34 protein-coding genes (1 of these 34 cut by a window edge) are annotated in these 41757 nt (G+C 40.2%); 14 read left to right on the forward strand and 20 right to left on the reverse strand.

Annotated features, from left to right (window positions below; genetic code table 11):
• From JKG64_RS22745 to JKG64_RS22775, 7 genes are all read left to right on the forward strand, one after another.
• On the forward strand, nucleotides 1-1102 hold the final stretch of the coding sequence (locus JKG64_RS22745; RefSeq protein ID WP_210356549.1) for an ATP-binding response regulator. Its footprint begins 2297 nt before the window's first position; only the last 1102 of its 3399 coding nucleotides appear in the window; the start codon falls outside the window, past its left edge; it ends in the stop codon at nucleotides 1100-1102.
• A complete protein-coding gene (locus JKG64_RS22750; RefSeq protein WP_210356550.1) occupies nucleotides 1090-1926 on the forward strand; it encodes a CheR family methyltransferase in 837 nt (278 codons plus the stop codon). Before JKG64_RS22745 ends, JKG64_RS22750 begins: the two co-directional genes overlap by 13 nt.
• Nucleotides 1923-2501, forward strand: a complete 579-nt coding sequence (locus JKG64_RS22755; RefSeq protein WP_210356551.1) for a chemotaxis protein CheB — start codon at nucleotides 1923-1925, stop codon at nucleotides 2499-2501. Before JKG64_RS22750 ends, JKG64_RS22755 begins: the two co-directional genes overlap by 4 nt.
• Nucleotides 2498-4120, forward strand: a complete 1623-nt coding sequence (locus JKG64_RS22760; RefSeq protein ID WP_210356552.1) for a response regulator — start codon at nucleotides 2498-2500, stop codon at nucleotides 4118-4120. The genes JKG64_RS22755 and JKG64_RS22760 overlap by 4 nt, the downstream gene beginning before the upstream one ends.
• A 182-nt stretch (nucleotides 4121-4302) precedes the next feature.
• Nucleotides 4303-4836, forward strand: coding sequence for a plastocyanin/azurin family copper-binding protein (locus tag JKG64_RS22765; protein WP_210356553.1), 534 nt, complete (start codon nucleotides 4303-4305; stop codon nucleotides 4834-4836).
• Between the two features lie 132 nt (nucleotides 4837-4968).
• Nucleotides 4969-6375: a dihydrolipoyl dehydrogenase gene (gene lpdA / locus JKG64_RS22770; RefSeq protein ID WP_210356554.1), complete on the forward strand. Its 1407-nt coding sequence runs from the start codon at nucleotides 4969-4971 to the stop codon at nucleotides 6373-6375.
• A 114-nt stretch (nucleotides 6376-6489) separates the two neighbouring features.
• Complete coding sequence (locus JKG64_RS22775) at nucleotides 6490-6900, forward strand: acyl-CoA thioesterase (RefSeq protein WP_210356555.1); 411 nt, start codon at nucleotides 6490-6492, stop codon at nucleotides 6898-6900.
• Nucleotides 6901-6926: 26 nt separating this feature from the next.
• Here the strand turns inward: JKG64_RS22775 and JKG64_RS22780 are convergent, their stop codons facing one another.
• Nucleotides 6927-7262 (reverse strand): DUF3817 domain-containing protein, encoded by a 336-nt coding sequence (locus JKG64_RS22780; protein ID WP_210356556.1) that lies wholly within the window; start codon nucleotides 7260-7262, stop codon nucleotides 6927-6929.
• 263 nt (nucleotides 7263-7525) lie between these two features.
• On the opposite strand from JKG64_RS22780, the gene lpdA (JKG64_RS22785) reads away from it, so the two are divergent.
• A complete protein-coding gene (lpdA, locus tag JKG64_RS22785) occupies nucleotides 7526-8914 on the forward strand; it encodes a dihydrolipoyl dehydrogenase (RefSeq protein ID WP_133582457.1) in 1389 nt (462 codons plus the stop codon).
• 51 nt (nucleotides 8915-8965) lie between these two features.
• On the opposite strand, the gene JKG64_RS22790 is transcribed toward lpdA (JKG64_RS22785), so the two are convergent.
• From JKG64_RS22790 to JKG64_RS22810, 5 genes are read right to left on the reverse strand one after another with little or no spacing between them, the layout of a single operon-like run.
• Nucleotides 8966-9976 carry a LacI family DNA-binding transcriptional regulator gene (locus JKG64_RS22790; RefSeq protein WP_246512779.1) on the reverse strand — a complete coding sequence of 337 codons (1011 nt, stop codon included), beginning with the start codon at nucleotides 9974-9976 and terminating at the stop codon, nucleotides 8966-8968.
• Nucleotides 9977-10023: 47 nt separating this feature from the next.
• Nucleotides 10024-11604, reverse strand: a complete 1581-nt coding sequence (locus JKG64_RS22795; protein WP_210356557.1) for a S41 family peptidase — start codon at nucleotides 11602-11604, stop codon at nucleotides 10024-10026.
• 17 nt (nucleotides 11605-11621) lie between these two features.
• Nucleotides 11622-12185, reverse strand: coding sequence for an HAD family hydrolase (locus JKG64_RS22800; protein ID WP_210356558.1), 564 nt, complete (start codon nucleotides 12183-12185; stop codon nucleotides 11622-11624).
• Complete coding sequence (locus JKG64_RS22805) at nucleotides 12182-12652, reverse strand: hypothetical protein (protein ID WP_210356559.1); 471 nt, start codon at nucleotides 12650-12652, stop codon at nucleotides 12182-12184. Before JKG64_RS22805 ends, JKG64_RS22800 begins: the two co-directional genes overlap by 4 nt.
• Nucleotides 12653-12660: 8 nt before the next feature.
• Nucleotides 12661-13314, reverse strand: a complete 654-nt coding sequence (locus JKG64_RS22810) for an ABC transporter ATP-binding protein (RefSeq protein ID WP_210356579.1) — start codon at nucleotides 13312-13314, stop codon at nucleotides 12661-12663.
• Nucleotides 13315-13455: 141 nt separating this feature from the next.
• Between JKG64_RS22810 and sucC the strand changes: the two genes are divergently transcribed.
• On the forward strand, nucleotides 13456-14652 hold the full coding sequence (gene sucC / locus JKG64_RS22815; RefSeq protein ID WP_133582452.1) for an ADP-forming succinate--CoA ligase subunit beta: 1197 nt from the start codon (nucleotides 13456-13458) through the stop codon (nucleotides 14650-14652).
• A 38-nt stretch (nucleotides 14653-14690) separates the two neighbouring features.
• On the opposite strand, the gene JKG64_RS22820 is transcribed toward sucC, so the two are convergent.
• A complete protein-coding gene (locus JKG64_RS22820) occupies nucleotides 14691-15599 on the reverse strand; it encodes a hypothetical protein (RefSeq protein WP_210356560.1) in 909 nt (302 codons plus the stop codon).
• Between the two features lie 254 nt (nucleotides 15600-15853).
• On the opposite strand from JKG64_RS22820, the gene JKG64_RS22825 reads away from it, so the two are divergent.
• A complete protein-coding gene (locus JKG64_RS22825; protein WP_210356561.1) occupies nucleotides 15854-16999 on the forward strand; it encodes a calcium:proton antiporter in 1146 nt (381 codons plus the stop codon).
• 7 nt (nucleotides 17000-17006) lie between these two features.
• Here the strand turns inward: JKG64_RS22825 and tsaD are convergent, their stop codons facing one another.
• Nucleotides 17007-18011, reverse strand: a complete 1005-nt coding sequence (gene tsaD / locus JKG64_RS22830) for a tRNA (adenosine(37)-N6)-threonylcarbamoyltransferase complex transferase subunit TsaD (RefSeq protein WP_210356562.1) — start codon at nucleotides 18009-18011, stop codon at nucleotides 17007-17009.
• Between the two features lie 77 nt (nucleotides 18012-18088).
• Between tsaD and JKG64_RS23280 the strand changes: the two genes are divergently transcribed.
• Entirely contained in the window at nucleotides 18089-22438 is a 4350-nt protein-coding gene (locus tag JKG64_RS23280) for a translocation/assembly module TamB domain-containing protein (RefSeq protein ID WP_449618967.1), read from the forward strand.
• 8 nt (nucleotides 22439-22446) lie between these two features.
• Here the strand turns inward: JKG64_RS23280 and JKG64_RS22840 are convergent, their stop codons facing one another.
• The 3 genes from JKG64_RS22840 to JKG64_RS23285 all read right to left on the reverse strand — a co-directional run bounded on the left by JKG64_RS22840 (nucleotide 22447) and on the right by JKG64_RS23285 (nucleotide 28176).
• Entirely contained in the window at nucleotides 22447-25203 is a 2757-nt protein-coding gene (locus JKG64_RS22840; RefSeq protein WP_210356564.1) for a DEAD/DEAH box helicase family protein, read from the reverse strand.
• A gap of 149 nt (nucleotides 25204-25352) precedes the next feature.
• Nucleotides 25353-27572 carry a Tex family protein gene (locus JKG64_RS22845; RefSeq protein WP_210356565.1) on the reverse strand — a complete coding sequence of 740 codons (2220 nt, stop codon included), beginning with the start codon at nucleotides 27570-27572 and terminating at the stop codon, nucleotides 25353-25355.
• 82 nt (nucleotides 27573-27654) lie between these two features.
• Nucleotides 27655-28176, reverse strand: a complete 522-nt coding sequence (locus JKG64_RS23285; RefSeq protein WP_210356566.1) for a Sec-independent protein translocase subunit TatA/TatB — start codon at nucleotides 28174-28176, stop codon at nucleotides 27655-27657.
• A gap of 136 nt (nucleotides 28177-28312) precedes the next feature.
• Here JKG64_RS23285 and JKG64_RS22855 point away from each other — a divergent pair, with 136 nt between their 5' ends.
• Nucleotides 28313-29671 (forward strand): MATE family efflux transporter, encoded by a 1359-nt coding sequence (locus JKG64_RS22855; RefSeq protein ID WP_210356567.1) that lies wholly within the window; start codon nucleotides 28313-28315, stop codon nucleotides 29669-29671.
• Between the two features lie 21 nt (nucleotides 29672-29692).
• Here JKG64_RS22855 and JKG64_RS22860 read toward each other — a convergent pair whose 3' ends face one another.
• The 7 genes from JKG64_RS22860 to JKG64_RS22890 form a co-directional block, all read right to left on the reverse strand.
• Nucleotides 29693-30385, reverse strand: coding sequence for a sulfite exporter TauE/SafE family protein (locus JKG64_RS22860; RefSeq protein WP_202105071.1), 693 nt, complete (start codon nucleotides 30383-30385; stop codon nucleotides 29693-29695).
• A 9-nt stretch (nucleotides 30386-30394) separates the two neighbouring features.
• Nucleotides 30395-30820 (reverse strand): FixH family protein, encoded by a 426-nt coding sequence (locus JKG64_RS22865; protein WP_210356568.1) that lies wholly within the window; start codon nucleotides 30818-30820, stop codon nucleotides 30395-30397.
• A 12-nt stretch (nucleotides 30821-30832) separates the two neighbouring features.
• On the reverse strand, nucleotides 30833-32224 hold the full coding sequence (gene ccoG, locus JKG64_RS22870; protein WP_210356569.1) for a cytochrome c oxidase accessory protein CcoG: 1392 nt from the start codon (nucleotides 32222-32224) through the stop codon (nucleotides 30833-30835).
• A gap of 29 nt (nucleotides 32225-32253) precedes the next feature.
• Nucleotides 32254-33156: a cbb3-type cytochrome c oxidase N-terminal domain-containing protein gene (locus JKG64_RS22875; protein ID WP_237249570.1), complete on the reverse strand. Its 903-nt coding sequence runs from the start codon at nucleotides 33154-33156 to the stop codon at nucleotides 32254-32256.
• Complete coding sequence (locus tag JKG64_RS22880; RefSeq protein ID WP_021071481.1) at nucleotides 33153-33353, reverse strand: hypothetical protein; 201 nt, start codon at nucleotides 33351-33353, stop codon at nucleotides 33153-33155. The genes JKG64_RS22875 and JKG64_RS22880 overlap by 4 nt, the downstream gene beginning before the upstream one ends.
• Nucleotides 33354-33386: 33 nt before the next feature.
• The gene (gene ccoN / locus JKG64_RS22885) at nucleotides 33387-35528 is read right to left on the reverse strand and encodes a cytochrome-c oxidase, cbb3-type subunit I (protein ID WP_210356570.1); all 2142 of its coding nucleotides are present in this window, start codon (nucleotides 35526-35528) and stop codon (nucleotides 33387-33389) included.
• A 175-nt stretch (nucleotides 35529-35703) separates the two neighbouring features.
• On the reverse strand, nucleotides 35704-36414 hold the full coding sequence (locus JKG64_RS22890) for a lytic transglycosylase domain-containing protein (protein ID WP_246512783.1): 711 nt from the start codon (nucleotides 36412-36414) through the stop codon (nucleotides 35704-35706).
• A gap of 287 nt (nucleotides 36415-36701) precedes the next feature.
• Between JKG64_RS22890 and JKG64_RS22895 the strand changes: the two genes are divergently transcribed.
• Both JKG64_RS22895 and JKG64_RS22900 read left to right on the forward strand, forming a co-directional pair.
• Entirely contained in the window at nucleotides 36702-38093 is a 1392-nt protein-coding gene (locus tag JKG64_RS22895) for a pseudouridine synthase (protein WP_210356572.1), read from the forward strand.
• A 96-nt stretch (nucleotides 38094-38189) separates the two neighbouring features.
• On the forward strand, nucleotides 38190-38657 hold the full coding sequence (locus tag JKG64_RS22900; protein WP_210356573.1) for a pyrophosphohydrolase domain-containing protein: 468 nt from the start codon (nucleotides 38190-38192) through the stop codon (nucleotides 38655-38657).
• A 25-nt stretch (nucleotides 38658-38682) separates the two neighbouring features.
• Here JKG64_RS22900 and JKG64_RS22905 read toward each other — a convergent pair whose 3' ends face one another.
• On the reverse strand, nucleotides 38683-40218 hold the full coding sequence (locus JKG64_RS22905; protein ID WP_210356574.1) for a T9SS type B sorting domain-containing protein: 1536 nt from the start codon (nucleotides 40216-40218) through the stop codon (nucleotides 38683-38685).
• Nucleotides 40219-40597: 379 nt separating this feature from the next.
• Nucleotides 40598-41545, reverse strand: coding sequence for a TIGR01212 family radical SAM protein (locus JKG64_RS22910; RefSeq protein WP_210356575.1), 948 nt, complete (start codon nucleotides 41543-41545; stop codon nucleotides 40598-40600).
• Between the last annotated feature and the right edge of the window lie 212 nt (nucleotides 41546-41757).

Raw genomic sequence — 41757 nt, forward strand, 5'->3', positions numbered from 1 at the left:
TGGCTTTATAGTGACGCTCGCACACGATGGAGCGAAAGGATTTGAAGAAGCCTTGCAGACTCTACCAGATGCCATCATTCTGGATGTCATGCTGCCTATTGCCGATGGCTGGGAGGTATTGAGAATGCTCAAGGAAAACCACTCGACAAAGCATATACCGGTACACATGATGTCTGCTGCGACCTTTAATAAAAAGGACTTCTTAGAAAAAGGAGCCATAGGCTTTATGCACAAACCTGTGACTGCAGATACGATACAGAATACATTTGAGACCATCAACTTAAATGTGAGCCAATCTGTCAAGAAAATATTATTGATCGAAGACCAGGAGCTACAGAGCGAATTCATCAAAGATTCATTTGCAGACCACAACATCAACGTTATCCAAACGTTCTCACTCGCCGCCGCTTGGGATAAACTTAATGAAGAGGTGAATATAGACTGTATCATCCTAGACATGCAACTTCCTGACGGCAATGGTTTAGATTTGATTGAAAAGATAAAAGAGACACCAAAGCTGGTCAATATTCCAATCATTATCAACACGGCTTACGAGCTCCCTAAAGAACAATACGATAAAATACTGGCCGATGCGAGGGCTACTATCCTAAAATCAGACAAATCGAGCGACCGACTGATAGATGAAGTCAATTTATTTCTAAATAAAATAAATAACACGTCATACCAACCCATCAAAAACATGGGCAATATCCAACAGACAAGCAATCTCAAAGGCAAGCGTGTACTGGTAGCAGATGATGACATGCGGAATATATTTGCGCTAACCACCTCACTACAGAGCTTTGAAATGGAAATAGAAATAGCCAACAATGGTAAAGAAGCGGTCCAGATCATGAGCAATCCGGACAACGACATAGACATCATCCTAATGGACATTATGATGCCAGAAATGGATGGGTATGAAGCCATAAAAATCATCCGTGAGGATCTGAAATATAAAAACATCCCTATCCTAGCTGTAACAGCTAAAGCAATGAAAGGAGATCGTGAAAAATCCATACAAATCGGCGCAAATGACTATGTGAGTAAACCTATAGATATCGATAAGCTAACATCATTAATGCAGGTATGGTTAGGCTAGCACACAACAATGACTTCATCAGTTTTACTGATCTCGATGAGATTGTATACCTGTTGAAAAACATTTCGGAATTTGACCTTAGTGGTTATTCAAAATCATCGCTCAAACGCCGGGTGGAACGTTTTCTAATTGTAGAAAAAATGGATTTGGTGGACTTAAAAAATGCTATTCTAAATATCGATGGTTTTGAAAACTATTTCATACAGGAACTCGTCGTTAATGTGACAGAGATGTTCAGAGATCCTGACTTTTTCAAACAGTTAAAAGCGAAAACTTTCCCCTACCTAGAGACTTATCCTCAACTCCGGCTATGGAGTGCAGGATGTGCTACAGGCGAAGAAGCATATTCATTGGCAATCCTCTTAAAGGAGAATAACCTGTTGGACCGATCATTTTTATATGGTACCGACGTTAGTTTAAAGGCCTTAGATTTTGCCCGAAAAGGGGTTTACCCCCTGGCCAAGATGAAATCTTATACAGACAACTTTAATAAATCGGGGTTAACATCGGAGTTTTCTTCCCACTATACAGCGATGTATGATGCAGCCATCATAAACAATGAGTATAGAAACAAAGTTTTATTTTCGACACACAACCTTGTCTCAGACAATGTATTCAACGAGTTTCAATTAATACTATGCCGTAATGTGATGATATACTTTGACAAGGAACTACAAGAGCGTGTATTAAACCTATTCTATCAATCATTAGCGCTTTTCGGTTTTCTGTGTTTAGGAACTAAAGAAAGTCTCTACGGACATCCCATAAAGAGTAGATTTAAAGTCGTAGACAGTACGCTCAATATTTACCAAAAAATTAAATGAAAGGCAACGCAGATAAAATAGTGCTCATCGGTGGCTCGGCAGGCTCTTTATTACTGATTACAGAGATATTGGAATACCTCCCTGCACAACTAGGTTATGCGCTATGCATCATCATCCATCGCAGTCCGACATTCAGCTCCGAAATAGAGCAAAACCTCTCGAAAAAATTGAATCGACCTGTGCTAGCTGTGGTAGACAAGATGCCTATCGAAAACGATATCATCTATTTTGCTCCCCCAGGCTATCACCTTCTTATTGAGCCCGACAAAACCTTTGCTCTGGATAGCTCGGAGCATGTCAATTACGCTAAGCCTTCGATTGATGTTCTCTTTGAGACCTGCGCGCAAGTATATCAAGCAAACTGTAGTGCTTTTTTGCTATCAGGAGCTAATGCAGATGGTGCCCATGGATTAAAGACCGTTGAAGATTTTGGAGGGAAGACTTTTATCCAAAAACCAGAAGAAGCATTGATCGACACCATGCCGCTTTCGGGAATACAGGAAACCAACACATCTACTATTCTTAAAAACCAAGAAATAATACGTTATTTTAGCTACAATCTCCAGTCAACATGAAAAACATAAACTTATTAATACTTGACGACAAAGAAGAAAACATTATAAGCTTACAGGCCCTTCTAGCGGACATCGAGAATATCAATATTATATGTTCGACGGACCCCAATGAGGCGCTGAAGCTCTGCTGGAAGAATGACATTGCTTTAGCTCTTGTAGATGTACAGATGCCCGAGATCAATGGCTTTGAGTTTGTTTCATTATTAAAATCCAATCCTAAAACCAGCCATATCATGGCGGTCATGGTCACAGCTATATCCAAAGAGGACAAATACCTTATCAAAGGCCTACAAAGTGGCGCAGTAGATTACCTGTACAAGCCCTTGAATCCAGAAATTACCATTGCCAAAGTAACTTCTTTCATTAAACAGATTCATATTCAAGAAGAGATCATTCAAAAAAACATTGAACTAGAAGAGTCGAAAAAAGCACTGATACAGGCTAATCAAGAGGCAGAACAGGCCCGCAAGTCCAAAGAGATATTTTTAGCAAACATGAGTCACGAAATCAGAACTCCGATTAACGGAATCAAAGGTATCGTACACATGTTGAAGAATGCCAATCTAAACTTTGAACAACTGGACTGGGTCAATAGATTGGAGATCGCATCCAATTCACTACTGCTCATTATTAATGATATTCTCGATATCTCCAAAATCGATTCCGGAATGATGAAAATCGAAATGGAGGATTTTCATTTCACCAATCTGCTTTTAGATCTAGGACAAATGTTCAAGATTAAAGCTTCCGATAAAAAACTAGATTTCGATGTTATTCTAGACGCAAAACTACCAACACACGTACATTTCGATTCTCTCCGCCTCGAACAGGTCATTAGCAACTTCGTATCGAACAGTCTAAAATTTACGGAAAGAGGAAAAATAACCCTCGCTGTAGAATCCTTAGAAACGAAAGGTGATATCCATAAAATCAAGTTTTCAGTCAGTGATACCGGAATCGGTATCAAACCGGATTCTGTCGACAAAATATTCCTCGCTTTTGAACAGGGCGATGATGGTATCACCAAAAAATTTGGAGGTACTGGACTTGGCTTGGCCATTGTAAAACGGCTTGCAGAGCTATTGGACGGTGAAGTCCATGCAAAAAGCATTTATGGGCAGGGCTCTGAGTTTTCTTTTATCGTAGACATCAAAGCGGCAGAAAATACCATAAAAATAAAACGGGAGACCAATCTACCCTACTCCCAATTTCCAAAGCTGGACGACATCAATATATTGGTTGCTGAGGACAACGAACTGAACAGCTTTATGCTAGCCCACATGTTACAGACCTGGAACTGCAAGGTGACGGTTGTCAAAAATGGAAGACTAGCTTTAGAGGCTCTAGAGAAAGACAACTTTGATCTGGTATTGATGGACACGCATATGCCCGTCATGAGTGGCTTTGAAGCAATCAAAGAGATAAGGGGCAACATCAACCCCACACGTAGACAGACACCGATAATTACCATCTCCGCATCTGTACTCGAACACGAACAGCAAGCTGCATTTCAAGTCGGCGCTGATGAAGTAATCGGCAAGCCATTTGAACCCACCGAACTCTACAAAAAAATAACTAAAATATGTCGTCCTGAGAAAGTCAGTAATTTGCCATTTTGAGTGGGAGGCCAACCTATAGTTCTTTTATTTTTAGTACCTTTAAGCGTTATATTCACAATGACAGAAGTTGCATAAAAGCAGCCTCCGCAGGAAGGAAGTATTCTTTTAGCAGCTTCATTAAACAAAATGAAACAGGTATAGCAGTACGTCGTATGCTATATCCTTAATTTAATCAAATTTCAATGAAAAAACTATTTTTTATCCCTGTCCTAGCAGCAGTTGTCTCTTTAGCAGCTTGCGGAGGAAACAACACGAAAACAGAAGGTTCGACAGAAAACAAAACAGAAGAGACTGCATCGGAGCCTACAGTAGAGACGGTACCTGGTATTGAAAACGTAACAATATCAAACAACTGGACTGTAGAAGGTAATGACCAAATGAAATTCAACACGGAATTGATCCGTGTAAAAGCAGGAGAACCTTTGGAATTGACATTGAAAAATGTGGGTAAAATGCCAAAGGAATCAATGGGCCATAACCTGATAATATTAAAATCCGGTGTAGACCTTCCTACTTTTGGTGGCGAAGCAGCGGCAGCCGCAGATAACGAGTACATTCCTAAATCGGCATTGTCATCTATCGTAGCGCACACTAAACTATTAGGCCCAGGTGAAGAAGATAAAATCTCTGTAACTTTGGAAAAAGGAGTATACACCTATATCTGTAGCTTCCCGGGACACTATGCATTAATGCAAGGTAAAATCGTAGCGGAATAATATTACATTCCCTCATAAATTATAAAAGGCACGGTTTCGTGCCTTTTTATTTATGAGGGTTTTTTGACTCAATATTTTGGAATTACTTGGAGATAAGTCTTAACTTAGCCTCAAAATTTAAAATTCGCAATCATGCAATACGATGTTATAGTTATAGGTAGTGGTCCTGGCGGTTATGTAGCCGCTATCCGTTGCGCTCAATTAGGTCTAAAAACTGCAGTAATCGAAAAGTACAGTACGTTTGGAGGAACTTGTCTTAACGTAGGCTGTATCCCTTCCAAAGCTTTACTTGATACTTCAGAGCATTATCACAATGCAGCTCATTCTTTTGCGACTCATGGAATCAGCCTTAGCAATCTTAAAATAGATGTTAAGAAAATGATCGAGCGTAAAGATGATGTTATAGCCCAAAACACAGCAGGAATCACTTATTTGTTCAAAAAGAATAAAATCGACTCGTACGAAGGTGTAGGTTCTTTTGTCAACAAGAACACGATAAAAATCACTAAAAAAGACGGTACCACAGAAGAACTTACAACTAAAAATGTAATCATTGCAACAGGTTCAAAACCGACAGCATTGCCATTCTTACCTATCGACAAACAACGTATTATCACTTCTACAGAAGCCTTAAACCTTTCTGAGGTTCCTAAACACCTTATCGTTATTGGTGGTGGAGTAATCGGTCTTGAATTAGGATCTGTTTATGCTCGATTAGGTGCTAAAGTATCTGTAATTGAATACGCTAAATCAATCATCAGTACAATGGATGGTGGTCTAGGTAAAGAATTACAACGTGTTCTAAAAAAATCTTTAGGCATGGAGTTTTTCTTGGGACACAAAGTAACTGGAGCAACAGCAAAGGGTAAAAAAGTAACTGTTACTGCTGAAGATAGTAAAGGACAGGCAGTTTCTTTCGAAGGTGATTACTGTATCGTATCTGTAGGTCGTGTAGCTTATACAAAAGATCTAGGCTTAGAGAACATTGGAATCACTCCAGAAGAGAGAGGCAATAAAATCCCTGTAAACGATCATTTAGAAACAGTTGTTGAAGGCGTGTATGCTATCGGCGATGTGATCAAAGGAGCTATGTTGGCCCACAAAGCAGAAGACGAAGGTATCTATGTTGCTGAGCGTATCGCTGGACAAAAACCACATATCGATTACAATTTAATCCCTGGGGTAGTCTATACATGGCCAGAGGTAGCATCAGTAGGTCAGACTGAAGAGCAATTAAAAGAAGCAGGTAAAAAATACAAATCAGGATCATTTTCTTTCAAAGCGTCTGGTCGTGCGAAAGCATCTGGAGATACAGACGGATTTGTTAAGGTATTGGCAGATGCAGAGACAGACGAAGTATTAGGTGTCCATATGATTGGTCCACGCGCGGCAGACATGATTGCTGAAGCAGTGGTAGCGATGGAATACAGAGCATCTGCAGAAGATATCGGTAGAATCTGTCATGCTCACCCTACGTTTACCGAAGCATTGAAAGAAGCTGCATTGGCCGCTACGGCTAATAGAGCTATCCATGCTTAATCCTAGAAGAACTTAGAAAAACAATAGAAATGCCTTTTGCTAAAACCGTTCAATAACACGGATATAGGCGAAAGGCATTTTTCCTTTATAAAAACTTAGCTTAATTTTACGCCTATGAACTTTCACACACGAAAATGGGTAAAACCTGAGGATTTGAATCCCAACGGTTCTTTATTTGGTGGTACACTATTGCGATGGATTGACGAAGAAGCGGTAATCTACGCTATTGTACAACTAGGGAATCCACATGTGGTCACGAAGTTTATTTCAGAGATAAACTTTGTCAGCTCAGCGAAACAAGGGGACATCATCGAACTGGGGATAACCGCCACAGAATTTGGAAGGACTTCCATTACAATGCGATGCGAGGTAAGAAATAAAATAACAAGAAAAACGATTCTGTCTATTGATAAACTGGTTTTTGTCAACCTTGATGCTGAAGGTACGCCAACACCTCATGGCAAAACAGAAATCACTTATGCCTATATGAGTGTAGACAAATTTACAAAGGACGGTACATCATAACGTCCTTTGTAAAAATTAGGTATATCTTATAAGGTATTAACCGCTTTTTGGGGAGCAGCTATCTCTTTCTTAACATCGCGTTCGACCCAAAAAGAAACAATAGGAATCAATGATACCACAAAATACTTGACCACTCTCGAAAACTTCCAGTTGTAAGTCTGCCAACAGGCAAGCAAAAGTATCACAAACAATACCACCAAGAAACCATGAATAGATCCAGCAATACGGACTGCACCGTTTCTTATATCATCAGGAACTTCCATAAAGTGATGTAAAACATACTTAATAGGCATAGCAATAAAGAATAGAATAATCGTGGAAATAGCCTCCCAAAGAGCAACTTGCTGAAAAATACGTATCATGGTATAAATTATTTTCAGCAAAAATAAACCAATCTTTGACCTCTAGGGCATCATTTGACAGAATTGACTAGCCTTTGACAATCTATTCCTCTGGACCTCATGTTTTTATTCATTACCATTTGATTGTCAGATTAAGTATGGGTGCCCTTCGAATACAGTCTTTAGAAGCCAAAAGAACTGAAACAGCGACCAATAATACCGATACTTTCAATAAAAAAATGTATTTTTGATAGCAAATTGTTTAATATAAATACAGAAAATATATGAACTACGACATCATCGTGATTGGAAGTGGCCCAGGTGGTTACGTTGCAGCCATACGTGCAGCTCAACTAGGCTTTAAGACTGCCGTTGTAGAGCGTGAGGCTTTGGGTGGCATCTGCTTGAACTGGGGATGTATACCAACCAAGGCTTTATTGAAAAGTGCACAAGTTTTCGAATACCTAAACCATGCTGAAGAGTACGGTATTAAAGTACAGGGTGGAGAAGCAGACTTTGGCGCAGTTGTGAAAAGAAGTCGCGGTGTTGCTGACGGTATGAGCAAGGGTATACAATTCTTGATGAAAAAAAACAAGATTGATGTTATATTGGGTACTGCCAAAATTAAAAAAGGTGGTAAAATCGATGTAAAAGCAGCAGACGGAAGTACTAAAGAATACACTGCAAAACACACGATCCTAGCGACTGGTGCACGTTCGAGAGAATTGCCAAACCTACCGCAAGATGGCAAAAAAATCATCGGATACCGTCAGGCAATGAACCTACCAACACAACCTAAATCGCTTGTAGTTGTTGGTTCTGGTGCAATCGGTGTTGAATTTGCTTATTTCTATAATGCAATGGGTACTAAAGTAACTATCGTAGAATTCATGGACAGAATCGTCCCTGTTGAAGACGAAGAAGTATCTAAACAACTAGAAAAATCACTGAAGAAAGCAGGAATCGATATATTAACAAAATCTGAAGTACAGTCTGTTGATACAAGCGGAGCGCTTTCTAAAGTAAGCATCAAAACGGCTAAAGGGACGGAAGTAATCGAAGCTGAAGTCGTACTTTCGGCTGTGGGTATCACACCTAACATTGAAAACTTAGGTCTAGAAGAAGTTGGGGTAAAGGTCGATAAAGGTCGCGTATTGGTCGATGACTACTACAAAACAAATATAGACGGTGTATATGCAATAGGTGATATCGTAAAAGGACAAGCTCTAGCACACGTAGCTTCTGCAGAAGGTATAACCTGTGTGGAGAAAATCAAAGGTCTACACGTTGAGCCAATTGATTACAATAACATCCCAGGATGTACTTATTGTTCTCCTGAGATTGCATCTGTTGGATACACAGAGAAAGCTGCTCGCGAAGCAGGATATGAAGTTAAAGTTGGTAAATTCCCTTTCTCAGCTTCAGGCAAAGCTTCAGCAGCAGGTGCTAAAGACGGTTTCGTAAAACTAATCTTTGACGCCAAATATGGTGAGTTTTTAGGTGCACATATGATTGGAGCTAACGTTACTGAAATGATAGCGGAAATTGTTGTCGCTCGTAAGTTAGAGACAACAGGTCATGAAATGATTAAATCAGTACACCCGCACCCTACAATGAGCGAAGCCATTATGGAAGCGGCAGCTGATGCGTATGATGAAGTAATCCACTTATAAGACGCCATCAGATAAACATAAAAAAGGCAGATTATAAATAATCTGCCTTTTTTACTTTAAGACCAACTTAGAGGGAAATACAACTTCCTGCGGTTCTATTTTATCACTGCTGTCGAGAATTTCAAAAAGTATCTCCGCAGCTTTCCTCCCCTGCTCATCGGGATATTGTTCTATGCTCGCCAAAGGCGGATTCTCCATATATTTCCAAAGCGGGTAATTAGCAAAGCTGATAAAATGCATATCCTGTCCTACACTAATTCCTTTGCCACGGGCATACTTGATGACATCTAGCGTCACGAAATCATTGAAAGACACAATTGCAGAAGGTCTTTCAGGCAACACACATAACTGCTCCATCGCGGCCTGATTACCTCCCTCCGTAAGGTCGGTATGTACAACATACTTTTCATTAAACTCGTAGTTGTTCTTAATCAGTGCCTTTTGAAAAGAAGCTGTCCGCTCGGCTGCAGCCAATAAAGTCTCCGGACCATTAATCAGCGCAATATTTTTGTGGCCACGGGAAATAAAAGCTTCAATCGCTTCTTCCATACCTGAAGCAAGATCACAGTATACGCGATGTACTTCGTTAGATTCGGGTACGCAGTCAAAGAAGACAACCGGAATCTGTGAACTAGCCAACACATCAACAAAACTTAGATCGGTGGTATTTTTTCCCAAAGACATCAAAATACCATCGACACGATGCTTCTTGAAGGTTGTGATAATTTGAGTTTCTCTATTGGCATCATCTAATGATTGCCCTAATAACACGGTGTATTTTCGATCTTCAGCAATCCCCTCGATCGCACTGATAGCAGAAGAGAAAAAGGGTTCAGACAATGTTGGTAAAATAACGCCTATTGTAAATGTTTTACGCTGTTTGAAAAAGATAGCCGTTTGGTTGGGCTCATAATTTAACTCTTCAGCCATTTTTTTAACCCGCATAGTGGTGACCAAGCCAATACTTGGATGATCATTCAATGCTCTAGACACCGTAGATGGCGATATCTTCAACTTTCTTGCTATTTCCTTAATAGTAGTCGGTTTGTTCGATTTCATCATGACACAATTCTATTTTTTTATAAACCTCCTCATATCCAAAGATAACCTTATTCTTTTAACCGCAAAGTACCATTGTTAAACTTAAACATCCGTCCCCGGGTATTGCTACGCTGCTGGATACGTTCGTCCATTGCTTTATTTTTACGTACAAAACCGCCCGATCGGGTGCTTGGCATGACAAAGCTTCCTGTATGCATGTGTGTTATCGCGGCATGCAGCATCGTCTCTCTCGGGTCTCCAAAATCAAACAATTCGCTATATTCCCACACATGGGTAGTAGGTACCATACCATTAAAATAATCACCCTCACCTCGTTTATTATATGTTTTGAATGATGCTGGATATAAGCTTACATTCTTATGGGGATTTTTAGCATCTTCAAAAATAGGCCATTCCCAGAATCCTACCGGTTTGCCATAGGTATTTTCCTTCACCAGCCTATCTAAATTATCCATAGCATTCGTTCCAATCATGATCACCTCCATATGAGGTTTCATTATATTCATCAAGAGCTCACTGGCCGAAGCTGTAGACTTGGAGACCAGAAAGTATATACGTTTTACGTCAATACTACCTCTCTTATTAAAATATACAGGTCCAAACTCACTTCCAGGACGTGTCCAGCCTTCTTTCTGAAAATAACCATTCATAGTAGAGGTGTACATTAACTCTTTATTTTGGGCCGATGGCACAAACCAATCAGCGAGGTATTCGGCTGTAACAACTGCACCTCCCCCATTATAACGCAAATCAACGACCAGTTCGTCGACGCCTTGAAAGCCTTTAAGAATATTTTCAAATGTATGGAACATAGCGGTTTTTACCCATATCCCATTCTCGGATTTTTCAGTCGCAGCAAAAGAGTTGAAAGCAAGGTATGCAACACGCTTTCCATTATCGGAAATAACACGCGAATCCAAAATAGGGTTACTTACAAAGGAACTGTTGGTAATAGTTGTAGAAAGAAGCGTACCCTCAGGTTTCTGAATGATAACCTGCAGACTTGGAGAGTTTAAATAGGTATTTAAGGTACGGAAACCGGTTGGTTTTTGGCTGTCCCAATCAATCTTAGTATCGCCTTCGATGCTGATAATCCGATCACCTCGTCTGAGCCCCGCCTGCCAAGCAGACGAATTCCGTTCTACCATTCGGATATACAGATCCGCATTCGGATCGCTCGCCTCAGTCATCAGATAGAAAACCTCAATACCAAACCTCGTCGGAATTGCATCCTGCACCTCATCGCTGACCACCCCCTCTCTATCTAAATAACTATAGCGATCGATGGGCTGCCCGGTCTGGTCGTTTTTGGGAGTCAGACTCATCATCCAATCTAGCACATGCTCGCCCCGTTTGAAATACTGGGTATAATTATCCCGAATCAGGTCGGATTTATTCAAATCGTTCAAATCCTTGGGTGGCATATAATCCTGCCACAATGAAAATAGCTTGGTATAGTAAAACACACTATCTTTTATGACATTTTCCTCCAAATCCGAATTATACACTTCTACTTTTTGAGGGGGCGCTATTTGGGTATCTTCTTCGATACTAGGCGCGCTCTTCTTACAGCCGAACGTTATGCTTATTCCGGCAAGAAGCACCATACAGGACAGGAGGTTTTTCATAATAGGCAGCGATTTATTTAGTTCTCGATAATTTCATTAATAATTAAAATCTGATCTTTTGGTAAACGGTACTCTTCTGCAATATAATCAATTGGGTTGAAAGATTTAAACTCCAATTCATCAACGAAATATACTTTTAAACTTTCTTTTACTTTATCGCTTTCACCCCACTCTATAAACCGGAGTTTATTAAGCTGCTCAACAGGATTCCCTTTCGTAAGAATCGCTATCTGCTTCTGCCCTTCTACCAATCGCAATAAAAGTTCGGTAACAGGGTGAGGAATCAATAACCGTAATGGAATCTGTGCATTTGCTATCAATCGATTAAAGTTATCCTCATACTTGCTATCGATCCCGTATAGCGTCTGTATTGCAGGAAAAACGGCTGTCTCACCATGATGATCATACACTTTTTTCATGAATCCGGCCATTTCACTGGCTTTGACAGAGCCCTCCGTAAATTCATAAAAGCTTCCGAACAGATAGTACACCTGCAAAAGATACTCCCGCTTAGAAAAAAGCACATCGTCCAACTCAAACAGGTAGAGCGATTTATCTAACGACAGTTCACTTAACTTCATTTGGCAACGGTTAAAATAAATGACTCACCTGAATCGGAAATCAGCCCCAAACCATTGAAATTTCCTACGGTTGCGCCAGACTCAAAAATATCATAACCATCCACAACAAGACTCAAAGGCAAACCTGCAGCTGGGTTTTCTAAAATAGTCAAATCCGCTAAGTCTCCCATAGACGGACATAACACCTGTATGCCATACTCCTCAAATAGGAGAAGCGAGGCTCCTAAGGTTTGCACTTCGTCGAGCCCCATGGGTAAGATGTAGCTACATTCTAAATCTAATGCCATTTTGAGCATTTCGTGTGCATAGGTCGGATTTACCCCCTTAGGGATTTTATGGTATCGATTTCCGAATAGAGCAGGTACCTCATCAGCGGTGGCCAGCACCAATTCAAATTTTTCGGATAATTGTTGCGCTACACGCATCGAAAAAGAACGCGTGGCACAAGTCAGTAAAAGTTTTTTCATGTAATTTTCTAGCCGTAAATAAGTCCGTCGCGCATATGAATCGTCCGGTCTGAAATACTGGCCAGCTCTTCATTATGTGTGACGATAATAAACGTTTGATTCATCGAATCCCGTAGATTAAAAAAAAGTTGATGTAATGATGCTGCATTCTCGGAGTCTAAATTCCCGGAGGGTTCGTCCGCTAGCACCAAGGAAGGGTTGTTAATCAATGCCCTTGCTACAGAAACGCGCTGTTGCTCGCCTCCCGACAGCTGGCTTGGCTTGTGGTGTGCACGCTCGGTAACCCCCAAGATATCTAATAGCTCCATCCCTCTTGCTTCAGCCTTCTGTTTGGAAGTTCCATTAATAAAGGCTGGGATGCAAATATTTTCTAGAGCCGTAAACTCGGGCAACAAATGATGAAACTGAAACACAAAGCCGATATGTTTATTCCTAAAAGCACTCATCTCATTGGCTGAAAGGGTATGTATCGCCGTATCATTGATAAAGAGCTCCCCTTTATCCGCTTTATCCAATGTCCCAATGATATGCAAAAAAGTACTCTTACCGGCACCCGAGGCACCGACAATGGAGACAATCTCGCCACGCTGCACCTCAATATCAACACCTTTGAGGATGGGTAGTGAACCAAAAGACTTATGAATGTCTGTCGCTTTAAGAATCATATGGCGAATTTACTAAAAAGAATGAAAATCTATGACCTTGTAACAGCTACCTATCTACATTGCTTTAATTAAGGATTCAAAATAAAGCCTTGCCTCTTCCGAATAAAAACCCTATTTTTACGTCAAATTTTTTTATCAATGAACATTCACGAATATCAAGGAAAAGAAATACTTAAGAGTTTTGGTGTAAGAGTCCAAGAAGGAATCGTTGCTGAAACGCCTGAGCAAGCAGTTGAAGCTGCTAAGAGAATGAAAGAAGAATTCAACTCGGATTGGGTTGTGATTAAAGCACAAATTCATGCAGGTGGCCGTGGTAAAGGTGGTGGTGTAAAGTTGGCTAAAAACCATGATGAAGTGTTGCAACGTGCAACAGACATTATCGGTATGCAACTTGTTACGCCACAGACTGGTCCTGAAGGTAAAAAAGTTAACAAAGTGCTCGTTGCACAGGATGTTTACTACCCTGGTGATAGCGAAACCAAAGAGTTCTACATGTCTGTATTGTTAGACCGTGGTACAGGCCGCAACATCATCATGTACTCTACAGAAGGTGGTATGGATATCGAAGAAGTAGCTGAGAAAACTCCGCACTTGATCTTCAAAGAAGAAATCGATCCTAAAGTTGGCTTACAAGGATTTCAAGCACGTAAAATTGCCTTCAACCTAGGTTTGACAGGTGCTGCACATAAAGACATGGTTAAATTTGTTGCTGCTTTATACAAAGCTTACGATTCAATCGATGCTTCTATGTTTGAGATCAACCCTGTATTGAAAACATCAGATGATAAAATATTGGCTGTTGATGCTAAAGTAAATTTAGATGAAAACGCTTTATACCGTCATGCTGATATCGCTGCAATGCGTGATATCACAGAAGAAGATCCAACAGAAGTTGAAGCTGGAGAATCTAACTTGAACTATGTTAAACTAGATGGTAACGTAGGCTGTATGGTAAACGGTGCTGGTCTAGCAATGGCTACAATGGATATCATTAAGTTGGCTGGTGGTGAGCCTGCAAACTTCTTGGACGTAGGTGGTACAGCAAATGCAGAAACAGTAAAAGCTGGTTTTAACATCATTTTAAAAGATCCTAACGTAAAAGCTATCTTGATTAACATCTTTGGTGGTATCGTACGTTGTGATCGCGTAGCACAAGGTGTAATTGATGCATACAACGAAATCGGTAACATTCCAGTGCCAATTATCGTACGTCTTCAAGGTACAAATGCGGCAGAAGCGAAAAAATTGATCGACGAATCTGGGTTACAGGTTTACTCAGCAATCTTATTGAAAGAAGCTGCTGAATTGGTAACAAAAGTATTAGGAGAGAAATAGACTTTCAACAATAATATAGAAAAGGGGTGAAATTTATTTTACCCCTTTTTTATTGCTCTATATTTTTTAAAGACCAACACCGCCCCAAACGAAAAAAAAGATACAACAACTGTCGCCCAAGGGAGATCAACCAATACTTCTTTTGGTAACACAAAAGCCAGAAAAGGAAATGCATAGACAGCAGGTACATGCATCTTAAACAAGCGCAATAGCATAAACATAAGCCATAGATCCAACAGGCCAACCAACGACCAGCTGGATAGGTTCAAAAATAAAATAACGCCTATACCTGCCGCCAAAGACAGTACAGCTGTCTGCTTGACCGCCATCTTGACCGTATACATCTTCATGTGTAAAGATTCATACACAACTACGGCAATAGGTGGGATAACGGCAAATTGGGGATGCCCCAGACTCCAGGAAATAATCATCCACACCAACATAATCACTGCATAGGCGAGCATAATACGTCGATCCACACTGGAACTACGCGCGACTCCTTTGTTCAGCTTAAACAACACGACCAACAGCATTAATAAGAATGTAGTGACCAAAATAGAGATTACAAAAGAAGTATTGTGGGCATTAGTCACTATCGGGAGAAAACCTGTAGCCAATGCCGGAGCTAAATTGTAGCGATAAACTAACATCAATAGTAACATCCCAATCAATACGAGACCTATCTTACTGAGGTAAGCAATCGGCAACATATTGATACCAAACCCCATGATTGCTGTCAGTGACGGAAATAAGAATATCTTTTCGGGCTGTTTCATCCAAGAAGCTTCTCGAAAGGCCAGCAGCGCCACAGCCATAGCCGCCACCTCGGGCAACACGATCTCTGCATCACCAAAATACGTAGCCGTGGCAACCATCGCCATGATAAATACAAATGCACCAAGATAGGATAGTCCTGCTATTTTCGTCGAAAGTATGGTATTGTTCATCGATTTTTTATGTTTTGTATCGAACTCTTGGATAGACAAACGCCAAGTAGATCCAAGAATCCGATAACAACCTTATTATTTCCGTACAAAAATAAGTGTCTAACCATCCATTGGCATTACAGAATTTACAGGAACAATTATACAATTCTGAAAATACGACGCTTGTGAAACAGGTTTTTAACATATGTAAAAATTTATTACTATTATAAACCCGATTTTTGTAAACGACTATACACGATATATATAAAGCAACTATGAACGCTATTCTTTCAAAAAAAACAATAATCCGATTGGTTATCATTTGGCTGGTCGTTCTCATATTTAGTCTTTTCGGGCATACTTTCAATCAAGCGCTAAGCCCAACAAGTGGAACGGTATTATTCGTTGTACTACTAAGCACGATTATATACTCTTCATTTGGAGTGGTCAAAGAAGCCGATGAATTGGCCCACAAACTAGGTGAGCCCTATGGAACGCTGATACTAACGTTATCTATCGTCTCTATAGAGGTTATCCTCATTTCAGCGGTAATGTTAGGCCCTGGTGAGTCTGCAGAAATCGCCAAAGATTCTATTTTTTCGGTAATGATGATTATCATGAATCTCGTTGTTGGGATATGTCTATTATTTGGCGGATTGAAGTATGGGGAACAGGAGTACAATGCGCAAGGAACCATGACCTATCTATCCATGATCATCATGCTGTCTGGGATATCGATGCTACTACCTAACTTTATCCAAGGTGCTGGAAATGGCATTTTCTCCAATGTACAGGCGATCGGCATATCTAGCCTTATCATCATACTGTATACGTTCTTTCTTGCCTACCAGATGAAAGGTTATAGACACCTTTATCTGCAACCGCGGCAGGGACAGATGGAAATCCGCTTTAAAGACCGGAACATAAGCGTTAATGAAGAGGAAAGTAATGGAGGCAATGTGGATAAAAGGGAAATCATAATACGCAGTATTTTGCTCATTACGATAATACTACCTATTGTATTACTATCACACCATATGGCCAGTGTGGTGGATTATGGAATCAAAACGACCAATCTTCCTCCACTCTTGGGCGGTATTCTAATCGCGATTATCGTGTTTACTCCAGAGTCGATGACAGCCGTAAAAGCTGCACTGAACAATGAGTTTCAACGGGCGATCAATCTTTGTCACGGGGCTTTTGTCTCGACAGTAGGGCTTACAATCCCCTCTGTACTTATCATCGGTTTAATAACAGGTAAGACTGTTGCATTAGGACTTACCGCGACAGAGACGATTTTATTCGTTATAACACTCCTATTGAGTCTGATGAGTTTCTTAGGCAAACGCACCTCCCCTATCCTGGGTGTCATGCATATTGTCCTATTCGTGCTATTTATTCTTTTGGTATTTAACCCTTAACGATAGATTATCCAATGGGCATCCGGGCCAACGGTCCGATGTCTTGCCCTACAAAATCTTTCTTAAGATATTTATGATAACCAGCGATGGCAATCATCGCTGCGTTATCTGTACAGTATTCAAATTTGGGGATGAATACATTCCACTTATAACGCTCGCCCATTGCCAATAGCTCCGTCCGCAATCCCGAATTAGCAGATACGCCACCAGCTATTGCAATATCCTTTACCCCTGTCTGCTTCGCGGCTTTCTTAAGCTTATTCAGCAAAATGGACACAATACGTCCCTGTACAGATGCACATACATCATCTCTATATTCTTCCAAAAAAGAGGGATTTTCGGCGACTTTCCGCTGTACTAAATAGAGTATGGCGGTCTTAAGTCCGGAAAAACTAAAATCCAGGCCTGGTATCTGAGGCTCGGGAAGACTAAATGCTTTTGGATCGCCCAATTGTGCATACTTGTCAATCAATGGCCCTCCTGGATAAGGCAGGTTCAATATCTTCGCGGTCTTGTCGAAAGCCTCCCCTGCAGCATCGTCCAATGTCTGTCCGATCAGATCCATATCAAAATAATCCTTGACCAATACAATCTGCGTATGACCACCCGAAACAGTCAAACATAAAAAAGGAAATGAAGGACGTGGATTATCAATAAAATGAGCCAGAATATGCGCCTGCATGTGGTTGACTTCAATCAGTGGAATGTTACGTGCAAGAGCAAAGGACTTTGCAAAAGAGGTACCGACCAATAATGAACCCAATAACCCCGGTCCTCTGGTAAAAGCAACCGCATCTATATCATTTTTTGTAACTTTGGCCTGTATTATCGCTTGGTCTACGGTCGGTATTATATTTTGCTGATGTACCCTCGATGCTAATTCTGGAACTACACCGCCATATTTCGCATGAATTGCTTGACTCGCAATAATATTTGACTTAATTTCACCATCTATACAGATGGAGGCTGAAGTTTCATCACAAGAAGATTCTATTCCGAGGATAATTGCCATTTGAGGAAGTAATTTTAAAATACAAAAGTATCAAAAAAATACTAAAAATAACGCTAATAACTCTCGCTAGTATCCTTTTGCTAGTTATTCTTGCTGTTTTATCCCTTCAATTTCAGTCCGTACAAACCTATGTCTCAAAGAAGGTGGCAACCTACCTATCAAACGAGCTGAACAGCGACATTACAATAGACTATGTCTATTTTAAACCATTTTCTTCAATCACTATAAAAGGGCTTGATGTCAAGGACAGTAACGGTGTACCAATAGTCGCCGCAAATGAGCTTTCGGCCAATATATCGCTAACGCAAATCTTTAACAATAAAATAGTCGTAGAAGAACTGACCCTCAAAGAAGGATTTGTTAATATCGAATTGTATAAAGACAGTTCAAATTTCACTTCCATAGCGAATTACTTTAGTCCTAAAAAAGGCACTAAACCTCCGAAAAAGAAGCAGATTGACTTCCGGCTGGACAAAGCAACGTTTGTAAACAACCATTTTAAATTACGCAACCATAATTTCAAAGGACATAATAAAGGTGTAGATTTTGCCAATCTAGATATCACCGAATTTTCGGCTGTTTTGGATAAAATTAAAATTGACTCCGTAATAGCGGCGAATATTTCAGGATTTACGCTCCGTGAAAGGTCAGGTTTATTTATCCAACAGCTGGATGCCTCGGCTTCCTATAGTGCAAAAAAGATGGAGTTTAAAAAACTGCTCTTAAAGACTAATCGTTCAGTCGTACAGGATTACGTCTGCTTTGAATACGACAAAATAGGTGATTTCTCGGAATTTATAACTGATGTAAAAATTACGAGTAATCTTAAAAATGCCTCCGTCGATTCGAAAGATATCGAGTACTTTGCTCCGACCATGCGTTACGTGGTTTTTAAAACCAATGTACACCAGGCATCTCTGAAAGGTACAGTCTCCGATATCGATGCCCGAAACGTACATCTATCTACAGGGAAAAGCACCGAACTAAAAGGCAATCTCTCGATAAAGGGCCTACCCGATATCGATAAGACACTATTTAAAGTCCAACTAGCCAAATTGCAGACATCCCCGAAAGATGTCGAATTGCTCGTTTCGCAACTCGCTAACAGGAAGGAATTTGTTTTACCCAAACAAATACACCAATTCCAGCAAACAACATTCGAAGGTAGGTTTGACGGATTCTACAACGAGTTTTTGGTTGATGGTAACTTCAACACTGCCCTTGGAAATATTATTACCAAAAGTAATATCAACCTAAAAAAGGAACTCAAATATAACGGAAAGCTATCTTCAAAACAGCTGGATGTAGGGAGATTGCTGGCTATTAATACAGTCGGCAATACCGGATTCGAACTCGATTTTGAAGGACAGGGTTTAAGTATGGAAGAGCTGCTGTTACAGTTTTCAGGTAAGCTAAGCAACAGTAAGCTACTAAATTATTCCTATAATCAAATTTCAGTCAATGCCTCGCTCAAAGATAAAATACTGGAAATAAATGGAGATGTAGCTGACGAAAACCTGATGATAGACTATCAGTCTACTCTCGATTGGAAACAGGAATCCCCAAGCTATCTCCTCGATGCAGAGATCCATTATGCCAATCTAAATAAACTCGGTTTTATCAGTAAGGACAGTGTGGCAATACATGGTGCTCATATCAACACAAATCTTATTGGGAACTCCTTAAACACACTAACGGGACACCTGGATGCCGCAGCAATCCGACTATCCACCATAAAAGGTGATTTCAACATTAAGTCGCTCCAATTTAAGGCTGAAGGAACTGAAAGTGACCGCTCGTTAATGCTAAACTCGGATGTATTGGATGCGAAAATGGCTGGAATCATTGATCTAAATACCATAGTTCCCTATTTCAAATCGTTGGCTATGCGCTATGCTCCAGCCATAGGTATAGAGACACATCCCTATAATCAGCAAGACTTTAACCTAGACATCCATGTCAAATCATTTACACCTATAGCGGCACTATTAGATCCTTCACTCAGTCTGGATGACGGGGCACATCTAAGTGCCATATTCTCCTCAGAACAATACACTGCCCAATTTGTCGCTTTCAGTCCATCGGTGCTTTATAAAGGGATCAAACTGACCAATCTATCTATTCAGGAGAATGCAGACGACAAGGCGTTCTCACTCAATTTCCTAGCTGACCGCATGAGTCTAGGCGACAGCACATATATCAACAATGTCTCGATCCGCAATGTACTAGCAAATGACAGTTTACTATTCAACGTACGCATGTCTGAGAAGAATGCGATAAACTATCTAGACCTAAACGGGAATATACATTTTGCACATAATGCACCTGCTTATATTAAGTTTAAGCCCTCCTCTATTATCATCAATAAGGAATCTTGGCAACTCAACGACGATGCTGCAATGCGGGTTTCTAAAGGGAAATTTTATATTGCTAACCTCATCCTAAGCCAAGCACAGCAACGTATCAAAATGGATGGTATTTTATCTAACGAAAACGACAAAATAAATGTTCAGTTTGATAAATTCAGCCTGATTTCTCTCCATGGTATAACGAGCCCATTAGGTATTGAACTCAGTGGCTTTCTGAGTGGCGAAGTCGAAATAACCTCGCTCTTCAAAACACCCTTTGCTTCAAGTAACATAACCACAACCCCCATTATATATAATGGTCTACCTATCGGTCAATTGAATCTAAAGGCAGATTTTGACCCTAATATTGGTACGGCAAATGTTGACCTGGCGCTATTGGATGAGCGAAACAGAGGAGTTAATCTTCAGGGAACCTACAATTTCTACAACGATAATGAACCGCTGAATCTGTCGGGAAAACTCAATGAAACGGATTTAATGCTATTTCAGCCCTTTCTCAAAAACCTGGTATCTGATCTACAGGGCAAATCAACTGCAGATATCAATATCAAAGGGACATTCAAAAACCCGAAAATAACGGGGGTAGGACGTTTTAGCAATACTCAATTTGTGGTCAACTACCTCAAAACGCGTTATTATGTAGACAATCAAATGGCAATGGTGGAAAACAATGCGATTATGTTGCAGAATCTACAAATCCGGGACAGCAAAAATCAGGTCGCTACTGCAAATGGCATCATCAACCTTTCTAAATTAGCTTCGCCTTATATTGATGTCGATGTCAATGGAACGAACTTTATGATTTTGAATACGACCTATAAGGATAACAATCAATACTACGGTACGGCGCATGCTACAGGGTCATTCCGCTTTAAAGGCTACACCTCGGCTATTGACATTGATATTAGTGCAAAATCGGAGAAAGGAACGGTACTCACCATTCCATTCAATAGCGCTATGACGGTGTCCGATAGTGATTTTATCTATTTCATCAGCAAAGACTCCACAGAAAACGAAAAACAACAGCGTAAATCATTGTTTAAGGGAATAACGATGAATATGAACCTCAGTCTAACAGCGGACGCTGAAATCAACCTGCAGACGAATCCAGGCTCGCTAAAAGGAAATGGAGTGGGAGAAATTGGCATGAAGATAACGTCGCTGGGAGATTTCGAAATGTTTGGCGACTATACGGTCAATACCGGTAAATTCCACTTTACAGCTCAAGACTTTATCAACAAATACTTTGACATTAAAGAGGGAGGGACTATCCGCTGGACAGGTAACCCAAGTGAAGCAAACATAAACCTAACAGCAATATACCAGCAACGAACGGCTATCGGACCACTCTACAATGCTGCCGGAAGAACCGGAGATGATGAACGGGTACTCGCACAGGCGGATATGCTGATCAAAGGCACGTTAGAGCAACCGGACATTACTTTCGACCTTAATTTCCCGCAGAACCCTTATATAAAAGATCAGCTGCAGAGCTATTTAAGTGACATCAATAATGTCAACCAACAGTCACTAAGTCTAATTGTGAGACGTAGTTTTACGCCCAACTCGACGAGTGAAATTGGAAAGGAGGTCAATAGTACTTTACTGTCTGCAGGGACAGAGATAGCATTCAACCAGCTGAACAATATTATCTCTCAATCGCTCAATGTAAATTTCTTTGATCTAAACATCCGGTCTTTCAATGATGCATCCGCTTCGGTAAGGCTATTGAACGACCGCCTCATTCTAACGGGAGGGATTACAGATCGGACCAACTATCAAGCCAATGACCTTACCTTCTTTAGAGAAGGAATAACTACAGATGCAGAGCTGACCTATAAGTTACGCAAGGACGGTAATCTTATCTTGAGAGCATATAATAGACCGTACACACGAAACTTTCTGATACGGATGAACGAAGGAGAGTATATCAGTGCCTTTGGGGTGGTATACCGTCAGGAGTTTGACACATTCCAGGAATTCTGGAAAAAAATGTGGAACTGGGGCTACCGTAAGGAGCAAAACCCGAAAGAAGAAACGAAGAAAAAAGATAAGTAGCGCTTGGCTTAGCGCCAAATACTGACAGCCTGTACTTTATTCTCTTCTGCAAATTGATTAGCTAGAGCATTAAACCGCGATCTCAACAAAATCTGTCTACCAGCAAAGGTTTTCGTATAATATAGATCTGCTTTACCTACCTGCTGCTGCCAATTATTCAAGAAATCGGTAGCCAATGCCGTTTTTTTACCCAAGGCTACCGGTACAGCATGATAGTCTTGCTGATTGAAAAGGCCCCATACCTTACTCTTTCTTACGATGATAAATCGAGGCTCATCAACAGGGTTGACAATTTCTTGGATCATCTGAATAAAGCGAGATTGCTCATAAGCCGTCCCACCCCCCATATGACAATAGACATTACCATTTTCATCTCCAAAAGTCAGCACCTTCAGTTGGTCAATCGGAGTATGAAACAGTTGGGCCTTACATACGGTCATTAATAGCGCATTCCCGATTTGATAGATGTCCTTGGTGATGTCTCTGTACTTGCGGTAATACTGAAAAGACCGGACAGTCTGTCTTCCATAGAAAACTGTCGCTACTCCAAACATTCCCATTATAGCATAGCCTGCTGATTGTCCTGGGCTTATTCTCATAAATTTGCCTAAAACCTGAGTTGAGGTCTCCATAAAGAACAATAATGAGCTGCCTAACCCGACAAGCATATTATTGATATACTTCTTCATTGAGGCTGTCTTGGTCTGTTGATAGCTTGCCCCTTCAGCATAAGGAATCCAGACCTCTTCGACGAGCCGTGTTCCTTTGCGCATACCTTCCTGCCAACGTATCGCTAGTCGCGAACGGTTTCTAGCCAGGTCGAAAAGTCTGGTATTATAGGCCTGCACAGTGCTATCCGTGTATAATTCTGGCAGTTGGAGCCTATCTTTTCCATTCTCTATGCTGGAAATTTCATACTCCGAAATACCTACAAAATTCTTAAAGCGACGTTTCATCAGCGACAAATCACTGCCCCCACGCCTCGAAGTAGGATCTAATGCCGCGATGTGCCAAATATTACTGGTTTTGTCTGGCATATCCTTTTTAGAGCGTATAGCTCGTCCACGCATCTGGTTGGATAATACGTAAGAGCCCACGAAACTAGCTAAAATCAAACTGTTGATCGCTGGGGCATCCCAGCCCTCTCCCAGTAAGGATTTGGTGCCAATCAGAACTTCAATCTCTCCGCTTTCAAATAGTGCTGTGACAATCCGTAACGCTTTCCCTTTTGTTCCCTCTCCTAGAATAACTTCCACATAATCCATATCGAATGCTAAGGATACCCAATGTACGTGTTCCCAAGCTAACGCCTGGGCCAACTTTTCAAATCCCCCCATTATACTTCGAGGTAGAATGATCAGTGTCCCGGTTAGAACGGCTATTTTTTTTCCTGCGGTGTTCTTTCTCCGGAGTTGCTCAAATATGGGGACCACGCCTATTTTTGTTAGTGGTAAAGTGTTGATCGCATCAGCAGTGAGGAATTCTCTTCGGATATAATCCGTCAAAATGACTTGCCGTAGATTCTTTCTTAATGTATTAAATTCAAGTTCAACAATATCTTCGATGGCTTGAAGTTTATGAACCGACATGGCTAAATCCTTTGTCAGCTTCTCGTTGTCTTCAAAACGAACAGTCTTTCGCTCCAGTAAACCGACTCGTTTCAATTTTCGCGCTAGTGATTTTCGATGTGCATCATAATGGCTCCCAAAGAAAACATCCTCTTCAGACAGATAAAAAGAGAGGAGTTCTTGCATCCACTCTGGAGTAAGTCGAGGTATTTTTAACTTCTCCTCTACTGTTTCTTTTCTTTTGAGTTCTCCGATGCCCAATATTTCTAAATGTGATGGATATATGCCCACTCCCTTGTGATGGAGATAAACAAGACATGCTGAATAATGGGATAGATGGGCATACAATAGCTCTTGATTCGCCATCGGGTCTAGCCAAAACGGGTGACTATACATCGCTTCGAAAAGTATCGGATCGGCCAACAATTGTGTTAATGCCTGGGCGCTTGTATCCCGGAAGGCCGCTAATTCTTCTTTAACCTTTGCGTCTGCTTGACACAAATAAAGATAGTCTTGATGTAAGCAGAGATCTCCCTCTTGAATCAGCTCTGGCACAGAAATTTCGGCATCTACAGGCCCATTGAGTTCAATATAACGGGCCCATTCATTTGGACTCACATCATAGGGCGGTGTAGCAGTCAAACCAACAATTTTAGGTTTGATTGCATTTTTCACTTTAGAGAGCGTTTTCCACCATTCACTTTTCAAATGATGGGCTTCATCCACAACAATGGTCTTTACACCCGCAGCCTTGAGACCCTGAACGACCTTACCGAGATTCAGAAAGTTTGATTTCTTACGCTCAATGACGTCATACTCGTGTGTGTAGTCTACGACTATTAGCTCTTCTTTTTTATTGTCACAAGCGGCATGCAAACTTTGATAAGTGGCAACTGTAATTAGTTTTGGTTCGTGTATATTACAAGTAATCCAATCGGGCTCATTATCTTCCTGTAGGAACAACTCGCAAAAACGTTGAATCCACTGATTTCGGATAGCAATAGTAGGGGCTAGTATTAAAGTAGGAGCTCCAATTCGTAACATAACCTCTAGGCCCAGAACAGTTTTCCCTGATCCAGGTGGGGCTATCACATGAAGATGTTCATCACTTAGATGCTCATCCAATGCATCCAAAACACGTTTTTGATAACTTCTCCAAGGGTATTTAAATTGTATTCTATCAAAAAAAACAGACATAAACTAACTATACAATTTTAGTAGACACTTCAATTCATAACTCGAACAGGCGAACAATTGTAAGGGTAACACGAAACAAACAATACTTTCCTCATACACTGAATCATAAACTAAAATATAAAAGCTCTCCATCTGGAGAGCTTTTATTGTTATTTAAATTTACTAGCCAATGCAGCCAGCTTAGAGGCCATATCCGTCTCAGGAGCTTTCTGTTCTCTTTTATCTGTACGTTTGCGAGGGGCTTTGTCTTCTGTTTTCATAGACAAGCCAATACGGTTACGCTGCTCGTCAACTTCGGTAACTGTTACCATAACGCTCTGTTGTACTTTTACAATCTCATGTGGATCTGACACAAAGTGATTGGCCAACTGGCTGAGATGTACGAGACCATCCTGGTGTACGCCGATATCTACAAATGCGCCAAAATTGGTAATATTAGTAACGATTCCAGGTAATTTCATACCGACTTTAAGATCCTTGATCGCATTTACACCTTCTGTAAAAGAAAATGCTTCAAATTGCTCGCGTGGATCCAATCCTGGTTTGGCAAGTTCTGCTAGAATATCATTTAAGGTCGGTAGACCTACCTCATCACTAATGTATTTTTTTAGATCGATACGCTTTCTCAGCTGTGCATCGGTCATCAACTCCCCAACCTCTACACCTAAATCTTTGGCCATCTGCTCGACGAGATTATACCGTTCAGGATGTACTGCTGATGAGTCTAGAGGGTGCTGTCCATTACGGATACGTAAGAAACCTGCAGCTTGTTCAAATGCTTTATCTCCCAAACGTGGTACTTTTTTGAGCTCACGTCTAGAGCCGAAAGGGCCATTCTCTTTTCTATAGTTTACAATCTGCTGCGCCAACGATGGGCCTAAGCCAGAGATATACGCCAAAATCTGTTTTGAGGCAGTATTCAATTCTACGCCTACTGCATTAACACAGGAAATAACAGTATCGTCCAAGGCCGATTGTAACTTATTCTGATCTACGTCATGTTGATACTGTCCGACACCAATTGATTTAGGATCTATCTTAACCAGCTCTGCCAAAGGATCCATTAGTCGTCGTCCGATAGATACGGCTCCGCGCACGGTTACATCATAGTCAGGAAACTCTTCGCGGGCTGTCTCTGATGCAGAATAAATAGATGCTCCACTTTCATTGACCATCACTAGGGTCACGCCAGACAAATTAAGTTTGCGAACGAAATCTTCAGTCTCACGGCCAGCAGTCCCATTGCCTATTGCAATAGCTTCGACATCGTATTTACGAACCAAATGTTGTACTGTTTTCTCCGCTTCGATACTTCCGCCAGCTCCGGTATGTGGGAAAATAGCGGTATTTTCCAATAGGTTGCCCTGCGCATCCAATACCACCGTCTTACATCCCGTACGGAATCCTGGATCTATCGCCAATAGGCGCTTCTGTCCCAACGGTGCGGCTAATAATAGTTGTCTTACATTGTCTGCAAAAACTTTGATAGCCTCCTCGTCTGCCTTTTGGCGGGTCAACACCCGGACCTCAGTCTCCATAGATGGTTTCAACAAACGCTTATAACCATCTAACAAAGCTAACTCCACTTGTTTAGAGGCTTCATTATTACCTTTAATATATATCTTTTCTACACGAGGTAATATTTCTTGTTCATCGACTTCGATATCGAGATAAAGCAATTCTTCTTTTTCACCACGACGCATAGCTAGGACACGATGTGAGGGCGCACTGCTCAAAGATTCATTCCATTCGAAATAATCCTTATACTTCAATGCCTGCTCTTCTTTACCTGGCACAACACGGGAGACAAAATGTCCTTTATCCAAAAACAACTTACGTACACCTGCCCTTACTTCAGCATCTTCTGCGATGGTCTCTGCGATTATATCTCTAGCCCCAGCAAAGGCTTCTTCGACAGTATTAACACCAAGCTCCGCATTGATATATTGTTCGGCCTTTGCCTCGATATCGCCAGCTAATTGCTCCAGTAAAAAATCCGCCAGAGGCTGTAAACCTTTTTCCCGAGCCATTGATGCTCTAGTTTTGCGCTTCGGCTTGTAGGGTAAGTAGATATCCTCCAAAGCGGCCATAGTACCCACCGCATTGATCTGCTGTGCGAGCTCAGGAGTGAGCTTACCTTGGTCATCAATAGATTTCAAAACAGCTTCCCTACGCTTATCCAAATCACGTAATTGTTGAATGCGATCACGAATAGCAGTGATCTGCACCTCATCTAGACTACCTGTTAACTCTTTTCGATAGCGTGAAATAAAGGGGATAGTAGCGCCTTCATCCAAAAGCTCGATAGTTGTTCTTACCTGTCGATCAGTGAGTGACAGCTCATTCGAAATAATAATTTCGTGTAACATAAATTGGGAATAATCAAATAAGAAAGAGAAAGCTGTTGAACCTATGTTTCAACAGCTTTCCATATAATTAAAATGTGTGTTCTTAAGCTTGTCTTGAAGGAGAGTTTGTTGCTGAAGATTCTTCTTCGCCGTTTTTAGATTGTCCTTCTTTTGTTTCTACAGACTCTACCGTAGTATCTTCGCTGGAAACATGGTCATTGTAACCATACTTATAGTATTCGGTATCATCAACGAGATGACCACCAGGATTGTGCTGGTAAGTGTTCTCCGGAGCGGAAAACTGTGGAAATTTCTTTTCGCCCTCAGTTTCGGCAATAGTCTGATCTTCCGAAGAGCCTTCAGCTGTATTTACAACTGTATCTTCTGTCTTGGGAACATTTGTTTGAGGCTTATCTTCGACTGTAACATCTAAATCCTTTTCAAAATTATTGATTTGATCTGAAATCTCTCTTTTTATTCCCTCAGAAGCGTCTTTAAACTCACGAATACCTTTTCCTAGGCCTCTAGCTAACTCTGGTAATTTCTTTCCTCCGAATAATAATAGTATTACGATTACTATTAAAATCATCTCCTGCGTACCAATATTCAAAAATGCTAATGTCATAACGTTAAAACTTTAGAAAAGCTAAGGTAAGTGTATTATCTTTTTACATCAATAGCTAGTTGTAATTATTTAGACACATTCACCAGCATATTTTTCCCTTTAAACTTTTGTACCTTTGCAGACTAGTTCAAAAAATATGTTCCAAAATATAAAAAATAATCGCTCTTACTACCTAAGTACAATGGCATTAGCCGGTCCTGTTGTTATTTCTCAACTGGGACACACGCTGGTTCAGACTGCGGATACAATGATAGTTGGACATTTTGCTGGAACCATATCCCTTGCTGCTGTCTCTCTGACCCACTCTGTATTTATGGTGGTACTTGTTATAGGACTTGGCATTGCTTATGGACTGACTCCATTGATTGCACAGGAAAATGGAAAATCAAATAAAGAAGAATGTGGCAAACTACTATCCAATAGTTTTTGGATAAATATAGTTTCCGGTATTTTACTATTTTGTATTGTTTACTTTGGTTCTATGTTTGCGATGCAGCACGCAGACCAAGATCCAAAGGTGGTCAATGAAGCTAAACCTTATCTTCTCCTACTCAGTTTATCCATATTACCGTTGATGACGTTCAATACCTTCAAGCAATTTGCCGAGGGATTGGGTTTTACAAAACAAGCGATGCAGGTTACGATATGGGGAAATGTACTGAATGTTGTACTTGCCATTATATTAGTTAAAGGGATGTTTGGCTTCCCTCCTATGGGAATCCGTGGAGTGGGTATTGCTACACTTATCGATCGCATACTCATGATGTTGGTCATGATGTTCTATGTATTACGATCCAAACACTTTAAAAGTTATATCATTCATTTTAAGTTTTTCTCTGTGCAGAAAGCAAGGGTTACCTCAATTCTCAAAATAGGAACACCTGTCGCTATGCAGTATGTCTTTGAAATAGGGGCTTTTGCAGGTGCATCGCTCATCGCAGGAAAAATAGGTGCATTAGAACAGGCATCACACCAAGTGGCTATTACACTGGCATCAATGACCTATATGATGGCTAGTGGGGTCGCCGCGGCCGCTACGATCAAAGTGGGAAATAGTTTTGGGAATAGAAAATTTGTGAGGCTACAGAAATTCGCAAAGGTTTCCTACCATTTGGTTCTACTCTTTATGATATGTACCGCAATACTATTTGCGGTGTTCAATCAACAGCTACCGTACCTCATCAGTAAAGATGCAGATGTGATACAGCTGGCGGCACAGCTATTATTGGTTGCTGGACTTTTTCAGTTGTTTGACGGAACACAGGTGGTTGGACTTGGTATTTTGAGAGGTATGGGCGATGTCAATGTACCTACATTGATTACCTTTATCTCCTACTGGATCATCGGGCTTCCGGCAGGTTATTTCATGGGGATAGTATTGCAATGGGGAATTAAAGGTGTATGGTATGGGCTTACCCTTGGTCTATTAAGTTCTTCTATCTTACTTAATATGAGATATCGCTATATCGCTTCGCGCAAACTAGTAATCGCTTAGTAAGTTATATCCCGTAACTTATTAAGCACAATTAATGGCTCCCTCGATATACAACAACGGGCTGAGGTAGGGGATGTTGAGATTAGCTCCCCTCAAAATGAACCAGATTCCCATTAATAGGTAGAGTATAGGCATTATTGTAGCAAATCTAACTTTGACCATCTTTTTTGTCCACATCGAGGCAACAGAAAAAAGTAACATCAAAGGGAGGGTGCCTAAGCCAAATAAGAGCATAAATTGAAAACTTGCGCCAATACCATCTGCATTCATTGCTGAAACGAGGGCCATATACACCATACCACAAGGCAATAATCCATTCAGTATACCAGCGATAAAGGAACCTCCGGGTCTGTAAAGCCAACGTCCCATCATACGGGCAAAAGGTTGTATGGCACGAGTCTGAAACTGAGCCAAAGCAGCTGAATTTTTCGCAAAAATGTAGGATAACCCTATCAGCACTAAAATAACACCTGTTATCAAAGAAAAGAACTGTTGCCAGCCTTGGACAGAAGCGATATTGCCAATAAGGCCAAGTAAAAGCCCTAAGGCTCCATAGGTTAAAATACGTCCTATTTGGTATAAGAGCTTATTGAATGTCTGTAGCCATGAAATCCGTTGATTGCCTTGGATCGCTATAAGAAGTGGCCCACACATTACAGCACAGTGGATACTACCAAATAGTCCCATGAAAAACGCGAGATAGTAATAGGTCATATTAATCCACTATGGTATGAACAGAGACTGACTATCGAAATAAGCACGTGTGTTATGCTCCCATACAACCTCCAAGGTCCAATTGCCTTTGGAAAAAGTTGAAACAGGTAATCGAAAGGTATTTGATTGAGTATAAAAAGGGACTTTTAGATCTAAACTACCATCAGAAGGTCTTTTGAAATTAACTTCGCCTTTATTGATATCTCCTTTGAATACAATAGTGAGGGTATCCCCATCCAATTGTAACTTAGGTTTGACATCATCGTCTATCATATTTTGCTTTCGCTTGTAAACATCGTCATAAGCCAAGCTCTTCTCATAATAGTCTTCGTCGACAAGAGAATCGGTATCCTGCGACACCATGTAAATACCTGCTCCCATAATCAAGAGCATAAAGGTTCCTAAACCAACAACTATTCTCAATCCCCAGTTCATATCAACTATATTTTAAGACCCAGAAGGTGAAATAAATGTCGTTTTAAGATTTTCGACCACCTCTCCTTCCGAAACTACCTGTACGCGAACATCAGTTTTGTATTTTTCAAAAATCCCTTTTTCTCCGATCAAGAAGAAACTAATTTTTGCTGAGCCGTCTTTTGATAACTTACCGACATTGTTAACTAACTGAATAGCTAATTTACGATCTTCTGGAACCAGTTCAAAAGGTATTTCCTTTCCACTTTTATTAATCAGCTCTAAGGTATACAGATTACTGACGGTTCCGTCTTCCCGAATTTGGTAGGTACTACCTGTCGCACGTAACAAGGAACCACCTATTAATGAACGATTAAAAAGCATAAAACCAAAACCGGTCATCAAGAAGCATAATATAATAGCGTAGATGATATGTCGAACGCGGCTTTTCTTAAAGCCTTTCTTTCCTTCGATCTGACCCAATGAATAGAAACCAATCAATCGTTTTGGCTTATTGATTTTCTCCATTACAGCATCACATGCATCTATACAAGCGGTACAATTGACACATTCAAGCTGTATCCCATTTCGAATATCTATACCTGTAGGACAGACATGTACACATAAATTACAATCGATACAATCGCCTTTGTGCTCATCATTCTCTCCTTTACGCTGTTTGCCCCTAGGCTCACCACGCTCTTCGTTATAGGCCACAGTAAGACTTTGATCATCAAGAAGTACCCCCTGAAACCTACCATAAGGACAGATAGTCGTACATACAATCTCTCGCACGAATGCAAAGACAGCATAGAACAAAGAGGTAAAGATAATAATAGCAATCAATCCACCGATATGACTATCAATAGGATCAGTGATGATCTTAAGCAGTGCATCGATACCGATGATATACGACAGAAAAATATTCGATATAAGAAAAGAAATAGCTATAAAAATAGTGTGCTTCAGCATCTTTTTCCACGCACGTGCATCGGTATTGGGACCATTGTTCAGCTTTTTCTGTTGCGTCCAATCGCCTTCAATCCAATATTCAATACGTCTAAAGACCAATTCCATGAATATGGTCTGAGGACAGGTCCAACCACACCAGACACGTCCAAAAATTGCAGTAAAAAGAACAATCCCAACAAGGATAATCAACGTCCCGAAGACGAAGATATGCAGGTCTTGAGGGAAAAACATATTCCCGAATATCGAGAACTTCCGTTCGACTATGTTGAACATGACAAACGGATTGCCATTGATCTTGATAAAAGGAGCAGCGAATAGAAACAGTAGTAAACTATAGCCTACGTACTGTCGCGCATTATAAAAACTGCCCGATGGTTTTTTAGCGTATATCCAAGTTCTCTTCTTCCCTTTCGAAGGTAATACGGGTCCGTTGTCATTTACTACTGCTTCCATTGCTCCTAAAAATTAAACGATGTAAAAATCTATTTATTCACAGTTGAGTCAGCTGGAGTTTCTTCTGCATCAGCAGAAGCTCCTTCCGATTCGTAAGCTTTAACTTCAACTCCTTCCGGAGCTTTTGCATTGGCAGGATTGGTATCTCTCAGTGTTAAGATATAACTACTCACCTCAGCAATCTGTCCTGGTGTCAAAGTTTGCTCCCAAGGCACCATTCCTTTCTCAGGTACACCATACTTTACAGTTTTAAACACGTCTTTGATTTCTCCACCATGTATCCAAAATCTGTCTGCAAGGTTTGGTCCGATCCCTCCCTCACCTGCGGCACCATGACAGGCTACACAGTTTGCCGTAAATATTGCCTTACCAGCTGGTGCCATTGCAGGATCAAACTGTACAGAGCCCTCGTCGATCAAATTTGCAGCCTGTGCGAGGTATTCCTGCTTAGCTTTTTCAGCAACGGCTAATTCTTGGGCATATTCTTGGTCTTGGTTCAGTCCCCAGCCAAACACGTGGTAGACTAAGAGGTAAGCAAAACCAAATACAACAGTAGAGTAAAATAAGACGTTAAACCAAGTTGGAATCGGATTGTTCAACTCTTGAATACCATCGTATTCATGGTCAATAACCATATCCTTTTCTTCATCGATTGGACGAAGCTCTAACAGGTTGTTCCAGATTCTACCCCACTTACCTTTGCCATGAGCTTTGGCCAGTCGTTTTTGCGCTTCTTCTTCTCTAACTAGCTCTGGCATAGTCACACGAAGGATGGATTTCATCGCTTTATGTACAACCAGTGCAGAGAACAATAACGTAATCATTACTACGATTAATGCGACGATCAGGATATCGCTATATAGATCGACCGCCCCGAACTTCCATTGGGTAACACCTTCAACAGGTTCGGCTGCCATTAAAAATAAACTCATAATTTCAAATTATCTTCAGATGAACACTTGGTTTCCTTATCCGACTCATCAAATGGTATATCCTTCATATATTGGATGTAGTCCTTTTTCATAAAAAACAACATAATACCAACCAGTGCAAAGAAAACGATGAATATCCATAGCGATGTGATTAAATACATCTCATCACCATTTAAGTTTGTTATTTGCTTAAACATATCTCTTTAACTTAATTGAACAACATTCAGTTTCTAGTTTTCTGTTACCACTGCTTCTTCCGTGGTCTTCGGTTCAGCCTTAATATCTGTTCCAAGACGTTGCAAGTAAGCGATAAGCGCAATAATCTCACGATCAGATTTAATTTCTACCTGCGTAGAAGCTAAATCCTTGGCAATAGATTCTGCCTGTTTCTCCGCACTAGCAACAGCATTAGCAACATCCTCATTAGAATATGGAACTCCCAGAATCCGCATTGCGTTCATCTTAGCAACAAGCGTACTATTATCCAATTTTTGATCAATCAACCAAGGGTAAGGAGGCATAATACTTCCCGGTGAAGTAATAGTTGGATCCAACATATGATCAAAGTGCCACTTATTAGGATACTTACCACCTATACGATGTAAATCTGGTCCAGTACGTTTGGAGCCCCAAAGGAAAGGATGATCATATACAAATTCTCCTGCTTTACTATACTCACCATAACGAGCCGTCTCCGAACGGAAAGGACGTACCGTTTGTGTATGACAGTTTACACATCCCTCTTTGATATAAAGATCTCTTCCCTGAAGCTCTAAAGCGGTATAAGGCATAACACTCTTTATGGTCGGGATATTATCTTTGATCATAAATGTAGGCACCATCTCCACAATACCACCAATCAAAATAGCAACCAAAGCTACTACCATAAAAAGAACTGGTTTACGTTCTAACCTGCGGTGCGAAGAGCGCTCGCTAACGGTTACAGGAAGTAACGCTGGTGCTTCTGCAGGCTCATTTGCCATCAACTTACCAGACTTCATTGTCTTCACCAAGTTGTAGGTCATAAGGATAACCCCAGAAAGATATAATGCACCACCTAATGCACGCATCATGTGCATTGGAAGAATCTCTAAAGTAGTAGTCAGAAAGTTAGGGTATTTAAGAACGCCCTCTGGTGTAAATTCTTTCCACATCAAGCCTTGTACTACAGCAGCCCAATACATTGGTATCGCATAGAATAAGATACCTAAAGTACCTATCCAAAAGTGTACATTGGCCAATTTTTTAGAAAACAGCTCTGTTTTATAAATACGCGGTATCAACCAGTACAGGATTGCAAATGTCATAAATCCGTTCCATCCTAATGCACCAATATGTACGTGTGCAACAATCCAGTCTGTAAAGTGAGCAATAGCATTTACTTGTTTCAAGGATAACATTGGTCCTTCGAAAGTGGCCATCCCGTAACAGGTCAACGCAACCACCATAAATTTCAGGATAGGTTCTGCACGGACTTTATCCCAAGCTCCGCGAAGTGTCAATAAGCCGTTGATCATACCTCCCCAAGATGGTGCAATCAGCATGATAGAAAACACAACACCTAAAGATTGTACCCATGAAGGTAAAGACGTGTAAAGTAAATGGTGTGGTCCTGCCCAGATATAAATAAATATGAGCGACCAGAAGTGTAAAATACTAAGCTTATAGGAATAGACTGGTCTATTGGCCATCTTGGGCAAGAAATAATACATCATCCCCAAAAATGGAGTGGTCAAAAAGAATGCTACGGCATTGTGCCCGTACCACCATTGTACCAAAGCATCCTGCACGCCGGCATAAACATAATAACTCTTCCAGAAACCTACCGGCAACTGAATGGAGTTTACAATATGTAATACAGCAACAGTCACAAAAGTTGCAATGTAAAACCACACAGCAACGTACATGTGACGTTCTCGCCTTTTAATAATGGTACCAAACATATTAATACCAAAAGTCACCCAAATCACAGCAATCCCGATATCGACAGGCCACTCCATCTCCGCATACTCGTGTGAAGTCGTTAAGCCCAAAGGTAACGTTATAGCCGCTGCAACAATTATTAGTTGCCATCCCCAAAAATGAATCTTACTGAGTACATCACTAAACATCCTGGCTTTCAGAACCCGCTGTAGGGAATAATACACTCCCATAAAAATAGCGTTACCCACGAAAGCGAAAATGACCGCATTAGTGTGTACTGGACGCACACGACCGAAAGTGGTATACTGTGTCATAAAATTCAGCTCTGGCCATATCAGCTGCATTGCTATCAGTAAACCAACAGACATGCCGACGATACCCCAGACGATTGTAGCAATCCCGAAGTTGCGTACAATCTTGTTGTCGTAATTAAATTGCTCTAGCTGCATTACATTTCATATTTGATTTCGAGATAAATGTAAATACAAAAATTTGACATTCCAATGATATTAAACGGGAATAAAAGTGACTTTCGTCACTTTCTTAAATTTTTAAGTTCAACGCAAAAAAAAGGGACATATACGATATATGTCCCTTGATTTTTAACCTCTTAAATTTAGAATTTTAGATCCGATAGCCGTGTTTTACTGGATTTTCAATAACCTCTTTCACTGAAACCAACTTGTAAACATAGGATCCTGTCTCCGCATTTAGACGTAGTTTAAAGTAGTTACTTTCTTTCTGTCTGCGTATCGAAGCTCTTAAACTTCCCCCACCTACATTATAGGCCGCAGCCACCAGTGTCCAGTCCCCAAACTCCTCGTAAAGCGACTTCAAATAACGTGCGGCGGCATGGGTGGATTTTAAGAAATCTACTCGGTCATCGACCTGCGCATTGACGCGTAAGCCATACAGGCGCGCTGTAGCAGGCATAAATTGCCAATAGCCTCCGGCTCCCTTATGGGAAGTCACGCGGGGATCTAGTCCACTTTCCACCAATGGCACATACTTAAAATCTTCGGGGATACCATAAGACTTCAGAATAGCGGCAATTTGCGGAAGAAATTTGTCCGCTTGCTTATGCATCTGATAAGACTGTTGCTTCTTGAAAGAAAACTTGGAAAGGTATTTCCCTAGCTTTTGTTTCACAGAGGTGAGCTCCGTAGGAATACTTTCATTTGCGAAAGTAAGAGAATTGAAATAATCCTCTTCTGATACTGATGTTAAACTTGCCTTCTCATGCTTCAATTTCTCAGCATGCTCTAACATCAACTTTTTAAACGGATTTTCAAAAGAATCCGGTTGTGGATTTGAATACAATCTCGATAAAACCATTATCGAAAAAATTGCACTAATACATAATACTTTTTTTCTAATCATTCACTCCCTTAATGCTACCCTATCCACGACAACTGTCGATCAAAAAATAGCTTGGTCCATTTATGAAGCGCCAAAGATATAAACTATTAGACTAAAAAACAAACACTTATAAAACCGTTATTCTAAGCAAAGTTCAAAAATCAAGCTCTAACACTCTTTAAACAAAGAAAATTGAATGTAAAAAAAAATCTATATTTAGGTTATTTTAAGTACCTTTGTACCTCTATTTTTATTTAAAAATTATGCCATTCAAAAATCAAAGGAACAGTCGGGATGACAACTCCAGAAAGCAAAGAAGCAACTCAGAAAACTTCAAATCCAAAGGGGGATCTGGAAGAAAAAGTACAAATACTAGAGGCGAAAGCTTTGGTAAATCCTCTTTTTCAAAAGACAACAGAGAAGAAAAATCTTCATTTGGAAAATCCAATTTTGGCAAAAGCAGATCAGAAGAAGGTCGCTCTTTCAATAAAGGTCCCTTCTCAAAAAACAGATCAGAAGAGGGCAGCTCTTTCAACAAAGGTTCATTCTCAAGAAACAGATCGGAAGAAGGTCGCTCTTTTAATAAAGGTTCATTCTCAAGAAACAGATCAGAAGAGGGTAGCTCTTTTAATAAAGGTTCATTCTCAAGAAACAGATCAGAAAACGATAGAAGTTTCAACAAGCCGTCTTTCTCTAAAGACAGATTTGAAGACCGCAAATCAACAGGAAGACCTTCTAAATTCAATAAACCAAGCTCCTCTACATTTGATCGTTCAAAAGATGGTGAGTCTAAAGAAAATAGAAACTTTGGCTCAGGTAGAAAACGCACATTCAATGATGAGTATCAAGAACAGAAAGATAATAATGACTTCAAATACTCTGATAAACATAAATTCAAACCAGCTCGCAAACCAGCGAATCATGAAGTAGAAGATGATGGCCTAATCCGTCTTAATCGTTATATCTCGAACTCAGGAATCTGTTCAAGGAGGAAAGCTGATGAATTAATCAGTGCTGGAGTAATCACTGTAAACGGTGAAGCCGTTACGGAATTAGGCACTAAGGTAGATCCTGCAAAAGACGAAATCCGCTACAATAACGAACGTCTAAAACGTGAGAAAATGGTTTATGTGTTATTAAACAAACCAAAAGACTATATCACAACAACGGACGATCCCCAAGAACGCCGTACCGTTATGGAGCTTGTCTCTAAAGCTACTAAGGAAAGAATATATCCTGTCGGTCGCTTAGATAGAAATACAACAGGTTTATTATTGATGACCAACGATGGTAACCTGGCCGATAAACTGTCCCATCCTAAAAACAATATCACTAAAATCTATCAGATCGAACTTAACAAAAGTCTGACTCAAGGAGATTTCAACAAAATCGAATTCGGTCTAGAGTTGGAAGATGGTTTTATCAAACCAGATGACTTAAGTTACGTACAAGGAGCTTCAAAACGTGAAATTGGAATACAAATTCATTCTGGGAAAAATAGAATTGTACGTCGTATCTTTGAATCATTGGGATACGAGGTTATAAAACTGGATCGTGTTGTATATGCAGGTTTAACGAAAAAAGACTTACCAAGAGGTCGTTGGAGATATCTGGAAGAACGTGAGCTTATTCAATTAAAACACTTGATAAAATAGAATTAAAGTCCCGAATAAATCGGGACTTTAGTTTTTTATGAAGGCTATAGAATACGGTTAAAGATTAGTATTTTTATAAATTAATTAAAGACAAAAATGACAGACCCTAAAACTCTTACTTCCGTTGCTGAGTTTCACAAAACTTTTCAACATCCTATACTAGATACTCCTCAGATCCCTTCAGAAAGCAGATGCAAATTAAGGGTCTCCCTGATTGAAGAAGAATTAAAAGAACTCGAAGAAGCTATTCAAGCTAAGGATCTTGTTGAGATTGCTGATGCACTTTGTGATATACAATATGTACTATCAGGAGCTATCCTAGAATTCGGACTAAAAGACAAATTCAACACACTATTTGAAGAGGTGCAACGCTCTAATATGAGTAAAGCATGCAAAAATGAAGAAGAAGCGATTGCTACACAAGCACATTATAAGGAAAAAGGGGTCGATTCGTATTATAAAGAAGTAGATGGTAAGTTTCTCGTTTTCCGAGAAGGCGACCATAAAACGCTCAAGTCTATCAATTACTCTCCTGCAGACTTAAAGTCTATCCTAGAGAAATAAAAAAAAGCGACTATTTGTCGCTTTTTTATTTTGTTAATAGAATCCAGCCTTTTTGGTTAACAACATCACCTGTGTGCCGTTTTGCTTTCATCACATAATAATATGTTCCCCCACTTAGTCCGGCACCATCCCAACTATTATCATAAGAACTATTGTGATAGAGACGATCCCCCCAACGATTGACAATAGTGAGTTCTAAACTCATAAACTGCTCTTCTGAAACAAAAACCAATTTGTCATTATATCCATCTCCGTTTGGCGTCACCACATTACTCAGCGTAAAAATTCCCTCTCCCTCTACCGCGATATAAACTGTACTCCTAGAAACAAGGCCAAACTCATCTACCACCTCATAGACAAAAAGATCGGAACCGATAAAACCCGCAGTTGGCTGGTATTCAACCTCGCCTGTAGATGACAAAGTAACCGTTCCATTAATAGGTTGTTCGACTATTTGCGTCTTTTCTACAAGCAATTTACCATCCCCCCCTTTGTCATTTGCCAATATCGAAATCAGAGCAGATTGTCCCCTCTTCACAGTCATATAATCATCCGCAGACTGCGGTCCATTTCTCACTTTTCCGAACTTTGAAAAATAACTCTTAGCGACTCCACCATACATACTCGCAAGGTTCTTGATACTATGATGTTCATTACCTAGATAATCCGTTGTTGCCAACAGCCATTCCTTCGCATCCGAATACTGAAAAATCTCCATATCCTGGCTTCTAACTAATCCAGACTCATCTTTCTTACTATGTTCAAAAACATAGGTAGTACGGACATTATGATCAGCATATACTCCCCAAATTCGATTAACCCCACCATCTTTTTTAGTAAAAGACAAACTTTTATCATTCACTGAGCTAGTCATTAAACTTACAAACAACTCCGCCTCCACTTTTGGAGTTAGAATGACTGGGCTATAATCTCCTTCCTTCAGCCCTATCGCAAATGTATAGGTTGTATTCCCGGGTATCTTCTTCGAATAAATAGAGCTAGACGAATTACCAGAAATAACCATTCGTGTTGGAGAGAAGTTTTCCAACACGGCTTCTACATCAAGCCTAAGACGATTCCCACGTAATTCGATACAAGCACCATCTTCCATCAAACCAATGTTTCTCCTAGTATAAAAATTAGCAGAAGTAGATTCTATTCCTTTCAAAAAACTATGTTGTAAATTAGTTAGGATTAAATTTCCAGTATTAAACAGTTCAATACGAAGACTAAGCATGGCGTTTGCATTTCCATCAATCCACGTGGGCGTCTGCATACCCCCCTTATCACTATTGGTAGGAGGCATAATAAGCATTTTTCCCGTGCCCTCTAAGCGCGCGGAAGGAGCAAAAATAATATAAGAAGATTTTACTTCAAGAATACCAAATACCGACAACTCGGCATTTGGACCAAAAATCAGCGTGTCCGAATCAATAATAAAAGCTTCACTTTCGCTTATCTCCCGAATTTCATCAAGGATAAAAACGTTTTTGTCAACAGCTTGGCAGAATGCATTGAGCGAAATCCCCATTGTTAACACAAAAAAAGATAACCACTTCATAATTTCGATATGCTTTACGATGAAACAAAAAACAATTAATCATCACATACCAATGTAAAACATCTAGAATTCCGTTAACTAGAGGAATACAATCCTTAAAGAATAGCTATTAACATATAGCCCAAAACATTAGCCCGAATAAACAGGGCACCGTAACGCTAAGCAAATTCTGTAACTAGCTAATGAACGAACAAAATTAGATGTTAGAATAACTTTACTCAAGGGAGAAAAGCTACTCTGTTTTTCATAAGTATTACACAAAGAAAGAAAATAAAAAGCAGAAAATTATAAAGAATAGAAAATAAATTTCGCTTACATCTTGAACAGATGTAATTCAACCTAGATAATGGTGAAAATAAGTTTTAAAAAACGGCACTTTCTACACAAGATACATAGCCCCTTGTTTAACACCTCTACTTTCTAAACCTTTATCTATGTAGGTTTGGATCTTAGATTTTGGGAAACCCCAATTTGGAGCAATTAACAACTCCTTATCCGCTATACCGAAGACACGTTGGATGATAATATCTGGTCTCAAAAGAGGAATAAATCTGGCTAAAAAATCAGTATAATCCTCGATACCGAACAACTTAAAGGGCTCTTTATTAAATTTTGCCCCCATAATAGATCCCTTAACAATATGTAAGTGATGAAGCTTGACAAACTTAATGTGAGGTTGTCTATTAATCTCATCAGCATACTTCAACATCATCTCTTCTGTCTCCCAAGGAAAACCAAAAATAGTATGTACGCAGAGTTCAAGTTTAGTCCCTTCAAGCAACTTCATAGTACTTAAAAATTCGCCATGTGAACACCCCCTATTAATACGTTCTAAGGTATCATCGTAAATCGACTCCATCCCCATCTCCAAATCCACATCCAATCGATCGGTATAAGACTCCAATAACTGGATCTTCTCAAAATCCAAACAATCGGGTCGTGTTCCAACAGAGAGGCCAACCGTGTTCTCAGGATCTATACTTAAAGCCTCATCGTACATCATCTTCAACAAATGTGTCGGGGCATAAGTATTCGTATTCGGTTGAAAATAAATAATAAATTTTTCAGCAGCATAGCTATTACGCGCACGCTCAATTCCATTTTCTACTTGCTCTCTGATACTAGGAATCTTTCTTGCTGTATCTGGCGTAAAAGAATCAACATTACAATAGGTACAACCACCATAACCTTTGCTACCATCCCTATTCGGACAAGTAAAATTTCCATCCACGATAACTTTAAAGACGCGTTGTCCATTATACTTCTCTTTTAAATATGCTCCGTAGTGATTGTAAGGCTTAACGCCATTATCTAATAATGTACCCATTGTGAATGCAAAGATAGATATTAGATGCGAGAAATAAGGTCATAGAAATGAGATATTCGCTAACTCCATAAGCCAGTACCTCTGGAAAGTACGCACAAAACAAAAGCCCCTCCAGTTTCCTGAAGGGGCTTCGTATTAAAAAAGGCACCGACCTACTCTCCCACCTGTTACGGCAATACCATCGGCTCTGGCGGGCTTGACTTCTCTGTTCG

The sequence above is a fragment of the Sphingobacterium tabacisoli genome (assembly GCF_017908035.1).
Classification (GTDB): Bacteria; Bacteroidota; Bacteroidia; order Sphingobacteriales; family Sphingobacteriaceae; genus Sphingobacterium; species Sphingobacterium tabacisoli.

Excerpts from the sequence above, each read along its gene's own strand:
- JKG64_RS22750 (WP_210356550.1), top strand. The coding sequence starts at position 1,090 with ATGGTTAGGCTAGCACACAACAATGACTTCATCAGTTTTACTGATCTC.
- JKG64_RS22755 (WP_210356551.1), top strand. The coding sequence starts at position 1,923 with ATGAAAGGCAACGCAGATAAAATAGTGCTCATCGGTGGCTCGGCAGGC.
- JKG64_RS22760 (WP_210356552.1), top strand. The coding sequence starts at position 2,498 with ATGAAAAACATAAACTTATTAATACTTGACGACAAAGAAGAAAACATT.
- JKG64_RS22765 (WP_210356553.1), top strand. The coding sequence starts at position 4,303 with ATGAAAAAACTATTTTTTATCCCTGTCCTAGCAGCAGTTGTCTCTTTA.
- lpdA (WP_210356554.1), top strand. The coding sequence starts at position 4,969 with ATGCAATACGATGTTATAGTTATAGGTAGTGGTCCTGGCGGTTATGTA.
- JKG64_RS22775 (WP_210356555.1), top strand. The coding sequence starts at position 6,490 with ATGAACTTTCACACACGAAAATGGGTAAAACCTGAGGATTTGAATCCC.
- JKG64_RS22780 (WP_210356556.1), bottom strand. The coding sequence starts at position 7,262 with ATGATACGTATTTTTCAGCAAGTTGCTCTTTGGGAGGCTATTTCCACG.
- lpdA (WP_133582457.1), top strand. The coding sequence starts at position 7,526 with ATGAACTACGACATCATCGTGATTGGAAGTGGCCCAGGTGGTTACGTT.
- JKG64_RS22790 (WP_246512779.1), bottom strand. The coding sequence starts at position 9,976 with ATGATGAAATCGAACAAACCGACTACTATTAAGGAAATAGCAAGAAAG.
- JKG64_RS22795 (WP_210356557.1), bottom strand. The coding sequence starts at position 11,604 with ATGAAAAACCTCCTGTCCTGTATGGTGCTTCTTGCCGGAATAAGCATA.
- JKG64_RS22800 (WP_210356558.1), bottom strand. The coding sequence starts at position 12,185 with ATGAAGTTAAGTGAACTGTCGTTAGATAAATCGCTCTACCTGTTTGAG.
- JKG64_RS22805 (WP_210356559.1), bottom strand. The coding sequence starts at position 12,652 with ATGAAAAAACTTTTACTGACTTGTGCCACGCGTTCTTTTTCGATGCGT.
- sucC (WP_133582452.1), top strand. The coding sequence starts at position 13,456 with ATGAACATTCACGAATATCAAGGAAAAGAAATACTTAAGAGTTTTGGT.
- JKG64_RS22820 (WP_210356560.1), bottom strand. The coding sequence starts at position 15,599 with ATGAACAATACCATACTTTCGACGAAAATAGCAGGACTATCCTATCTT.
- JKG64_RS22825 (WP_210356561.1), top strand. The coding sequence starts at position 15,854 with ATGAACGCTATTCTTTCAAAAAAAACAATAATCCGATTGGTTATCATT.
- tsaD (WP_210356562.1), bottom strand. The coding sequence starts at position 18,011 with ATGGCAATTATCCTCGGAATAGAATCTTCTTGTGATGAAACTTCAGCC.
- JKG64_RS22840 (WP_210356564.1), bottom strand. The coding sequence starts at position 25,203 with ATGTCTGTTTTTTTTGATAGAATACAATTTAAATACCCTTGGAGAAGT.
- JKG64_RS22845 (WP_210356565.1), bottom strand. The coding sequence starts at position 27,572 with ATGTTACACGAAATTATTATTTCGAATGAGCTGTCACTCACTGATCGA.
- JKG64_RS23285 (WP_210356566.1), bottom strand. The coding sequence starts at position 28,176 with ATGACATTAGCATTTTTGAATATTGGTACGCAGGAGATGATTTTAATA.
- JKG64_RS22855 (WP_210356567.1), top strand. The coding sequence starts at position 28,313 with ATGTTCCAAAATATAAAAAATAATCGCTCTTACTACCTAAGTACAATG.
- JKG64_RS22860 (WP_202105071.1), bottom strand. The coding sequence starts at position 30,385 with ATGACCTATTACTATCTCGCGTTTTTCATGGGACTATTTGGTAGTATC.
- JKG64_RS22865 (WP_210356568.1), bottom strand. The coding sequence starts at position 30,820 with ATGAACTGGGGATTGAGAATAGTTGTTGGTTTAGGAACCTTTATGCTC.
- ccoG (WP_210356569.1), bottom strand. The coding sequence starts at position 32,224 with ATGGAAGCAGTAGTAAATGACAACGGACCCGTATTACCTTCGAAAGGG.
- JKG64_RS22875 (WP_237249570.1), bottom strand. The coding sequence starts at position 33,156 with ATGAGTTTATTTTTAATGGCAGCCGAACCTGTTGAAGGTGTTACCCAA.
- JKG64_RS22880 (WP_021071481.1), bottom strand. The coding sequence starts at position 33,353 with ATGTTTAAGCAAATAACAAACTTAAATGGTGATGAGATGTATTTAATC.
- ccoN (WP_210356570.1), bottom strand. The coding sequence starts at position 35,528 with ATGCAGCTAGAGCAATTTAATTACGACAACAAGATTGTACGCAACTTC.
- JKG64_RS22890 (WP_246512783.1), bottom strand. The coding sequence starts at position 36,414 with ATGGTTTTATCGAGATTGTATTCAAATCCACAACCGGATTCTTTTGAA.
- JKG64_RS22895 (WP_210356572.1), top strand. The coding sequence starts at position 36,702 with ATGCCATTCAAAAATCAAAGGAACAGTCGGGATGACAACTCCAGAAAG.
- JKG64_RS22900 (WP_210356573.1), top strand. The coding sequence starts at position 38,190 with ATGACAGACCCTAAAACTCTTACTTCCGTTGCTGAGTTTCACAAAACT.
- JKG64_RS22905 (WP_210356574.1), bottom strand. The coding sequence starts at position 40,218 with ATGAAGTGGTTATCTTTTTTTGTGTTAACAATGGGGATTTCGCTCAAT.
- JKG64_RS22910 (WP_210356575.1), bottom strand. The coding sequence starts at position 41,545 with ATGGGTACATTATTAGATAATGGCGTTAAGCCTTACAATCACTACGGA.